41 protein-coding genes and 1 pseudogene are annotated in these 43,595 nt (G+C 41.4%); 16 read left to right on the top strand and 26 right to left on the bottom strand.

Annotated features, from left to right (window positions below):
* Window positions 1-297: 297 nt before the first annotated feature.
* The 5 genes and pseudogenes from I8752_RS27885 to I8752_RS27865 all read right to left on the bottom strand — a co-directional run.
* Window positions 298-537, bottom strand: coding sequence for a DUF2283 domain-containing protein (locus I8752_RS27885; protein WP_214435470.1), 240 nt, complete (start codon window positions 535-537; stop codon window positions 298-300).
* Window positions 537-869, bottom strand: a complete 333-nt coding sequence (locus I8752_RS27880; RefSeq protein WP_214435469.1) for a type II toxin-antitoxin system PemK/MazF family toxin — start codon at window positions 867-869, stop codon at window positions 537-539. The genes I8752_RS27885 and I8752_RS27880 overlap by 1 nt, the downstream gene beginning before the upstream one ends.
* Before the next feature lie 3 nt (window positions 870-872).
* Window positions 873-1,094, bottom strand: a complete 222-nt coding sequence (locus I8752_RS27875) for a hypothetical protein (RefSeq protein ID WP_214435468.1) — start codon at window positions 1,092-1,094, stop codon at window positions 873-875.
* A 39-nt stretch (window positions 1,095-1,133) separates the two neighbouring features.
* Window positions 1,134-1,385, bottom strand: a complete 252-nt coding sequence (locus tag I8752_RS27870) for a DUF2283 domain-containing protein (RefSeq protein ID WP_214435467.1) — start codon at window positions 1,383-1,385, stop codon at window positions 1,134-1,136.
* Between the two features lie 210 nt (window positions 1,386-1,595).
* Window positions 1,596-1,814 (bottom strand): annotated as a pseudogene (locus I8752_RS27865) (protein kinase); the annotation flags it as partial.
* Between the two features lie 126 nt (window positions 1,815-1,940).
* Here I8752_RS27865 and I8752_RS27860 point away from each other — a divergent pair.
* The gene (locus I8752_RS27860) at window positions 1,941-2,222 is read left to right on the top strand and encodes a hypothetical protein (RefSeq protein ID WP_214435466.1); all 282 of its coding nucleotides are present in this window, start codon (window positions 1,941-1,943) and stop codon (window positions 2,220-2,222) included.
* Window positions 2,223-2,257: 35 nt separating this feature from the next.
* On the opposite strand, the gene I8752_RS27855 is transcribed toward I8752_RS27860, so the two are convergent.
* The 3 genes from I8752_RS27855 to radA form a co-directional block, all read right to left on the bottom strand.
* Window positions 2,258-2,614 carry a hypothetical protein gene (locus I8752_RS27855; RefSeq protein WP_404827126.1) on the bottom strand — a complete coding sequence of 119 codons (357 nt, stop codon included), beginning with the start codon at window positions 2,612-2,614 and terminating at the stop codon, window positions 2,258-2,260.
* Between the two features lie 202 nt (window positions 2,615-2,816).
* On the bottom strand, window positions 2,817-3,569 hold the full coding sequence (locus tag I8752_RS27850) for a Uma2 family endonuclease (RefSeq protein WP_214435465.1): 753 nt from the start codon (window positions 3,567-3,569) through the stop codon (window positions 2,817-2,819).
* A 33-nt stretch (window positions 3,570-3,602) separates the two neighbouring features.
* Entirely contained in the window at window positions 3,603-5,165 is a 1,563-nt protein-coding gene (gene radA, locus I8752_RS27845) for a DNA repair protein RadA (protein WP_214435464.1), read from the bottom strand.
* 171 nt (window positions 5,166-5,336) lie between these two features.
* On the opposite strand from radA, the gene rpaB reads away from it, so the two are divergent.
* The 3 genes from rpaB (at window position 5,337) to I8752_RS27830 (ending at window position 7,404) form a co-directional block, all read left to right on the top strand.
* Window positions 5,337-6,065, top strand: coding sequence for a response regulator transcription factor RpaB (gene rpaB / locus I8752_RS27840; protein WP_038087821.1), 729 nt, complete (start codon window positions 5,337-5,339; stop codon window positions 6,063-6,065).
* A gap of 147 nt (window positions 6,066-6,212) precedes the next feature.
* Window positions 6,213-6,854, top strand: coding sequence for a cofactor assembly of complex C subunit B (locus tag I8752_RS27835; protein ID WP_214435463.1), 642 nt, complete (start codon window positions 6,213-6,215; stop codon window positions 6,852-6,854).
* A gap of 31 nt (window positions 6,855-6,885) precedes the next feature.
* Window positions 6,886-7,404 carry a DUF456 domain-containing protein gene (locus I8752_RS27830; RefSeq protein ID WP_214435462.1) on the top strand — a complete coding sequence of 173 codons (519 nt, stop codon included), beginning with the start codon at window positions 6,886-6,888 and terminating at the stop codon, window positions 7,402-7,404.
* A gap of 201 nt (window positions 7,405-7,605) precedes the next feature.
* Here I8752_RS27830 and I8752_RS27825 read toward each other — a convergent pair whose 3' ends face one another.
* From I8752_RS27825 to I8752_RS27790, 8 genes are all read right to left on the bottom strand, one after another.
* Window positions 7,606-8,346 carry an LEVG family PEP-CTERM protein gene (locus I8752_RS27825; protein WP_214435461.1) on the bottom strand — a complete coding sequence of 247 codons (741 nt, stop codon included), beginning with the start codon at window positions 8,344-8,346 and terminating at the stop codon, window positions 7,606-7,608.
* A 697-nt stretch (window positions 8,347-9,043) separates the two neighbouring features.
* Complete coding sequence (gene nblB / locus I8752_RS27820) at window positions 9,044-9,709, bottom strand: phycobilisome degradation protein NblB (RefSeq protein ID WP_214435460.1); 666 nt, start codon at window positions 9,707-9,709, stop codon at window positions 9,044-9,046.
* A 63-nt stretch (window positions 9,710-9,772) separates the two neighbouring features.
* Window positions 9,773-10,231, bottom strand: a complete 459-nt coding sequence (locus tag I8752_RS27815) for a CBS domain-containing protein (RefSeq protein ID WP_214435459.1) — start codon at window positions 10,229-10,231, stop codon at window positions 9,773-9,775.
* A gap of 167 nt (window positions 10,232-10,398) precedes the next feature.
* Window positions 10,399-10,866 (bottom strand): 8-oxo-dGTP diphosphatase MutT, encoded by a 468-nt coding sequence (mutT, locus tag I8752_RS27810; RefSeq protein ID WP_214435458.1) that lies wholly within the window; start codon window positions 10,864-10,866, stop codon window positions 10,399-10,401.
* 384 nt (window positions 10,867-11,250) lie between these two features.
* Window positions 11,251-11,595: a DUF760 domain-containing protein gene (locus I8752_RS27805; RefSeq protein ID WP_214435457.1), complete on the bottom strand. Its 345-nt coding sequence runs from the start codon at window positions 11,593-11,595 to the stop codon at window positions 11,251-11,253.
* 232 nt (window positions 11,596-11,827) lie between these two features.
* Window positions 11,828-12,784, bottom strand: a complete 957-nt coding sequence (locus I8752_RS27800; RefSeq protein WP_214435472.1) for an RNA polymerase sigma factor, RpoD/SigA family — start codon at window positions 12,782-12,784, stop codon at window positions 11,828-11,830.
* A 707-nt stretch (window positions 12,785-13,491) separates the two neighbouring features.
* Window positions 13,492-16,767 carry a carbamoyl-phosphate synthase large subunit gene (gene carB / locus I8752_RS27795; protein ID WP_214435456.1) on the bottom strand — a complete coding sequence of 1,092 codons (3,276 nt, stop codon included), beginning with the start codon at window positions 16,765-16,767 and terminating at the stop codon, window positions 13,492-13,494.
* A 602-nt stretch (window positions 16,768-17,369) separates the two neighbouring features.
* Window positions 17,370-17,924, bottom strand: a complete 555-nt coding sequence (locus tag I8752_RS27790; protein WP_214435455.1) for a DNA starvation/stress protection protein DpsA — start codon at window positions 17,922-17,924, stop codon at window positions 17,370-17,372.
* A gap of 696 nt (window positions 17,925-18,620) precedes the next feature.
* Here I8752_RS27790 and I8752_RS27785 point away from each other — a divergent pair.
* From I8752_RS27785 to I8752_RS27770, 4 genes are all read left to right on the top strand, one after another.
* Entirely contained in the window at window positions 18,621-18,878 is a 258-nt protein-coding gene (locus I8752_RS27785; RefSeq protein WP_214435454.1) for an Asr1405/Asl0597 family protein, read from the top strand.
* A 69-nt stretch (window positions 18,879-18,947) separates the two neighbouring features.
* Window positions 18,948-19,640 carry a (2Fe-2S) ferredoxin domain-containing protein gene (locus tag I8752_RS27780; RefSeq protein WP_214435453.1) on the top strand — a complete coding sequence of 231 codons (693 nt, stop codon included), beginning with the start codon at window positions 18,948-18,950 and terminating at the stop codon, window positions 19,638-19,640.
* Between the two features lie 285 nt (window positions 19,641-19,925).
* A complete protein-coding gene (locus I8752_RS27775; protein WP_214435452.1) occupies window positions 19,926-20,819 on the top strand; it encodes an alpha/beta fold hydrolase in 894 nt (297 codons plus the stop codon).
* Window positions 20,820-21,241: 422 nt separating this feature from the next.
* Window positions 21,242-22,261, top strand: a complete 1,020-nt coding sequence (locus I8752_RS27770; RefSeq protein WP_214435451.1) for a serine/threonine protein kinase — start codon at window positions 21,242-21,244, stop codon at window positions 22,259-22,261.
* Between the two features lie 2 nt (window positions 22,262-22,263).
* Here the strand turns inward: I8752_RS27770 and rimM are convergent, their stop codons facing one another.
* Together rimM and I8752_RS27760 are read right to left on the bottom strand one after the other, a co-directional pair.
* Window positions 22,264-22,827, bottom strand: a complete 564-nt coding sequence (gene rimM / locus I8752_RS27765) for a ribosome maturation factor RimM (protein ID WP_214435450.1) — start codon at window positions 22,825-22,827, stop codon at window positions 22,264-22,266.
* A gap of 189 nt (window positions 22,828-23,016) precedes the next feature.
* Complete coding sequence (locus I8752_RS27760; RefSeq protein WP_214435449.1) at window positions 23,017-24,300, bottom strand: valine--pyruvate transaminase; 1,284 nt, start codon at window positions 24,298-24,300, stop codon at window positions 23,017-23,019.
* Window positions 24,301-24,809: 509 nt separating this feature from the next.
* Here I8752_RS27760 and I8752_RS27755 point away from each other — a divergent pair.
* Together I8752_RS27755 and I8752_RS27750 are read left to right on the top strand one after the other, a co-directional pair.
* The gene (locus I8752_RS27755; RefSeq protein WP_214435448.1) at window positions 24,810-25,919 is read left to right on the top strand and encodes an S-(hydroxymethyl)glutathione dehydrogenase/class III alcohol dehydrogenase; all 1,110 of its coding nucleotides are present in this window, start codon (window positions 24,810-24,812) and stop codon (window positions 25,917-25,919) included.
* Between the two features lie 97 nt (window positions 25,920-26,016).
* Window positions 26,017-26,514, top strand: coding sequence for a DUF29 domain-containing protein (locus tag I8752_RS27750; protein WP_214435447.1), 498 nt, complete (start codon window positions 26,017-26,019; stop codon window positions 26,512-26,514).
* 48 nt (window positions 26,515-26,562) lie between these two features.
* Here I8752_RS27750 and I8752_RS37680 read toward each other — a convergent pair whose 3' ends face one another.
* The 4 genes from I8752_RS37680 to I8752_RS27730 all read right to left on the bottom strand — a co-directional run bounded on the left by I8752_RS37680 (window position 26,563) and on the right by I8752_RS27730 (window position 30,467).
* Entirely contained in the window at window positions 26,563-26,886 is a 324-nt protein-coding gene (locus I8752_RS37680) for a hypothetical protein (RefSeq protein ID WP_225895954.1), read from the bottom strand.
* Between the two features lie 238 nt (window positions 26,887-27,124).
* The gene (locus I8752_RS27740) at window positions 27,125-27,949 is read right to left on the bottom strand and encodes an SGNH/GDSL hydrolase family protein (RefSeq protein ID WP_214435445.1); all 825 of its coding nucleotides are present in this window, start codon (window positions 27,947-27,949) and stop codon (window positions 27,125-27,127) included.
* A 74-nt stretch (window positions 27,950-28,023) separates the two neighbouring features.
* Window positions 28,024-29,469 (bottom strand): ammonium transporter, encoded by a 1,446-nt coding sequence (locus I8752_RS27735; RefSeq protein ID WP_318780901.1) that lies wholly within the window; start codon window positions 29,467-29,469, stop codon window positions 28,024-28,026.
* Window positions 29,470-30,143: 674 nt separating this feature from the next.
* Window positions 30,144-30,467, bottom strand: a complete 324-nt coding sequence (locus tag I8752_RS27730; protein WP_214435444.1) for a YnfA family protein — start codon at window positions 30,465-30,467, stop codon at window positions 30,144-30,146.
* Between the two features lie 49 nt (window positions 30,468-30,516).
* Here I8752_RS27730 and I8752_RS27725 point away from each other — a divergent pair, with 49 nt between their 5' ends.
* Complete coding sequence (locus I8752_RS27725; RefSeq protein WP_214435443.1) at window positions 30,517-30,654, top strand: hypothetical protein; 138 nt, start codon at window positions 30,517-30,519, stop codon at window positions 30,652-30,654.
* Window positions 30,655-31,026: 372 nt separating this feature from the next.
* On the opposite strand, the gene purE is transcribed toward I8752_RS27725, so the two are convergent.
* A complete protein-coding gene (gene purE, locus I8752_RS27720) occupies window positions 31,027-31,542 on the bottom strand; it encodes a 5-(carboxyamino)imidazole ribonucleotide mutase (protein ID WP_214435442.1) in 516 nt (171 codons plus the stop codon).
* A gap of 247 nt (window positions 31,543-31,789) precedes the next feature.
* On the opposite strand from purE, the gene nagA reads away from it, so the two are divergent.
* Window positions 31,790-32,974, top strand: a complete 1,185-nt coding sequence (gene nagA, locus I8752_RS27715) for an N-acetylglucosamine-6-phosphate deacetylase (protein WP_214435441.1) — start codon at window positions 31,790-31,792, stop codon at window positions 32,972-32,974.
* Between the two features lie 657 nt (window positions 32,975-33,631).
* Window positions 33,632-33,901, top strand: a complete 270-nt coding sequence (locus I8752_RS27710; protein WP_214435440.1) for a hypothetical protein — start codon at window positions 33,632-33,634, stop codon at window positions 33,899-33,901.
* Window positions 33,902-34,378: 477 nt separating this feature from the next.
* Here I8752_RS27710 and I8752_RS27705 read toward each other — a convergent pair whose 3' ends face one another.
* The 3 genes from I8752_RS27705 to I8752_RS27695 form a co-directional block, all read right to left on the bottom strand.
* Window positions 34,379-34,648: a hypothetical protein gene (locus I8752_RS27705; protein ID WP_214435439.1), complete on the bottom strand. Its 270-nt coding sequence runs from the start codon at window positions 34,646-34,648 to the stop codon at window positions 34,379-34,381.
* A 721-nt stretch (window positions 34,649-35,369) separates the two neighbouring features.
* The gene (locus I8752_RS27700; RefSeq protein ID WP_214435438.1) at window positions 35,370-36,665 is read right to left on the bottom strand and encodes a HEAT repeat domain-containing protein; all 1,296 of its coding nucleotides are present in this window, start codon (window positions 36,663-36,665) and stop codon (window positions 35,370-35,372) included.
* Window positions 36,666-36,734: 69 nt separating this feature from the next.
* Window positions 36,735-37,160, bottom strand: coding sequence for a QcrA and Rieske domain-containing protein (locus I8752_RS27695; RefSeq protein ID WP_214435437.1), 426 nt, complete (start codon window positions 37,158-37,160; stop codon window positions 36,735-36,737).
* Between the two features lie 469 nt (window positions 37,161-37,629).
* On the opposite strand from I8752_RS27695, the gene I8752_RS27690 reads away from it, so the two are divergent.
* The 3 genes from I8752_RS27690 (at window position 37,630) to I8752_RS27680 (ending at window position 43,423) form a co-directional block, all read left to right on the top strand.
* On the top strand, window positions 37,630-39,252 hold the full coding sequence (locus I8752_RS27690; protein ID WP_214435436.1) for a ferredoxin--nitrite reductase: 1,623 nt from the start codon (window positions 37,630-37,632) through the stop codon (window positions 39,250-39,252).
* Between the two features lie 122 nt (window positions 39,253-39,374).
* The gene (locus I8752_RS27685) at window positions 39,375-40,874 is read left to right on the top strand and encodes a NarK family nitrate/nitrite MFS transporter (protein WP_214435435.1); all 1,500 of its coding nucleotides are present in this window, start codon (window positions 39,375-39,377) and stop codon (window positions 40,872-40,874) included.
* A gap of 320 nt (window positions 40,875-41,194) precedes the next feature.
* Window positions 41,195-43,423 (top strand): molybdopterin oxidoreductase family protein, encoded by a 2,229-nt coding sequence (locus tag I8752_RS27680; RefSeq protein WP_214435434.1) that lies wholly within the window; start codon window positions 41,195-41,197, stop codon window positions 43,421-43,423.
* Window positions 43,424-43,595 lie beyond the last annotated feature (172 nt).

Genomic DNA, 43,595 nt, shown 5'->3' with positions numbered 1-43,595 from the left:
CAGACACAAGCGTTTAAAGTCTTCTGATTTCAGACTCTTTACCTGTTCGTAGGTCATAGATGCTACCCAACTCTATCCTACTTGTCTCACGCATCTAGGACTTTTGCAAGAGGTCTATTCTAAATCGTACGGCGATCGCGATTCTATTATATGGCGCGCACCCAGGCTGATAATTAGCAAGTTTTTATAGTTACAACAAAATTAAGCTGCATATCGTAAAATTTCGACTTCAAAAGCAGTTTGAGTTATTTGACTGGTAATCAGCTTGTCACATCTTTACTAATGTCTAGCTTGACACTATAGTAAAAGCTTAATTTCGGCAGATTCTCCTAATGCTTCATTGACTACGATTAACTTACCCTGTTCATCAGCACCTAATTGCTGGTTAGCATTGAGCAATTCAATTCCATAAATTGTGCCATCAAGAGCAATATCTACATTCATTTCTTGGCTGACTTGAATTGTTTCTACTTGTGCGGTTTTTTCTTGGAGATAGATATAAGCTATGTTGTATCTTGGGTCGTAGGTAATTTTCATTATTCAATGAAAGACCATATTTGCTGGATCTGCTGACGCACTTTTTCCCAATCATTTGGTTGTAAAGTTCCTAATTGACGTTCTAATAGACGCTTTTCTACTGTGTTTATCTTATGCAATCTAACTACCGACGGACGCATTAAACCTACTTGCTGCCATTCGATAATTTCAACATCAAAAGCAGTTTGAGTTATTTGACTGGTAATCCGCGCCACAATAACATCATTATCTCCTGTATCTAAAAGTAATAATACCGGACGAAGTTTGAATGTTACTGCATCAGAAAAAGGCAATTTGAGTAAAATAATTGAGCCAGACTGATAATTTTGCATTGCTTAAATCGTGTCGTATATGGCATCATCTTCGCTGTAACCTTTTAATAATTGATCGGCTGCAAGACGCTGCCAAGCAGCTTCTTCTTGTTCTTCTTCTGTGGGTTCATTGACGAGAATAATTACTTTTACCTGCTGATTATTTGCTAACTGTTGCCAAATTACATCTGGTAATTCTATTTTGCCTTCAGTGGTAACGTTTGCTGGAAATTCGTATGCTTTCATGTTATTTTTAATGTTTGTCAGTCTTGGTTAATTTTTATATCAGGCTGTTGTTTTTTTTACGCTTATCATATCTTCACTAATGACTGACAAACCAATTCCTTCAATAATTACTTGACGGAGAGTTTCTTGTCCACCAAACCGCTTGACAGCATCTAATATCTCAATACCAGCTAATTTTCCTTCTGTATCGTAATCAGCTGCGATTCCTTCAGCTAAATGTTGTGTTGTTACAGTTGTTTCGCGGAAAGTGATACTCAGAGCATCGACTTCGGCATCATAGCTAATTTTCATAAGAATATCTCTTTTTAGAAGTAATAAGTGTAAACAGTTATAACTACAATTTCTGTGGCTTTTTCAATGAAGATTGGGCGTATTCGTTTTGTAGCGTAAACCTTACTATTCCATTCTTGACCAAAGGGAAAGTCTTTGTGGCATTGTAAACGATTTTCTTCAGCTTCTCCCCAGGAACTACTGCGGATGGCTTCTTCTACTTCAGCTATATGCTAGGCGTAATGCTTCGTCTTTAAAGTCTCGCTTGAGTCTACTTTGATGCGGTATCCAGGCAGGATCGTTGAGGATTTGTTCTCTGAGGGTTTTGATGACTCGCAACTCGCCGCGGCGATTTTTCGCGAGATAGGTAATACCAACTCCACCTTCGCCTAATTTTCTCTCAATTATGTAGCGCCCACCAAACAAATACTGCCCTGGATTCCACGCCATTGGTCAAGACCGTAGTTTTACTGATATTTTATTTTGGCACACCATAAATATCTGTTTTTGGCAAAGCAGATTTTAGCCAATCCCGATCAGCCTAAAATAAGCAGTGTATTCAATCGCCACAAACCTATGACATCATTCGTTAAACCATCATCCTGGCTAGAAAAAGGTATTCAACTTAAAAAAGTCAATAATATTAATCTGTTTAAAATTACAGACGAATTGTCAGATCGGATGCAAGAACTTGTTGATAAAAAAACAGCTGATTCTCTGACACCAGAAGAAGAGGCTGAGTTAGAAGCAATTGGTGAATTAGTGATAATTGTTACCTACATCAATGGAATGATTGCTAATGAAGCACGAGAATCCAACGAGCCAGAAAATAGGGACATGGGAATAGACAGAAATTAATAGAGACGTTGTAACGCAACGTCTCTACATCTGGTTTATTGCATTAAAATTTGCCGGATTAAAATACTCATTACCTCATCTGGGTTGCCAGTTGGTACTAACAGACTCCAATCTCCGACGCTGGCGTAGCCAATTACTTGTAAATAGTGAATTGTACTAATAACGGCTTTTTCAGAACCAATCAATATATGCTTAATCGTTTTTCTCTGAGGAAATGGCCTTTCAGTCGATTGTTTGATGGTAGGTGTATCTAAATATTCACCTAAGAACTGTTCTAACTTTGACTGGGCTGAATCTTCTTGTTGTGCCATGATAATAATTGTCTCTGATAAAGGGGCCAGATAAGGGCGATCGCATTCATCTTTCCGGGATTGGGCGATCGCCTTTCTCATATTTTGATAATAAAGTATAATTTTATACTTGTCAATTGGTATTTCAAAAATTATTATTAATAATTATCCTTAATTCCAGTAATGTTAGTAACACTAATTAACAGAATTGCTTGGGATTATTTAAGATTTAATCCGGCTAAAAAAAATGCTAGATGAACTAATTGTTAGCTCATCTAGCAACACTAAATTATTTGCAATCAGTCTAATCTTCCGGTTCAATTCCTGCTGCTCTCAGTTGTGCTGCTAGTCGTTCAGCACGTTGTTTTTCCTGTTCGGCACGTTGTTTTTCTTGTTCGGCACGTTGTTTTTCCTGTTCGACTAATTCTGTGCCCCAGAGTAGTAGGTTTCCTTGTTCGTCCCACCACCGCAACCAATTTCCTGTGCGGTTTTCACGTGTACCTTGCCATACCCCAAGATACAGATTCATTTCTGCTATCCAATAGCATTTATTTTCATCAGGTTCTTGCAATATGTATTGTTCTGTTTTATGTAAGCGATACATCTCGAAACTGCTGCTATTTGGTTCAAAAATGATGTAGTTTGGCACTTTTAAGACACGTTCGTAGAAAAACCATTTTCCTGGCGGATATGTCGGTTTGACGGAATACTCTGTACCATCAGTATCAGAAATAAATTCCATCACTACTATGGGGATGTCTCCCTGTAGCCGGGGTGTATAACTGCGTATTACTTCTTTTCTATCAACGCTGATTTTGGGAATATACGCCCAATCTGGAGCTTTAACGACAATTCTGCCATTCAATGTAGCGCAGATACCGTAGTTAGTCGGCGTGAGGGCGTTGGCTGGAATTTTTCCGGCAAGTTCTAAACTTTCTGTGAGCGCGGCTGCTAGGGCTGGTTGGTTGATGTTGTCCACTGGATCGTCTGGCAGTTTGTAATCATCGGGTAGTTTTTCCCAAGTAATTTGGTAGTCTTGAGTGACAATGGCTGTCATGGCTATTTTTCCTCTGTCGGTGGGAGGGTGAGGTTACTCCTCGTCTGGATCTAAATCGCTGTCTTCTAATGTGTGATGCGGGATGGCGGCGATAATTGCATCTATTACTTTGGCAACTGGTAAAATCTCAATGCCAAAATCGGGGAATTTTTGTCCTTTGGGAACGATCGCTCTCTTAAACCCTAATTTAGCTGCTTCTTTCAACCGCAATTCCATCTGCGAAACCGATCGCACTTGTCCGCCTAACCCAACTTCTCCAATCAATACCGTACCTGGATCGACGATGCGATCGCGGAAACTAGCAACGATAGCAATGGCTATACCTAAATCTACTGCTGGTTCTTCGACGTTCAACCCGCCAGCGGAAGCGACGTAGGAATCTAATTTTGACATGGGAATCCCTACCCGTTTTTCTAACACCGCCAGAATTTGCACTAAGCGGTTATAATCTATACCAGTACCGGCACGGCGGGGGGAAGGGTAGCTAGTGGGACTAACAAGGGCTTGCAACTCAACGACAATCGGGCGAGTACCTTCGCAAGCAACGACAATCGCCGTACCTGGGGCGGGATCGTCACGATTACCGAGAAATAATTCGCTAGGATTGGGGACTTCTCGCAATCCGTTTTGCACCATTTCAAAGATGCCGATTTCGTGAGTCGCGCCAAAGCGATTTTTGACAGTTCGTAATAAGCGATGAGAGGCGAAGCGATCGCCTTCAAAATACAGTACTGTATCAACTAAGTGTTCTAAAACTTTCGGCCCGGCGATCGCTCCTTCTTTGGTGACGTGTCCCACAATTAACATAGTGATGTCTTCATGCTTGGCCACTTTCATCAACGCCGCCGTACATTCCCTAACTTGGGCTACAGAACCAGGTGCGGAGGTGAGTGCTGGAAAGAACACAGTTTGAATACTATCAATAACTGCCAGATTTGGTCTGAGGGAATCTATTTCCTTTAAAATCTCCTCTAAATCTGTTTCCGGCAAGACATACAAATCTGCATCTAGATGTTCTTGTTCTTCTGTTTCAGAAGTTTTTATTGCTGTGCCATTTTCATTACTAGTTTCTACTGCTACGTTCCCATTCTCATCACTAAGTATTTCTAGGGTTTTTGATACTCCCAAACGAGAAGCTCTCAATTTTACCTGTTGTCCTGATTCTTCTCCAGTTACATAGAGAATACGGTATCTCTGCGCCAGTTGATTGGATACTTGCAGCAGTAAGGTCGATTTACCAATTCCTGGATCGCCACCAATTAAAACCATCGAACCAGGAACAACCCCACCACCTAGTACTCTATCCAGTTCTTCATAACCAGATTCCCAACGTGCAATTTGGCGATCGCTAATTTGCTCAAATGTTAAAGACGCACGTGGTTTTGCTGGTTTTGCTGGTTTTGCCGTAGACTTACCATTATTCTGAGTGGCGTGCCAATTACCGACTCCACCTCGGCTGGGTATATCTGCTAAATAAGGGCTGGGAGTCTGCTCTACTAAAGAATCGTAAGTGTCACAATTTGGACACTTGCCAAACCACTGGGAAGATTCTGCCCCACATTCGTTACAAGTGAAAAAGGTTTTAGGTTTTGCCATTCTTAAAACTTGTTAAATATTCTTAATTTTTACTTAATTTTTAGGTCAAAACTAAAATCCATGAATAGTAATAGTTGGAGCTTTTTCCCAATCAAATGATGGAATGATATCTTAATATTATGGTATTAAAAATTAATCATGAAAAATTTTAGTTAAGGAGCGTTGAGAAACTTGGAAAGTCATAAAGAAAAAATCCTGGTGGTAGACGACGAAGCCAGCATTCGCCGGATTTTGGAAACGCGCCTTTCCATGATTGGCTACGATGTAGTAACGGCTGGCGACGGTGAAGAAGCTTTGGATACTTTTCGCAAAGCCGATCCTGACCTAGTAGTTTTGGATGTAATGATGCCAAAGCTAGATGGCTACGGTGTGTGTCAAGAATTACGTAAGGAATCGGATGTCCCTATTATTATGCTAACAGCCTTAGGGGACGTGGCCGATCGCATCACTGGTTTAGAATTGGGTGCTGATGACTATGTAGTTAAACCATTCTCGCCTAAAGAGTTAGAAGCTCGGATTCGCTCGGTGTTGCGGCGAGTAGATAAAACCGGTGCTTCTGGTATTCCTAGTTCTGGTGTAATCCACGTTGGGAATATCAAAATTGATACGAACAAACGGCAAGTCTACAAAGGCGACGAGCGTATTCGACTGACGGGAATGGAATTTAGCCTCCTAGAGTTGCTAGTGAGTCGCTCTGGAGAAGCTTTTTCTCGTTCGGAAATTTTACAGGAGGTATGGGGTTACACGCCAGAACGCCATGTAGATACTCGTGTGGTAGATGTGCATATTTCCCGTTTACGAGCAAAGTTAGAAGACGATCCCAGTAACCCAGAATTGATCCTGACTGCACGAGGTACTGGCTATCTGTTCCAACGAATTATTGAACCCGGAGAAGAGTGAGGGGGATGAGGGAGATGAGGGGGATGAGGGAGATGAGGGAGAATAACTCTTCACTCCTAACTCAGCACTCTTTACAACTGACAACTAACTCTTGTACAGACGCGATTAATCGCGTCTCTACGACAACTAATAACCGACAACTGACTAATGACTAAACCCGATCCCAATCGAGTTTTACGCCGTCTACCACTTGTCGTCGGCGGATTAGGTGCTGTACTTTTGCTAATTAACCGTTTGTTAACACCAGAACTAACAGAGTCACAATCGCGTGGAGATGTACTAGGTGTAATTTTGAGTGCAGTATTGATTTTGACTGGTTTAATTTGGCAGCAAGTACAGCCGCAATCGCCTGATTCTGTGGAACTAATTGGGGAAGAAGGTTTTTTCTTAGCACCAGATTTACCAGAAGCCGTGAAAACAGAATTAGCTTGGGCATCGCATCTATTATTAACTAATACAGTTACGCGATCGCTGGTAGTTTTCTATCAAGGTAAAATTTTGTTGCGTCGCGGCATTCTGGCTCCTAAATCTGAAGTAGTACCAGGGCCAATCTTAAAACGAGTACTAGAAAAACAACAACCAGTTTATTTAGTTGCTTTGAATGTCTACCCTGGAAGAGTTGAATTTGATTATTTACCAGAAAATACTCAAGGTGTAATTTGTCAACCTATTGCCGATCGAGGTATTTTAATTTTAGGAGCAAATGCTCCTCGTAGTTACACCAAACAAGATGAAAACTGGATAGCCGGAATTGCAGATAAATTAGCAGTTACTATGCAACAGTTATAAGTTAGGAGTTATAAATTACGAATTACGAATTATGCAAATTATTTATTGGTTATTAGTTGTCTTAATGGTTGTAGGTATCATTGGTGCTGTAGTTCCTGCCATTCCCGGTACAAGTTTAATTTTAATTGCCATTATTATTTGGGGAATAGTTAGTAGTTCCTTTGCAGCTATTAAAATACCACTTATCGTTACAATTATTGTTTTACTTCTCAGTGTAGGAGTTGATTTTTTAGCTGGCTACCTAGGAGCAAAACAAGCAGGTGCTAGTAAATGGGGACAAATTGGTGCAGTTGTGGGTTTACTATTAGGTTTTTTTGGATTATTGCCAACTTTACCTGTTGGAGGGCCGCTGCTAGGAATTTTATTTGGACCTTTGTTGGGAGCAATTATTGGTGAATATATTTACCGACGTGACTTATGGTTAGCAGTTAAAGCTGGTGTAGGCATTGTGGTAGGAACGTTGATTGGAAATTTGATTCAGGGAGTCTTAGCGATCGCCGCAGTTGTAGTTTTTCTATTGACAACTTGGCCTCAAGTATTTAGTGGTTAAAACTTAGAGAATTTAGCCAAAAAAATAAAATTGAGTAGATATGAGTTTATTGTCATCAAGCGATTCACAGCTAACTTGTAAAACTAGGATTATGTAATATACCTACTCAGCAAAAGTTCAGGAAATTACGCAAAAAGTTCAGGAAATATTGTTTTATAAATTAAGTGTGTTTTCGCTAACTCTATCTACTCAATCCCATCATTAGGCTGCTGGTGAAGATTTTTTGCTTTTCCGCAAGCCAAACATACTCCCCAACACCAAAGCACCTAGACTGAGGGTGCTTGCTGGTTCCGGTGTGCTGGCTTTTAAAAGAACGCCATCACCGTACTTAAAGTTACCACCAATACTGCCAAGTCTAATCACAAACGAATCTACATTTGTTAGCTTCACTTTCTTGATATTGCTATCAGACGCTGCAAGAATTCCTTGATTAACAGCAACACCATTCACATTCAGAATAGCAGTACCACTTTGTTCTATATCAAAGAATGATAATTCTAATTCTGAGATTGTTTGAGCAAAGTTAAACTTGAATTGACCAACTTCCAATTGTCCATTTTCAACAACATTCCCATTAGGTTTAATTGCTACTGGACGGAACCAATTTTCGATTGCAGTTGGGTTTGTTCCTGCATCGGGTGTTGTAAATTTAATTACAATACCAGGATTCGATTGATTAGAGTAGTTGTTTACAGTTGAGCTTTTATCGCTAAATAACAAACTTGGTTTGTAATTTGGACTATAAACTTCACTACTAATAGTGTAGCCAAGGGGTGCTGTAGAAATACAATTTCCTGTAAAACAAGCAACGTTTGTTAGTGCAATTTCCCCTTCTTGTTGAGGAACTAAAGAAGCAGCTTCAGCCTGAGAAATATTATTAACGAAGCTTAAACTTAGGGTAGATGCTACAAATGTAGTTGCTAACATGGTGAACTTTTTCATTAGTCTCTCCAAATTTTTGATTGCTAATGTTTAGCCGAGAAATTTTTTGTATATGCTCGATCGGTACATTCGCCATGTTATTTGGATATCTACTTAAGTGTCATCTGCCAAGATATTTTATTCACACGATCTTTACTAGTGAATATACTTATATAAACCCTTTACAAATAATTACTTATTATGAATATATAAATATTACATTGATAAATATTAGTACTTATGATAAAAATACTTTTGTCTCAGTATTTAGCTAGACTTTACTAAAAAATCAACATTTTTTTATATAAAAATTTGAAGTAATGATGAATTTATAGCAATACGGTTCAGTTAACGTTTTTATCTTTTAAATAACCCCCAACCTTGCTTAAAAAGCAGGGTTTATAACTTTTTTTACCCATTTTTAAGGAGAAATTTAAGGGTATCTAAAAGTGTAAGTAAGGGCGAACGGTCGTACCCTTCGGGAACGCTAAGAGCGAACGCCTCTACAAGTTCTTGCATGTGTATCAAGATTTTGGTGAATTGGTATCAGCTACTTGCAACCGTTAAAACAAAAAACCTCTCCTACTGTGGAGAGGTTTTTGTGAGTATGCAATATTTCAAGATGGGCTAGTTTACAGCATTGTTGAGGTATTTCAACTTTGACCGAGACGATAACTATGGAGTAATTTTAATTACAAAGTCTCGTGAAAACACAAACTCAAACTGACTGCAAAGATTTTTGAGCTTCAGTTGCGACTGGTTCTACTTCATCATTTGTCAAAGTTTCTAATACAGATTTGGCTTCTGCACCACCCAAACGAGTTAAAGCTTGCACAATTCTGTAACGGATTTGCCAATCTGGATTCGTGGCGTATGGAGTTAACAAGGGAATTGCCTCTATATTTCCTAACTCACCCAGCGAACTAATAGCCGCAGTTTGTACCAACTCATTCTCTGAGGAAAGTGCTTGTTTGAGTAGTTCAAAAGCTCGCGGATCGCCAAATTCTCCTAAGGTAGCGATAATACTGAATTGTACTAGCCACTCATTGGTGGTTTGGTAAAGCCGTTCTAAGTCTTCAAAAGCAGTATGTAATTTCAAAGCACCCAAACAATCTGCGGCTGCTGCTTGGACATCAGCTTCGGGGTCATTAAGCAAGCGATCGCGCAATATCTCCAACGATAAATCTAGATTCTGTGTTCCGAGTGTATCCAACTGGCTGACAGCTGAGTATCGAACTCTGGAATTGCTATCACCAATAGCAATTTGAATCAGTTCAAAAGCGATTGTTGGTTCTAGTTCGCGGATTTGATTAACTGCACGCAAGCGTTCGCCTAAATCCTCTGAACTAAGCAATTGCCTCACAGACTCAGCAGTAATACTCATTTAGTTATCCTAATTTTCAAAAGTTTTTTAAAAAATAGCCACATAGTCACTAGTCACTAGCAACTAACTAGCAGCCATTGCCCGAATAATATCGCCACGGGTCAGGATGCCAATAACTTGACCCGCGCTGTCAAGTACGGGTAAACGGTGAACATTGCGATCGTGCATGAGTTGAGCTGCTTCTTTTACAGTTTTGTCAGGAGAAATAGTGATGGGGTTTTTGCTCATTACCTCTCCAACAGTTTGCCCCAGTGCTTTGTGTAGGTCGCGTTCGTAGGTAGCAGGATTTTGTAAATAGATGACGCTATCAAGAAACATAATGTAAGCCGGAGGAGTCACACCAGTTTCTTGCCACATCAAGTCTGTCTCCGAAATAATGCCCACTAACTTACCAGCATCATCTACAACGGGTAGCCCACTGATACGACGTTCAGCAATAATTTGGACGGCTTCGTTTAGTGGAGTTTCAGCCCGAACAACAATTGGGTTGTGGCTCATCACCTCAGCAACGGTTTTAGGCATTTGCTTGCTAAATCAATCAAAGTCTCTGGAATTATTGTAGAAAATTGCAGGTCTTAACCTGATTCAGTTAATACATTGTTACGGGATTAGCCAGTTGTCAGTTATCGTAGAGACGCGATTAATCGCGTCTGTACAAGAGGGATTAATCGCGCGCGTCTGTACAAGAATTAGTTGTCAGTAGTTAGGAGTTTTATCTCCTCTGCTTTCCCTGCTGTTTTGCTTCTCTTGCTTTTCTTTAAAGCAGCAATAATTTGAATATTTGCTTGAGGAAAAGCAAACTCTTCGAGTTCATCTAGGTTTACCCAGCGAATCTCATCACACTCTAGAGGTTGGGGAATGCCTGTAAGTAGGCGACATTGATGTACTGTCAGCGTCACGCGTAAATGGGTATAGGTGTGGTCAATGGTAATTAGATGTTCTCTGACTTCAATCTCTATTCCTAGTTCTTCATAAATTTCTCTTTTAATGCACTCTTGTACTGTTTCACCAGGCTCAATTTTGCCACCAGGAAATTCCCATAAACCACCCATTACACCTTCTGGACGGCGGCGATCGATTAAAATTTGCTCTTGGTCATTCCAAATTACGGCAACACCAATTATTTTATGGGGTGGCACAGCACTGGTTTCACTCATTGTTTATAAGGCTTACAGGATTCTATTTAGTCTTGACTGACAGCAAAAATCGGCAGGTTAGCTGAAGTATCTGCCGAGTTTAAGTTTATCGATCGAAAATACAACTTACTTTTAGTTTATCCACCCACCAACATATGCAATCTAAAACAGCGATGGATGTAATTAATACCTATATTTTACCAAACATTTCATGTGCATTTAGTTAATAAACTGGCAATAATATAAAACTCAAGCGGCGTTAGCGTGTTATGACAGTGTTATAATAGTTATCGCTAACGCATCGCTATGGATTTAGCTGAAGGGAAGGTGAGCGATCGCGGTTCTGCATGAAACTAATTTTCGATTTTCTTCTCGAAACTATCACGAGACAAAAATTTCAAATTACTATTCAGCTTCACTGTCAATTGTTTCGGTTCCTTGCAAAGCCATCTCAAAGTTCATTCTCTGTTCGGCATTTCGCAAGAAATAACCGCTAATCATAGCCGAGGCAAGTAACCGACCAAGGCTTTCTCGACTGGTTGTAACTGTAACACCAAAGTGTTCTGAAGGCAGATTGCCCAACAATCCTACAATGTTGCGCTCCATTACTTGAAAGACTTCGGTAGAAGTAGGTTTAGATAGCTGGGTAACTGTATCTGGACTTAAGGCTTTAACATATTGCCACAGCAAGTTTTCAGTTTCCGACTCGCTATTAAAAAATTCTGATACTCGATTGGAAGAGTTACTCACGTTGTACCTCCAGTACTACAACTACTAAATAAAGTAAAGTATTTGTAAATTAAATAATTAAGACCTGTTATTTATTTGACTTAACTAAATATCAGGTGTTCCTGTCAAATAATGTAACAAGTTAATTCTTACTTGGAAGTCGTTGTAACCGTACCAAAAGCAGCGTATTTTCTTCCCTTATTTGTTCAGTAGTAGAGACGCAATTAATCGCGTCTCTACTACTGACCGATTACTAGCTCGCCAAGTATTCATCTATACTGGCTTTCGACTTACGAAGTTTGGTTAAAGCTTCGCGCTCTATTTGTCGCACTCGTTCGCGGCTGATATTCAGAATTTCGCCAATTCTGGCTAGAGTTAGGGCTTGCCCGTCGGTTAACCCAAAGCGTAATGTAATTACTTCCCGCTGCTGGGCGGTAAGTTCTTCCATCAGGCGCTCTAAATCATTAGACAGGGAAGATTGCATCACAAATTCTTCTGGAGAAGCGCCTGGATCTTCCAGCATTTCTCCTAGTTCGGTGTCGTAGTTATCCCCCAACCGTAAATCTAAGGACAAAGGCAACCGCGCCTTTTCGAGATATTCTCGCACTTGCTTGGGAGTTAATTCTAGTTCTTGAGCTAGCTCGGAAGCTGTGGGAGCGCGTCCCAGCCTTTGAGATAAGTGGCGTTGAGCCTTTTTAATCTTATTTAGCTTCTCAGTGATATGAATAGGTAAGCGAATAGTACGAGCTTTTTCTGCGATCGCCCGTGTAATTGCCTGACGAATCCACCAATAAGCATAAGTAGAAAATCTGTATCCTTTGGTGGGGTCAAACTTTTCTACGCCCCGTTGCATCCCAATGCTGCCTTCTTGGATTAAGTCGAGTAAATCGACGTTGCGCTTAATATATTTTTTGGCAACGGATACCACTAGTCGCAAGTTGGCTTCTACCATCTTGCGTTTGGCAATTTCACCTTCTGCGATCGCTTCGTTTAACTCTAAGATTTCTAGCTTTGTCGCCTTTGCCCACTCTTCTATTGTTGGTTGACGACCCAACTGGGTAGCAAGCTCTTCCCTCACATCATATAAGGTGGTTGAACGTTGCACCTGTTTGCCATAACAAATTTCCTCCTCGTGAGTTAACAGTGGCACGCGGCCAATCTCACGCAGGTAAGTCCGCACGAGGTCTGTGGCTGTTGGAGCGGTCTTCATGGCGCTACTCATTGGTAATGATGGATTTTTAGTTAGGGTCATTAACTTATAGATATTCTTTAAGGGTGCTACCCAGTTGGCTTTATGGTTGGCAATTTACGCGCCCGATAATTGATTCGGTTGCTCGTATCCATCGAATAAGGGCCTTAACTGCTAGAAGTTACAGTTATTTCTCAGATTTCACAAGTATCTAGGGTTAGATAAAAGGTAATAAGATTGACATTTTTTGTATTTAATCATTAATTAAGAATTGTAACATTTATGAGAAAATTTGAAAGATTTGCTAGCCCGGATTTTATTGATTGTTTGAGTTCATACACGTAGATTTTTTGGAGAAGTTCAGATTTACCATGAGGCTCAAATCAAGTTAACAGGAGCAATGAGCGTGAAATACTCAAGTCAAAAACAAGGTTGAAATCGCCATCTCCTTCAAAATTATTTCTCAGCTGACTTATATAAATCTTTGTACGCAGAAAAATAACTTACTCATATTTGTTAAAATATCTCAATAGAAACAATAATTATACTTTTATAATAATTGCTTAATTTTCCTTGTAAATACTGCTTAATGCAGATTAAGAAAGCAGGGGGAAATGGAGGAGCAGGGGGGAGAATAATAACTGACTCTTGTACAGACGCGATTAATCGCGTCTGTACGACTACGACAACTGACCCCTCTGACTCATCCCCGATCGCCAAAAGCGTTACTAACGGTTCAAACAGTAATCTTGGATAACTTTTACGTCCAAAGTGGTATTTTGCAAAGAACGGATGGCGGCGACAGTGGCTTTTGCTCCAGCAATGGTGGTAATAATGGGAATTTTATAAGCTAAAGCTGTACGGCGAATTAATCTAGCATCAGTCTGGGCTTCTTCCCCGGAGGGCGTATTGATGATGAGTTGGATTTTTTGATTTTTGATGGCATCTAGGACATGCGGACGACCTTCATGGAGTTTCAGTACCAACTCAATATCTAAACCCTGCTCTTGAAGAACTTGGCGCGTGCCATGTGTAGCCATGACAGTAAAGCCTAGCTCGATAAATTCCCTAACTACGGAAACTGAAGCTGTTTTGTCGCGATCGCTCATCGACACAAACACTGTTCCTTTCAGAGGTAAACGCTCTCCTGCTCCGAGTTCTGCTTTGGCAAAGGCACGTCCAAAGTCACTGTCGATTCCCATTACTTCACCAGTGGAGCGCATCTCTGGGCCTAATAGTGTATCAGTTCCAGGGAATTTATTAAAGGGGAGCACCGCTTCTTTAACGGCAATGTGCGATGGGATGACTTCCTCGGTGAAGTTTAGCTCTTCTAAAGTTTTACCGGACATGATTAAAGATGCTAGTTTCGCCAAAGGTACGCCCGTGGCTTTAGAAACAAAGGGCACTGTGCGCGAGGCGCGGGGGTTGGCTTCTAAGATGTAAACTTGGGGAGAATAAGTTTGAGCGCCGACAACAGCAAACTGAATATTCATTAACCCCACAACTGAAAGCGACTGTGCTAGTTGCACTGTCCAGGTGCGAATTTGATTGAGGACTGCTGGTGGTAGAGAAATTGAGGGCAAAGTACAAGCTGAATCTCCTGAGTGAATTCCCGCTTGTTCGATGTGTTCCATGATGCCACCAATTACAACTCGTCCGGTGCTGTCGGCGATCGCATCAACATCGACTTCAATGGCGTTTTCTAAAAACTTGTCAATCAAAATCGGATGTTCTGGTTCCACCTGCACCGCAAAAGTCATGTAGCGTTCCAGTTCCGCATCAGAGTAGACGATTTCCATTGCCCGTCCCCCCAATACATAACTAGGACGTACTACTACGGGGTAGCCAATGCGTTGGGCGACAATCAGCGCATCTTCGTAACTCCGAGCTGTACCATTTGGCGGTTGGGCAATATTCAACTGTTTGAGAATCTTTTCAAATCGCTCTCTGTCTTCTGCTGTGTCGATCGAATCGGGCGATGTGCCCCAAATTTTGGGGATTTGGGATTGAGAACTATCCCCAGTCCCCAATCCCTGCAAATACTGCTGGAGAGGAACGGCTAATTTTAATGGTGTTTGTCCGCCGAACTGAATAATAACTCCTACAGGATTTTCAGCTTCGATGATGTTGAGGACATCTTCTTTGGTTAGCGGCTCAAAGTAAAGGCGATCGCTGGTGTCATAATCGGTTGAGACGGTCTCTGGATTTGAGTTGACCATAATTGTTTCAAATCCTGCACCCTTCAAGGCATAGGCGGCGTGACAACAACAATAGTCAAATTCAATTCCTTGCCCAATGCGGTTGGGGCCGCCACCCAAAATCATCACTTTGGGTTTGGTGGTTGGTAAAACTTCTGTTTCTTCTTCGTAGGTGGAGTAATAATAAGGAGTAAACGCTTCAAACTCGGCGGCGCAGGTGTCCACAGTTTTATAAACTGGGATGACTCCTAGCTGTTGGCGGTAGCTGCGAACTTCGTCTTCGCTGGTTTTGGTGGCAAAAGCAATTTGGCGATCGCTAAATCCATTTTGTTTCACTGCATAAAATTGTTCTTTTGTCAATTGCTTTAAAGGCGTGCGTTTGAGGAATTTTTCTACCTCTAGCAGTTGCTGCATTTTATCTAAAAACCACGGGTCAATCCCTGTCAGTTCATAGATTTCCTCATTAGTTATCCCTAGTAGTAAAGCATGACGCACAGCAAAGATGCGATCGGGATTTGGTGTCCGTAGTAAGGCGCGAATTTGTTCGCCGCTGGGTAATTTTTCGGCTTTGTCGCATCCCCAGCCGGCGCGTCCGGTTTCCAAAGAACGCAATGCTTTTTGAAAGGATTCGTTAAATGTCCGCCCAATGGCCATTGCTTCTCCTACCGACTTCATTTGTGTTGTCAGCACTGGTTCCGAACCTGGGAACTTTTCAAAGGCGAAGCGGGGAATTTTGGTTACTACATAGTCAATTGTCGGCTCAAAGGATGCGGGTGTTTTCTTGGTGATGTCATTTTTAATTTCATCTAAGGTGTAGCCGACAGCTAGCTTGGCCGCCATTTTAGCGATGGGGAAACCCGTAGCTTTAGAAGCTAAAGCCGAACTGCGGGAAACACGGGGATTCATCTCAATCACTATGACATCGCCATTCACGGGATTAACGGCAAACTGGATATTAGAACCGCCAGTTTCTACGCCAATCTCGCGGATGATTTTAATCGCCATATCCCGCAACCGCTGATATTCTTTATCGGTGAGGGTTTGAGCGGGAGCAACAGTAATTGAGTCACCAGTATGAATGCCCATCGGGTCGAGGTTTTCGATGGAACAGATAATCACGACGTTATCTGCTAAGTCGCGCATGACTTCTAATTCGTATTCTTTCCAGCCGAGTAGAGACTGGTCGATCAGAATTTGCGAAACGGGACTGGCATCTATACCTACTTGTGCCATTTCTTCAAATTCTTCTTGGTTGTAAGCTATACCCCCGCCAGTACCGCCCATTGTAAAAGCAGGGCGAATAATTAAAGGATAAGTGCCAATTTGGCGAGCGATCGCTTTAGCTTCTTCTAAAGTTGAAGCAGTACCACTGGGACATACATCTACCCCAATCTTGGCCATGGCATCATTAAACAGTTTTCGGTCTTCAGCTTTCTCAATTGCTGGTAACTTCGCGCCGATTAACTCAACGTTGTACCGTTCTAAGACACCATTTTTCGCTAGGGCGACAGCGATATTGAGGGCAGTTTGTCCCCCCATTGTTGGCAGCAGGGCATCGGGGCGTTCTTTGGCGATTACTTTTTCGACTAAATCTGGTGTCAGCGGTTCAATATAAGTGCGATCGGCTGTTTCTGGATCGGTCATTATTGTCGCTGGATTAGAGTTAACTAATACCACCTCATAACCTTCTTCTCGCAGCGCTTTACAAGCTTGCGTACCAGAGTAGTCAAACTCACAGGCTTGGCCGATGACAATGGGGCCAGATCCTAACAATAGTATCTTTCGGAGGTCTTGACGGCGGGGCATAATCGTTGGGATGGGGTAGGAGAATACAAATCCTGATTATTTTAAGGTTCTTTTCCCCTAGTTATGTTGTTTATTATGAAGTTTTCTCAGTTTGATAAGAAAGCAGCAGGCAAGGGACAAAGGAGACAAGGGATATAAGGGTAAGGTAGGAAAATGAAAACTCTTAACTTCTACCTTCTGCTTTGTGCCTATTGGCTCTTGACAAAATAATCAATTTAAGCATCACCTTGTTTAATTATCTCATTGTCTCTTCTTTTTTAGATGTTCAAGTTTAAAAAATTATCAAGAAATAATATTTGATTATTTTGCAATATTTTTCATTTAAACAAATAATTTTTAGAATGATTGTGAATTTCTTTAGTTGAACATCATCAACTATTAACTACGAACAAAATTGCTTAAATAAAAATACTTACTAATAACCTAATTGCCAATTATTTTTAATAAACATTAGTATTTTGTATTACATATTATGTTATCATGTATATTTAAATTAAAATGACAGAGAGTTTGTACTACTCTCTGTCATTCTTTATATTTTTTTAAGACCTAATGCTGTCAAATTTTCAGTCTAGAATAGAGCAATCTAGATTATGACTGTACTAGTTTTGAGCGGGTTGGACAAACGCCAAGGTTAAACTGTCTTTGGCGAGGAAATGAGACAAATGGAAAGCCCGTTCCTCAGTTTTTAACAAAATTTGTTCCAACAGATAGCGTGTAGCTCGGTCGCCCAAACTCTCTGCCTGAGAGGCTTGACGGCGAAGAACGTTGATGATGGCTTGTTCTGCGCCTAGATCGTTTTCGATCATCTGGCGACAAGAAAATACGTCATCAGCTTCTTGCCCAAAGCAAGTTAACTCTGCTAATTTGCTAAAAGTGGCTGCTGGAACACCGCCCAGTCCATCTAAGCGTTCTCCAATTTCATGAGCGTGTTCCTGCACTTCTTCGTAACTTTCATTAAAAAACTGATGTAGTTGATAAAATTCTGAGCCTTCAACTACAAAATGATGCTTTTGGTATTGTAAATAAAGTGCTTGGAAACTAGCTAATAAAACATTCAATCCTTCGGTAACTGGAGCTGTGACGCTACGATCCAGTAATACTGGATTGTCATAAACATGACCAAAATTTCGTAATACAGTTTGTATTTCTGACATTGTTCTCCTCGCTTCTTAGCAGTTATAGTTTTTAACTGCTTAGTCTCTATATATTAACATTTAAAAAATAAAAGCAAGCCTAAATAATATCATAAAATCTTGAATTTTTTGTTGCTAAAAGTGCAAAATTTGCTCTTGAGTAGGATGACCTCGCAGCCAAATCTGAATGTATGGCTAACACTAGTTGTGAAAATTTTTTCTTAAAAAGCGAGTAAATCTATGTAGTTCGCCAAGTTTCCTTCGTAGGGAAAAGAGGAAGGGACAAAGAAAACCGTTTGGGGAGTTAATACTAAATTCACTGCCAACTTGCACTCAATAAATTACCCCTCTTTTTTTGGCGTTCTCGGCTGTTTGTTTAATAAAAATTAAGTGCAATTTAAGAAACAGTATAAATAATTACATTTTGCCGGGAAAGGAGAGAACTTTGTTTAATTACACTGCTTTCCCAATTTCATTGCTGCTTACCCTTTTCGCAGGTGAAGCCTACTCTCTTATCCCTTTGTCCTCTTATCTGTCTTATCTATTTAACAACAGGAAATTATTGCAAAGTTTTCACATTCTTTGGTAAACTAATTGAGAATTGTTTGCACTTAGGTTATCTTGGATAAAAGAAGCTGCACTCCTAATCAGGCCAAACATCAGGGAGTAAAAGCAAGTTAATAACTGCAAGTTAATCGCACTTTGAGGGCTAGTTTCTTGAAATCGTTTAGTTCAGAAGTAGAAAATAAGCACGTTGTCGAGGTGAATTGGGCAGACCGTTGGCAAGTCTATCAGCGCTTACAGGAGTTAGACATTCCCTGTTGGTGTGAGACTAACCAGCCATTAAAAGTTGAAATTGGCAATCCTACAGCAGCAGCTCAACTTTGGTACGTAATGCGACGATTTACTGCCTCGCGTCAAGACCTAATTTGGAGTCTCGAACACAGTTGGCTTCGTCGTGACGAATTGTTTTGATAGGCAGTTGTTTGGCGCATCTTTAGTTCGTGTCTTGGACTTACCTTAGTTAAAAAGGGGTTAAACAATATGAGTGCATACTACAGTACGGAAATCTCAGAGTTTTGCCTTGAAGGCAGATTTATTGATTTTGTTATTAAAGATGGTTATAAGCTTAAAGGGCTTTTATTAGGAACTTCTGAAGGTGAATGCTACGTTAAACTCGCTAAACATTTAAGAGCTAATTTTGATTGGAAGTTGCCACCAGGTACTTGGTTACAAGTTGTTGGTCAAAAAAAGCATGACTTGAAAAAGGGCGAAGTCACATTCAAAGCCGAACGTGTGATGGCAGCGCGTAGCGAAATGGAAAGAGTTGCGACAACTACCCCCGTCCTGGAACCGCCAGCAGTTGATAACGTTAAAGCAAAACCAGCCAAAACTAAAGCGACGATTTTGGTATGTCAAAAGTCTGATTGTATGAAACGCGGTGGTAAAGCAGTTTGTCAGGCTTTGGAGGCTAGTTTAAGCGATCGCGGTTTAGAAGACCAAGTTACTATCAAAGGTATTGGTTGCATGAAAAACTGCAAAGCTGGCCCTAATATAGTTATGCCAGATAAAACCCGCTACAGCCGTATTGGCGCTGCACAAGTGCCCGAAATTATGGACAAGCATTTTGCTGACAAAGGTTTGGAGCAACTTCCAGAAAATCCTATTCAAGTAGAAATATCTATACCGAGGTTAGCTGACGCTGCTAGCCGAATCTCAATTAATGAGAAATTTTAATAATAAATATTTTTATTCTTCCGATAACTCTACTTTATAGACCTATTGCCAATTTCAGCAAAAGGTCTATTTTTTTTTGAAATTGCTAAATACGGCAGAATTCAAGAATCAAATTCACAAGGAAGCTTTTACGCTTTTAAAGCGCACATTGACCAAAGTTGACTGTCAATAACCACTAGAAGTATTTCTGAAAATTAAATGCGCTTTAGTTTAATACCAAAATCTCTCAATTGTTTGAGGTCAGAGGATATTACTATATAAAACAAGACTTTATGAATCTTAATAATGACTGGAACTACACAGCAGCAAGCAACTATAGCTACTTTTGAAAAATTTGTGTGGACTTGGCAGGGTTACAAAATTCAGTATACCGTCATGGGTACAGGACGACCTTTGTTACTAGTTCACGGTTTTGGTGCTTCTATCGGACATTGGCGAAAAAATATTCCGGTTTTAGCAAATGCTGGCTACAAAGTTTTTGCTTTGGATCTTTTGGGCTTTGGTGGTTCTGAGAAAGCGCCAATTAATTACAGTGTCGAAGTATGGGTGGAACTGCTGAAAGATTTTTGGGCAACACACATCCAAGAACCTGCGGTGTTGATTGGCAATTCCATCGGCGCATTGTTAAGCTTAATAGTACTGGCGGAACATCCGGAAATTGCTGCTGGTGGTGTTTTAATTAATTCGGCTGGTGGGTTGAGTCATCGTCCCCACGAGCTAAACCCGCCTCTACGTATTGTCATGGCAGCTTTTAACAGAGTAGTGCGATCGCCAATTACAGGCAAATTAGTGTTTAACCGCATCCGCCAAAAAGCCCAAATTCGCCGGACTCTCTACCAAGTTTATTGCGATCGCGCCGCTGTAACTGACGAATTAGTCGATTTACTTTACACTCCCGCTTGCGATCCGGGAGCGCAGCAAGTCTTTGCATCTATCTTGACAGCACCCCCTGGCCCTACACCAGCGGAACTATTACCCAAAATCGAACGTCCATTGTTAATCATTTGGGGTGCTGCCGATCCCTGGACACCAATAGCGGGGGCTAAGATTTACGAGCAGGCAAATAAGAATGGTAAAGACATCCAAATTGTTCCCATTCCTAACGCTGGTCATTGTCCCCACGATGAAGTTCCAGACGTTGTTAACGCCCAGATTATCGATTGGCTAGGTCAACATTGACTAGGAATAAGCTAATGCACGCTAAAAAAGCATAACCACTCGTGGTGGTCGTTGACTGTCAACGGTCAACAGTCTAATCGAGCGGAGCAAGGAAAGCTCCGCCTCTGGTCAATGTGCAATTTTTATGTGGAACAGCTTATAAGGGTGTCAAGAATAGGGTGTTGGGGGCAGGGTGTTGGGTGTAGTGAAGATGGCATTGGTTGGGGGCTTGTACCCAAGGGTGGTTGGGGCTATCTCTTCCCCTACACCCCACACCCCACACCCCGCCTCAACAGGGCTTGGTCACACGAGCTAAATGAAAAAGCAAATTACTCTTTTACACCCTTGTTGATTCAAAAGAGTAGAAATATACCTAGCAATCTGGGTAATTACCTCTGAATTTTTTTATTGCACCTTGACAAAATCAAACTCAGGTGGTGTGTATGGAGCTTGATCTGCGTAAGAAAGGGGCAATTCCCTTAAATGAGCATCCAGATTTTTCTGAGCAAGGCTATGAAGTTATTCGAGAACTCGGACGCAACCAGGAAGGAGGACGTGTTACTTACCTAGCTAATGTCTGCAACTCCACTCAACAGGTAGCGATTAAAGAGTTCAGTTTTGCAGACGCAAATATTGACTGGTTAGGTTTAAAAGCCCACGAACGCGAAATAGAAATCTTGCAACGACTGAATCATCCGCGCATTCCTCGCTATGTAGGTTCTTTTGAAGCGCCAACAAGTTTTTATCTAGTGCAGGAGTATAAAAACGCTCCTTCCTTAGCATCACAATGCAATTTTAATCCCCAAGAAATCAAGCAAATAGCTCTGTCAATCTTGGAAATTTTGGTTTATCTCCAACAGCAAGTTGAGCCAATTATCCATTGCGATATTAAACCAGAAAATATTTTGGTTGACGAGCAACTCAATGCTTATTTAGTTGATTTTGGTTTGGCTCAGATAAAAGGTGTGAAAATGGCTTTTAGTAGCTTGGTAGCAGGCACACCAGGTTTCATGCCACCAGAAGAACAGTTGGGGCATTCTCTTAGCGAAGCTTCAGACTTATATAGTTTAGGGGCAACAGTGATTTGCTTGCTCGCTGACACTCGTTCTGTTGATATTCGCAAATTAGTGGATGATAACTATCGCTTTAATTTCCAGAAATTAGTTCCGCAAATTAATCCACGTTTTAAGTCATGGTTGATGACAATGGTGCAACCTCACTGGAAATATCGCTATGCCAATGCAGCCATAGCTTTAGAAGCAGTTAAGCCTATCGAGGTTACGGGTAATGCCACAGCGATAGAAATTTTAATGACTGCAATAAAATTTAGAAAGCAAACTACCATGTTCGTACTAGCTATGATTGGGATGTTTGCAGTGGCAGCAACAACTTTGATACTTTCGCAGCAGGGTGGTGTAGCGCAGCAGTTAGAGCAAAGCCAATGTCAAAGTTGTAATCTCTAAATTTAATTGTTGATTTCCAATAACCCAGACGGTGGAGTAATTTCAATCCGACGAGTTTGTAAGTCTACCACAGGTGCGATCGCTTTCACAAAAGGAATCAAAACCGTTTTTTGTTTTCCTGTTTTACTAGCAAATGCTTGGTGTAACTCAACTTCCAGTAAATCGTTCCCAGCGGGAACCACATCTACCACCACACCGACGAGTTCCCCAGAGGCTTGCATAAAGACTTCCAAACCAAGCAAATCTAGGATGTGATATTCATCTTCACCCAATTGGGGGCGATCGCTTTCTGATACCATCAATTTACAACCGCGCAATTCTTCTGCTTGGTTGCGATTTTCTACACCAGCTAATTTGATAACATACAGGTTTTTGCCATCCAGGTAACGTCCTGCCAACAATTCTATAGGTTGCGGTTCTGTCTGGCCCGGACGCAATAACCAACGTTTTCCCGGCACTTCAAATCTTTCAGGAAAGTCTGATTCCGGGTATACCCGTAATTCCCCAGACAAGCCTTGAGGCGCAACAATTTTACCTATTTCAAGCCATTCATCGGGATTTGTCATTGGTTAGTTGTCAGTGGTCAGTAGTAGAGATGCGATTAATTCTTGTCTGTACAGTGGTTAGTAGTAGAGACGCGATTAATCGCGTCTGTACAAGAGTCAGTTGTCAGAAGCCAGGAATTATTGTTTGTCTCCTTGTCCCTGCCTTCCCCATTCCCAACTCAGCACTCAGCACTCAGCACTCAGCACTTCCTACGCACTCACTGCCGCACGCTGATAAACTTGTTCGGCCACTTTTGCCAAACGTTGCATACCAGTGACGATTTCCTCATCGCTGCCGGTGAGGCTAATGCGTACACATTGATGCTTGTGTTGCCACTCTTCCTGCAAACCGGGGAAAAAGGTACTGCCAGGGACAACAATTACACCCACTTGCTTGAGTTCCTGGTACAACTCCCAGTCAGTGATTGGTAGATCCTGTAGCCATAACCAAGCAAAAATTGCGCCTTCACCACGATGGAGGAACCAAGGTAAGTTATTGGGCATTGCCTCATTTAAGGTATTTTCCAGAACGGCGAATTTATTCTGGTAAAAGGGACGAATCACTTGTTCGGCAATTTGCACAAGTGCCCCAGAATTTATAGCACGAGCCGCGATCGCTTGCCCATAGCGTGAGGAATGCAGATTGGCATTTGTCTGGAACGACTCTAAAACTTGAATCAGCTTTTCATTGCCAATAGCAATACCAATTCGTTCGCCTGGTAATCCTGCTTTAGACAAGCTCGTACAATGGAGAATGTTTTCCCCAAATATGAGTGACATGTCAGTGAAATTTAAAGCGGGGAAGGGAGGCGCATAAGCTGAATCAATCAAAACTGGCACATCGTAAGGCGCGGCTAGGTCAGCAATTTTTTTCACCTCATCATCAGTGAGGACATTGCCTGTAGGGTTACAGGGACGAGAGAAGATGACGCAGCCAGTATCATCTGTAATTGATAGTTGACTGAAGTCGGGACGATATTTAAATCTATGGGCAGATGCATCAATATCCAGAGATGGTTTGTAGGCAATTAAAGCTTCTGGAACCAAACATACACCGCCATAACCAGTGTAGTCTGGACTGAGAGGCAACACAATTTGCTTGAGTTGGCCGCTACTGGTATAGCCGCCAAAACAATTGGCAGCGTAAAAATAAAGGGTTTGACTGCCAGGAGTGATCAGGATGTTACGCTCAGTTAATTTTAAGCCATAGCGTTTGTTAAAGTCGTTGGCGATCGCTTCAATAAATGGTGCATAACCCTGACTCGACCCGTAACGACAAACTACCTCACCATATTCTGAACTAGCTAGCAAATCTGCCGTACAATCCCGCCATAACTGCTCTACTTCTGACAAAATCAAAGGGTTACCCGCACTTAAATTAATTAATTCCTGCCCCTTATTAGATTGCAATGTTTCGATAATGTCCTTCATAATTGCTCGCACACCAGTTAGGTTGGACATTTGAGCAGCAATTTTCGTTAGGGCAGGGTTCATAAGCGGTGCCAAAGTAGAGGTAACTGAGATATTGATACAATTATGAGTTGGTTGCAGCAGATTGATATCATTTTCAAGGTCTGCCGCCTGTAACTAATGTACCAATCTCCCAAGAAAATGCAATTCTATAATTAATTTGCAAAAAAGTTACAAAAAATTTTCACAACTACTCTCCGATATAAATTATTTAAGGGCGGAGGAGCAGCGAGGCAAGGGAGGCGCTCTTATGGGTAGGTTTTTCAGATTCGAGCCATTTTTTAGGTTTTAGAACCAAAATCATCGTCTGAAACCTTAAACCTACGTTCAATAATTGAGAATTTTCTCAAGTATTTCGCGAAAAGCTAAATACCTACCCTTGAAAGCAGGGAAGGCGGAGGAGCAGAGGGGCGGAGGGAAAAAATACTGTAAGAGAAATTGGCTTGTTTCTCCTCATCTCCTTTGCTCGCTATCTCCCCATCCTCTTCTTGACAACTGACAAATGAAAACTGACAATACAGGAGAACTGAGGCGTGGAAGTTAAAGCAGCAGTCGCTTACGGCGCGGGTAAGCCGTTGACTATTGAAACCGTTCAACTAGCCGAACCAAAGGCTGGGGAAGTGTTGGTTGAAATTAAAGCTAGTGGAGTTTGTCACACCGATGCCTTTACACTTTCTGGTGAAGATCCTGAAGGTTTGTTTCCAGCAATTTTGGGGCATGAAGGCGCTGGTGTAGTAGTGGAGGTGGGTGATGGTGTCACCAGTGTGAAACCAGGCGATCGCGTGATTCCCCTGTATACTCCAGAATGCCGACAATGTGAATATTGTCTTAGCTTGAAAACGAATCTTTGTCAAGCAATTCGCGCTACCCAAGGACGCGGTGTGATGCCCGATGGCACTAGTCGCTTTAGTATTGATGGGCAAATGATTCATCATTATATGGGCACATCCACCTTCGCTAACTATACGGTGCTGCCAGAAATCGCCGTGGCGAAAATTCGGGAAGATGCTCCATTTGATAAGGTTTGTTACATTGGCTGCGGCGTGACAACAGGTATCGGTGCAGTCATTAATACAGCTAAGGTGGAACCAGGTGCAAATGTCGTAGTATTTGGCTTAGGTGGGATTGGCTTAAACGTCATTCAAGCAGCGCGGATGGTGGGAGCTAATATGATTGTGGGGGTAGATATTAATCCCAACAAACGCGCTTTGGCAGAAAAGTTTGGGATGACGCACTTTGTTAATCCCCAAGAAGTTGAAGGGGATTTAGTCCCTTACTTAGTTGATTTAACAAAAGGTGGTGCTGATTACAGCTTTGAATGTATTGGTAATGTCAATGTGATGCGTCAAGCTTTAGAATGCTGCCACAAAGGTTGGGGTGTAAGTGTAATCATTGGCGTTGCTGGTGCTGGTCAGGAAATTAGTACTCGTCCATTTCAATTAGTAACTGGGCGCGTTTGGAAAGGTTCGGCATTTGGTGGCGCTAGGGGGCGGACAGATGTGCCGAAAATTGTTGATTGGTATATGGAAGGTAAAATCAACATTGATGATTTGATTACCCATGTCATGCCGATTGAAAAAATAAATGATGCCTTTGATTTGATGCACAAAGGCGAATCAATTCGCAGTGTAGTGACATTTTAATGTATTAAGTACAGAAGCGATCGCTATTCTTTACCCATGCAAAGCGATCGCTGGGCAATTCCAATTAAAATTGGAGAAACTTCAGCAGGTTTTGACCATGCAGACACCACAAACCGGACAAACAGCGGCAAACCTGACACAAAATCTCTATGAAACTGATTTTTACGCTTGGACTCAACAACAAGCTAACCTCTTGCGTCATCAACAATGGCATCAACTCGACTTGTCCAATTTAATTGAGGAAATAGAATCTTTGGGCAGAAAAGAACGCCAAGAGTTGAGAAACCGCCTCAGTATATTAATTGGGCATTTGTTGAAATGGGAATATCAACCGACAAAACGCAGTCGTAGTTGGATTGCAACAATTCGCATCCAACGTCGAGAAATTCTCAACCTACTGAATGAAAATCCTAGTTTGCAGCCTTACCTAGAAGCAGCACTTCAAGAAGCTTACGAAAACGCCAAGGATTTAGCATCAGCAGAAACAAACCTGCCACTTTCAACTTTTCCTCAGCAATGCTCTTATACTATGGCGGAAATTTCAAGCGATCGCTTTTATCCAGACGAACCTGCAACTGATAATTTATTGGAATAAAAGCATTCTATTAAGAATAGACCTTGTTTGCTACTGAGAATGCAGTTTTTACCAATTTTTTTGAAGAGTAAAACGACCGTAAGCTATGGATATTTCAAAGATATCTGTGGTGATTACAGCAGCTTTCTTATGAGATTCTGTACCAATAGAAAAGCCGATGATATCAGCTTCTTTTTCATTTACTTTGTCTGAGTTATGCACACTCCATCTTATGTCATGACAGTTTTGAAAAACTAGTATGTAAGGCAAGCGTACCTCGGTAGGATTATACACACATTCAACTGATATTCGGTTTCCCCATAGAGAGACATTTACACTTGTAATTAGCGAAGTCAAACCACCAAGTCTAAGTAAATAATAATCATCTGGCATATTAGCTCAACTGTATCTATTTTTTCGCCCAAAAATTAAATGTTGAAGTTTTTTACCTTAGTCCTTTTACAAGCATTTATGCTTCTATGGCAATCGGGCGATCGCCTTATGCAGTCGTGAAACTATAGAATTTACTTTCAGGGTTTACATCGCTGAAAGTAAATTTAGTGTCAGGTTGCCTACAATCGAAAGCCTCTTCACAGTAAATGGAGTCCGATTTTCAGCAGACCTGACTCGATCAATTTTTCTGACTTTCCAATTCCGTTTGACTATAAATCTGTAATGCGGTACGCCAAACAACGTAACCTGTGGGACTTAAATGTAAACCATCAGTAGAGAATTCCGGGCGAAGATATCCTTGCTGGTTGATAAATAAAGGATACAAATCAAAATATTTAACGCCTTGTTTAGCAGCTATGTTTTGCAGCTGTTGATTTAACTGACGAATCCGAGTGTTAGTAATAGCCAGTAGTTTCTCCCTTCCTTCCCATGTTGCCTCTTTGTCACCGTGCGGCAAAATTGATTGGATAACGATTTGCGTTTTGGGATGCACCCTTCGCAGATAACCGATAATTTGCTGTTGATTATCCAAAATGACCTCATCGCTTACCCCGCGGATCAAGTCATTAATGCCAATCATCACAAAAATAACTTGTGGTTGGGTGCGATCGAATAAATCTAATCTTTTTAACAGTCCATAGCTGGTTTCCCCAGAAATTCCCTGATTAAGCCAATATCTATCTTCAGGTAATAATTCAATGGGAAACCACAAACTTAAAGAATCCCCAGCTAGTATGCTTAAGCGCTGAGGACGCTTTTGGGTTGCTACGTTGGCTTCTTTTTGGAGAATGTCTAGCCATTGCTGGTAATTAAGTTTATGACGGGGGCCTAAATCTGGTGCAACTTGGGGTTGGTTGCTACCAGTCACGGAAGATGTAGTACTAAAAAAAGCGGTAGATCGCTGCTGTTGCCAAATCAGCAGGATTACCGCCAACATGAGTATGCCGTTGGTTAACAGCGAGAAAAATGCCCAGATAGGAAAGGTTTTTACAGATGTGGACACGACTAGCGAATTTTATCGATGATTTGACTCAGATTCTAATTCGCCAGCGCTAAAAATCACACTATCTTCCGAAATTACTCTGAAACCTTTACACCATCGCCGAACTCGGAATTATAACCTTCTTCCCCATGTTCGTTGATATCCAAACCTTGGTATTCAGTTTCTTCCTTAACTCGCAGACCAACTGTCGCGTCCAGAATCTTCAAAATCACCCAAGTACCAACCGCAGCAATGACATAGGCAATGATAATTGCTGCTAGTTCAACCCCCAGTTCGCCAAAATTACCGCGCAACACCCCGTCTTTACCTGCGGAATTGACTTGAGTGGTGGCAAAAACTGCTGTTAAAATTGCGCCCACTGTTCCACCTACACCATGCACGGGATAGGTGTCTAGAGCATCGTCAATTTGCAGTTTGTGCTTGAAACTCACAGCGTAGAAGCAAACAAAGGAGGTAATACCACCAACTAAAATCGCTGCTAGCGGTGTGACAAATCCAGCGGCTGGGGTAATACCCACTAAACCAGCAACGGCTCCTGTAGCAGCACCCACGGCGGTTGGTTTACCGCGTAAAGTTGCTTCTAAAATCAGCCACATCAAAGCGGCCGCAGCAGTAGCAGTATTGGTGGCAACAAAAGCTGTTGTGGCTACGTTTGTTACTAAGTTACCCGAAGTTCCACTAGCTACAGATAAAGCACTCCCAGCGTTAAAACCAAACCAGCCAAACCAGAGTAAGCCAGCACCTAACAAAATAAACGGTACGTTGTGTGGCGGACTGAGGCGGTCGGGATGGGTTTTGCGAGCGCCAAGAACGATCGCTGCAACCAAAGCAGAAACGCCAGAACTAATATGCACGACTGTACCACCTGCAAAGTCCAGCGCACCGATACCGCCGTACAAGCCCAAAAATCCACCTTTACCCCAAACCATGTGAGCTAGGGGAGCATAAACAAACGTTGACCATAGTAAGACAAACAAACTATAGGCACGGAAGCTCATCCGTTCAGCGATCGCCCCAGAAATTAAAGCAGGGGTGATAATAGCAAACATGGCTTGATAAATCATGAATGCTTGGTGGGGAATCGTTGCTGCATAGGAAACAACCTCCGCTGGGTTTGACCCTTTAAGATAATCGGTTGTTTCTAGCCCCACACCATTTAAACCCAACCACTGCAAGCCACCGATGAATGGTAATCCCGGTGCAAAGGCTAGGCTGTAGCCCCAAAGAATCCAAGTAACTCCCACGATCGCCATGAGCACAAAGCTCATCAATATCGTATTCAAAACGTTGCGCGATCGCACAAATCCGCCATAAAAGAACGCCAAGCCCGGTGTCATCAACAGAACCAGTGCTGCTGAAATCAGCATAAATGCTGTATCACCCGTATCTAGAGCAGGCGGAGCCACAGGAGCCGGAGTTTGTGTTTGGGCAAAGGCATTGCCCATCAGCGGCCCTCCCAGCAGCAATAGGGTAAAAGCCCCAATTGTGACAGCTTTCTTCAACACTTGTTTTTGTTCCATTCTCCCTCAAGTCCAATAATTGTGTATACTTAACTACATTTCATTATTTTTTGTTACTCTCTTTTGTCTTGAAAGTTACTTAAACTTTCGTTTTTGTTGAAAGATTAACAAAAATATAATCTCCGTTGCGGATGCCAAGCGTTAAGTAATGATGAAACATTGTAATTTTTGCATATTTTTTAGAAGTAATAGTATTTTATTGTGTTGAAAGTTTTTCGATTTTTCAGTTATTTATTGCTAAAAACAAAGATATTCGAGAGAGTTTCTAAGTCTTACGAATTTTTTCTATCCTTCTTAGTATATTTGCACACAGATTTTTGATAATTTTTTATTTGATATTATAAATACTATCTTCTATTTTCCGGCATTTGGGTTTACTTGTAAAACGCCTAATAAGTGCATCAGGGGTCACACCCCTTACTCACTCTAATCAGCTAATACGCGTCTAAATACACGGTTTTGGGTTAATACTGTCACTTGTTATTTATTATTAATAAGTTGTCTACGCTAGCTTATAATGACTCATGACAAAAGATTACCTTCAACAGTAAATATGTAAGTTCAAGGGATAACAGCTTAATAACAACATCATCAATTCGTAGGCTTCAAACTAAATCTTTAAGACTAATTTTCTCTCTTCTACATCGACATGTGCCCTGTAGGAAGTTGGTATATTATATTCTCGGTGCAAACATAATAATAAAGACACTCAATAGGGCTAAAAAACCTCCAAGTAAGTCATATCGATCTGGAGTTACGCCATCTATCTTCCAACCCCAAAGCATTGCCATAACAATAAATACACCACCATAAGCTGCATAGACTTTACCAAAGTTTCCTGGCTGGAAAGTAGCAATTACTCCATACAGCGCTAAAGCAATTCCACCCAATATTCCCCACCAAATAGATTTACCTTGCCGCAACCACAACCAAATTAGGTAACCGCCACCAATTTCAAATAACCCAGCCCATGTAAAATAAAGCACTGATTTCATCATTTGACTAGATTTACAGGTATATTTTTTTATTCAAAAAAATATAAAATCATTGTTCCTACGGTTGTTAACCTTAAATTCTGGGCTGGTGGTAGTCTTTCCCAAGCAGAACGATCGAGAGGCGAGTCAAGAACAGGGTGTTGGGGGCAGGGTGTTGGGTGTAGTGAAGACGGCATTGGTGAAGGCTTGAACCCCCACCAATGCATCGCCTTAAAAGATGGGGCTTGTACCCAAGGGTGGTTGGGGCTATCTCTTCCCCTACACCCCGCCTCAACGGGGCTTGGTCAAGCAAATAAGCACCAGCTAGCCCTATGAGATTACTTGCTGTTGTATCTCTAGTAAATCTACGTAATCAATGAATAAATTTGATTGATTTTCTACTCAGTCCAACCAAAATTCTGTATTGTTAGATACATTTTTTGAGTTAGTGCAGCATCTATTAGCTGCCAACACACTTAAGAGAACAACTGTATCCTCTACAAAATCAGCATTTCTCGACCACAGAAAAGAACGCTGAAGAATGTTATTAAATTTATCTACAAAAAGTTAAGCAATTGTTAACTTAAAGTTGTTTTAAATATTGCTCGTAGCCTAGTTGCTCCAGTTTTGCTTGCTTTGCTATTACCGATTCAGCTAGAGTTTGGCGATATTGTTGGACTTTTTTGAGTAATTCTGGTTGCTGAGTTGCGAGAATTTGCACTGCCAACAGCCCGGCATTTTTAGCATTGCCTATGGCTACTGTTGCCACTGGGATACCTGCTGGCATCTGTACAATTGAGTATAAAGAGTCCACACCTTGCAAATTCCGAGTAGGTACGGGCACGCCAATTACTGGAAGTGGCGTAAGAGATGCTACCATTCCTGGAAGATGGGCAGCACCACCCGCACCCGCAATAATAACCTTAATACCGCGTTGGTGAGCTTGTTGGGCATACTGCACCATACGTTCTGGAGTCCGATGGGCAGAAACGATCGCTACTTCGTTCTCAATATCAAATTCTTCACATACTGCGATCGCATCTTTCATAGTGGGCAAATCGGAATCGCTGCCCATGATAATACCGACAAGAGGAGTCATAGAAATTAAAAATTAAAAATTAAAAATTATTTTACTAGGACTTACGCAAGAACTCTCTGAAACTCTTATAACTTCGTGTCCTTTGCGCCCTTTGCGGTTAGTTTTTTCATAATTTTGCGTAAGTCCTGTTTACTTAGAATTACGGCAGGGTAATGCTTATCATCTCATCTATTCGGATTGCTGTGTTTGTTTTGTGGCAATGAATTTTATCTAAAATCGGGTGAGACTAATTTATATTCTGGCCAATATGACGCTCGAAGTAACACAAAGTCCCATCGCTACGAATGTAGATATTATCAATGCGCGAGTACCTGGTTACAAAGATTTGCAGATGCTGTTGGTTCATCAGGGCATTATTAAGCAAATCTTGCCGATGGGTACAGTATTTAAGCGGGTTCCAGCACCAAACTTACAAGTATTGGATGTGGCTGGTGACTGGATTTCTTTGGGTGGAGTCGATTTACAGATTAACGGTGCGTTGGGATTAGCATTTCCCGATTTAACAGCCGCAGATTCTCAACTATTGGCAGAAATTTCGCAATTTTTGTGGAATGTTGGGGTTGATGGATTTTTACCAACATTAGTGACAACTTCGGTAGATAATATTCAGCGATCGCTAGCTGTTATTGCTGATGTTCTGCCCAAGCAAAAAGCAGGAGCGAAAATTCTCGGAGTACATTTAGAAGGGCCGTTTTTGAATTTCCAAAAGCGCGGCGCACATCCAGCAGAGTACTTATTGCCCCTAACCATTGATGAAGTGAAGCGGGTTTTGGGCGATTATGCTGCTATTGTCAAAGTCATTACCTTAGCACCAGAGTTAGATCCTACAGGTAAAGTAATTCCATTTTTGCGTTCTTTGGGCATTACCGTTAGTTTAGGACATTCTCAGGCAACGGCTGCCCAAGCGCAACGTGCTTTTGAACTCGGTGCAACGATGGTAACTCATGCTTTCAACGCCATGCCACCGTTACATCACCGCGAACCAGGATTATTAGGGGCAGCAATCACCCATCCTGATGTCATGTGTGGTTTTATTGCCGATGGGCAGCATGTTTCGCCAACAATGTTGCAAATTTTACTTCGCGCCAGTAATTACGAGAAAGGACTGTTCCTAGTTAGCGATGCCCTCGCGCCTTTGGGGCTAGCTGATGGGGTGTATCCCTGGGACAGTCGAGAAATAGAAGTTACAAACGGTACTGCCCGATTGCCTGATGGTACTTTATCGGGGACAACTTTACCTTTATTGGTGGGAGTACAGAATTTAGTCAAATGGGGAGTTTGTGATGTGGAAAGTGCGATCGCACTAGCTACGGATGCACCAAGACAAATAATTAATTTACCAGGAATTGTCTTCAATCAACCCACCAATTTATTACGCTGGCATTGGGATGAAGCCACAAAAGAACTCACTTGGCAGCGACTATTAAGCTAAATTTTCACAAAAAAGCTCTCTGTCTAGGTCAGAGAGCCAAAGCATTAATTACCTAATAAAAACAACTAGTCCTTTATTATATCAAATCTACAAAACTAATTCCTTCAAATCTTACATTACTAAAAAATTTTACTTTTGCAGACAAAATAGCAGGAATTATGCTTTAAGTATAAAGTTTAAAAAACTTTTAAATACATGCATCTTATAAGCAAAACTGAAATTTTAACGAGAAGTCATAGCTGAAGCCAGTACCTCGTTTACCGTTAGATATAGCCCAAAAGCTATACAGATTTTAAGATGTTTTTCTGACACAAATTGATGTATAGCCTTGAGATGCCAGGTTTGCGTATTGAGTCTGAGACTTTTAATCGAATAACAATTATGTCTAATGGCATAGTCCTTTGTTGATATTCCAGAATTGAGAATTGTGCTAATCATTTTTGAGAGTTGAAAAGACAATGTAATTGATAGACATAATATTTATCTCCAGTGATAATGCAGAACAGACATAATTACAAATATTAGGTCTTATTCGAGTAGATTAACTAGTTGAATTTGAAAAATATTTGAAGCAAAATAGCATCAAGTAGTTAAGTTCAAGAGCTTAATTACCTGCAAAAACAACTTGTCGAAAGTCAATTAATCTAGGAGTAAATTATGTCGAACATTACTGTTTTTGAACTAAACAATGCTGGCATTCAATTGTTTGAAGATTCAGAAAGCTTTCTCAATGATTTAAGTGATATAGATTCTGGATCTGTAAATGGTGGTGGTAGTAATGCTGGTGGTGGTAATGGTGGTGCTAATCTTGGCGATGGAGGTGATGTTAGCAATCCGACAGCATTAACGAAGCTGACTCAAGCATTTGTAACTGTATATAGTATTGGTCACGTTGCCAATATAGCTAAATCCTTCAGCGCAGTCTAGTAGTAAAAACAATAGTTCAATACTAATCTTCATAACACTTATAGGAGGTAAAGGAACAACAATCTCTACTATATGAATCCCAGTTGACTAGTGAGAATTTAAACCCACACATCCCTGACTTATTAAATAAGTTGGGGTTTTATTGTTTATAATTGATTTAGGATTTGCTATATCGAGCTTCTGTACCTAAAGCTATTTGATTTAAACTATTTAATTTTGAACCAATCTTAAACCTGCAAATTTATTTTTTCTAGAACTAGAACAACAAGAAAAAACCTAGCCCATTCAAATAGGCTAGGTTGTAAATTGTAAGGAGAAAATGGCAAATTTTTTACTATAGTTTAGCTATTTACATAGCTAGTTTTGATAGAGGTTTATGGAGGCTTAGTCATGTGCGAACCTTCTGCTAATAGCAGAGATTGTTTTTACTTTACCTCCATAAACCTCATAATAGATTAGTAAGAACTATCGTTCTTACTATTGGACTCCGCTGAAGGATTTAGCTATATAGGCAATGTGACCAATACCATATACAGTTACAAACGCTTCAGCCAACTTTGTTAATGCTGTAGGATTGCTAATGTCACCACCAAAACCTGCACCACCACCAGCACCACCACCAGCATTACTACCACCACCATTTACAGATCCAGAATCTATATCACTTAAATCATTGAGAAAGCTTTCTGAATCTTCAAACAATTGAATGCCAGCATTGTTTAGTTCAAAAACAGTAATGTTCGACATAATTTACTCCTAGATTAATTGACTTTCGACAAGTTGTTTTTGCAGGTAATTAAGCTCTTGAACTTAACTACTTGATGCTATTTTGCTTCAAATATTTTTTAGATTCAACTAGTTAATATAGCCGAAAAAGACATAATATTTGTAATTATGTCTGTTATGCATTATCGCTGAAGGTAAATATTATGTCTGTCAATTACATTGTCTTTTCAACTCTCAAAAATGACTAACATAACTCTCAATTTTGGACTAGCAATAAAGGACTATGCCATTAGACATAATTGTTCTTCGATCAAAAGTCTCAGACTCAATACGCAAAGCTAGTATCCAAAGGCTATACATCGATTTGTTTCAGTAAAATATCCTTTGATTGTATATACCTTTTGGACTATATCTAACGGTAAAAGAGATGCTATATTCATCTACGACTTATCGCAATCGTTTCAGCTCCGCTTATAATATGTGTGCATTTGCGGAGTTTTTTTAATTCAAGATTTCAAACATAATTCCTGCAATTTTGTCTGCAAAAGTAACACAAATGAAAGAGTATTTGCGCCTCTAATATTTTGTTTGGTTAAAGATTTATTATTAAAACCTAACAGGAGAGGGGTTTTCGAGCTTTCTGTATAGATTGACTTAATTACAACTAATTAGGCGGACTTGATATAACAAATCTCTAACAGTGCAAATCCTGCATGTTACATCCATGAAATTAGAGCTTGTTTTACCATTCGGCAAGAGCGATCGCTATTCCTTGGTGTAAATCTGGTGTAATACAGGAATTATTTAGTAATTGCTGTAATTTTTGGAATGCTACTTCTGGGGACAGCTTTTTGAGTGCGGCGACAACATGCAGTTTTACCTGTTGTTCGGAATCGGCTAGCAGCAAAATCAATGTTTCGATCGCCTGGATGCAGCCTAACTGTCCTAAAGACAAAGCGATTGCACTTTTGATGCTGGCAACTTTAATAACTGGATGCTGCGATCGCAAGATGTCTAACAAAATTTCTGCGGCGGGTGCAGTTAACTGCGGTTTTTGTACTCTTCCCAGAACTGTGACAATTTCTTGCCACACTGTCTCTGATGTACTTTGATAAAATGCTTGCCGCAAGTAGCCCAAACAGGATAGCGTCTCTACCCAAATCAAAGCGCGGATAATTTCTATTTGCAGAGTTATTGGTGTGTGGGGTGAGATTAGCACTTGAAATAAGTGCTGCATAGCCTCTTCACTACCCATACGTGAAAGGGCGATCGCAGCAGCACTACAAACCTCAAGGTTGAAATCATATAATCGAGGTTGCAGTCTTGTCACCAAATCCAACTCTGTACATAAGTCAGGACGAAAACCCAAACCAATTACTGCTACACGTCTGACTTTGGCAGCAAGATCATCCAATGCGTTTAACAGCAACGGTGGTATGCGTTCGTCACGAAAGCTGCTGAGGGCTTCAATTGCAGCGGCGCGGACTGCTGGTTGTGAATCTTGTACTACCATCAACAGAGGTGCAATTGTCTCTGTGTTATGGATACAAGCAAGCGATCGCACTGCCAAAAGCTTAGTCTCTTCATTGTTTAAGAGTTCGGCAAGTCCAGTAATCGCAAGAGTACCCATTTGCCCCAATGCTGTAGCTGCGATCGCTTTAAGTTCTTCATCTTCATCGGTTTTCAGCAATTCCATCAAAGGTTCTATGACATCTGGATGCTGAAACTCACCTAAAATCCGTGCTGCATACCAACGGGCCTCTTCATCTACGTTTTCATCTTCTAAAATCTCGATTAACGGTGGGATGGCAATATCTCCCAGATAAGTGAAGACTTTGGCAATATCCCAGCGTTGCTGAAAATCTGCCATTTCCAAAACTGAAAGTGCTAATTCCAGTAAATACTCTTGATTTTTAATTATTTCTGGATGTTGGGAATCCTCTAAAATTAACTTTTGCAAAGATTCAATCAGTAATGACCAATCAGCTGCATCATGTGCTGCCTGCGCTTGCTCCAAAAGCTGGTTGATAGTAGTCATTAGTCAATAGTCAGTTGTCAGTTGTCAGTAGTTATTTGTTCCCCTTATCCCCTTGTCTCCCTTCTATTATTAAGTTGGCTTGACTGCAACTGAATTCCCTTCAATTTTGGCGGCGTAAGTTTTGAGGGGTTCTGTGGCTGGGCCTTTTTGTACTTTACCATCAGCCGCAAATTCTGATTTGTGACAAGGACAGACAAATTTTTTGGCTTCAGCTTTCCATCCTACTGTGCAACCTTTATGGGTACAGGTGGGATTCACAGCAATCAGATTTGCGGTTTTAGATGTACCAATTACCAAAACAGGCCCAACGGGTGAGTTATTAGCAAGTAATTGACCGTTCTTATCTAATTCTGCTGAAGTCCCCACTGTTTGCCAATCTTTGGATGCCGAAGATGTTGGCGTTGTTGTCTGGGAAGTACAGGCGGCGATCGCAACAGGTAAGCTACTAGCTATCCAACCTAAACCTACCCAATTGATAAAATCACGACGTTTCATAGTTGTGGATAATCCTGAAAATTTACATTGAGGGCGATCGCGTTTTTCTTAGGCTTTGTGTCACTCATTAACAACAGGTGATGCAAAAAACGCATTTTAGCTATACATTTTCAGCAATTTTACCCAATTTTCGTAGCCATTTATACGATTTTAACGAAAAAGCGACCTTAACCTGATAAGTATCGAAATTGTTACACGAACAGTCACCAAGTCCTCTTGACAAACTTTACAAATGTAAAAGATTACAATCACCTAACTAATTACGAAGTTGCGTTCGGCTTATTCCAAGCCTTTTACCTGCGATTCAGCAATCAAAAGAACACATGTAGACGCACTGAGCCACCAAAAATTAACCGCTAACAATATAGACATTTTCAGCAACTAAACCCCATAAATCCAGGGAATCAAGAGACTAGAGGCTAATTAGTATTAGGCAACTACCATAGCAATTTGCAATGAGAGCCAAGTTATGACAGATACAGCAACTACCACCAAAGCTAGCCTGAATAAGTTCGAGAAATTCAAAGCTGAAAAAGATGGACTTGCCGTCAAAGAGGAAATAGAAAAATTTGCTTCTCTAGGCTGGGAAGCAATGGATGAAACAGACCGCGATCATCGACTGAAGTGGGTGGGTGTATTCTTTCGTCCAGTCACCCCAGGCAAATTTATGATGCGGATGCGGATGCCCAATGGTATTATTACCAGCAGTCAGATGCAAGCTCTAGCGTCGGTAGTACAGCGTTACGGTGATGACGGTTGTGCTGACATTACTACAAGACAGAATATTCAGTTGCGGGGCATCAGAATTGAAGACTTACCAGATATCTTTAATAGATTTCATTCCGTTGGTTTAACCAGTGTCCAGTCGGGTATGGACAACGTTCGCAATATCACAGGCGACCCTGTAGCGGGTTTGGATGCCGATGAGTTGTATGACACCAGAGAGTTGGTGCAGCAAATTCAGGATATGCTCACCAACAAAGGACAAGGCAATCCAGAATTTACCAACCTACCACGGAAATTTAACATTGCGATCGCTGGTGGACGAGATAATTCCGTTCACGCGGAGATTAACGATCTAGCTTTCGTCCCAGCCTTCAAGAGAGCAGGGGAAGCAGGGGAAGAAATATCTCCCTCATCTCCCTCATCCCCCTCATCCCCCTCATCCTCAATATTCGGCTTCAACATCCTCGTAGGTGGCTTTTTCTCTGCCAAACGCTGTGAAGCGGCGATTCCTTTGAATGCTTGGGTGTCTCCAGAAGATGTAGTAGCTGTATGTAGAGCCGTTTTAGAAGTTTTCCGCGATTACGGCCCGCGTGCCAATCGGCAAAAATCTCGTCTGATGTGGCTAATTGATGAATGGGGATTAGAAAAGTTTCGTTTGGAAGTAGAAAAGCGTTTGGGTAAATCGTTGTTACCCGCAGCCGCAAAAGATGAAATTGATTGGCAAAAACGCGACCATATCGGGGTATACAAACAAAAACAATCAGGATTGAACTACGTAGGTTTACACATTCCTGTTGGTAGGTTGTATGCCGAAGATATGTTTGAAATTGCCAATTTAGCTGAAGTTTACGGCAGTGGTGAAATCCGACTCACAGTTGAGCAAAATATTGTTATCCCCAATATTCCTGACTCACGTTTAGCAACATTTTTAACAGAGCCGCTACTAGAAAGATTTTCCATCGATCCCAATTTACTGACGCGATCGCTAGTTTCTTGTACGGGGGCACAGTTTTGCAACTTTGCCTTAATCGAAACTAAAAACCGTGCCTTGGCAATGATTAAATCCTTAGAAGCCGAGTTAGGTTTGACTCGTCCAGTCCGAATTCACTGGACAGGTTGCCCTAACTCCTGCGGACAGCCCCAGGTTGCAGACATCGGTTTAATGGGAACTAAAACTCGTAAAGATGGCAAAACTGTGGAAGGAGTTGACATCTATATGGGGGGTAAAGTCGGCAAAGACGCTCATTTAGGGACTTGTGTCGTCAAAGGCATACCCTGCGAAGACTTACAGCCAGTATTGCGGAAACTGTTGATAGAAAATTTTGGCGCACGCTTGCGAGAACCCGTCACAGTTATTAGTCATTAGTCATTACAAAGAACGACTTACACGAGTCTTTCATAACTCCAATACGAAATTTTCTGAGGGCAATTCCTGATTGCCTATAGGATTCCTTGTGCAATTTTTTGTTTTTTAGTGGGGAAGATTAAATGCTTAAAGGTTTATTTTCGTTTAGTGGGCGCTACAAAATATTACATCAGACTTGGTTTGCCTTCTTTCTCACCTTTGTTTGTTGGTTCAACTTTGCTCCCTTTGCTACAACCATTGGCAAACAACTACATCTAGCGCCCGAACAAATAAAAACTTTGGGCATCTGTAACCTTGCTCTCACAATTCCGGCACGACTGATTATTGGTATGCTGCTGGATCGTTTCGGCCCGCGAATTACCTACTCAATACTGTTGATATTTGCTGCCGTTCCCTGTTTAGCTACAGCGCTGTCCCAAGACTTTAACCAATTAGTCATCAGTCGTTTGCTAATGGGAATTGTCGGATCTGGGTTTGTTGTCGGTATTCGCATGGTGGCGGAATGGTTTCCCCCGAAGGAGATGGGAAGTGCCCAAGGTATTTATGGCGGCTGGGGTAACTTTGGTGCTTTTGGGGCAGAATTTGCCCTGCCAACGATCGCAGTTTCGACCGCGTTTCTGGCTGGCGGTACTTCCAACTGGCGATTTGCGATCGCGTTTACAGGAATCGTTGCTGCCATTTACGGCGTAATTTATTACAACAGTGTCCAAGATACACCCGCTGATAAAGTTTACAAGCGACCCAAGAAAAACGGTGCTTTAGAAGTAACTAGTGTTAAAAGCTTCTGGGCAATGATTGTTTCTAATTTTGGTTTGATATTTGCTTTGGGTTTATTAGCTTGGCGCTTGGAACAAAAGAACATTCACTTTCTGACTCTCAGCCAAATGTATTTGACTTGGGTAGTGTTAGCAGGATTATTTGCGTACCAAACCTACAAAGCTTATCAAGTAAACCGAGAACTTTTAATTGGTAAGAAAACCTACGCTCTATCTCAACGCTATCAGTTTAGTCAAGTAGCTTTACTCGAATTCACTTATGTCACTAACTTTGGTAGTGAATTGGCAGCGGTTTCTATGTTGCCGGCATTTTTTGAAAAAACCTTTGGTTTAGAGCATGTAGTCGCTGGCATGATTGCTGCTACTTATCCTTTTTTGAACTTAGTTTCTCGTCCCAGTGGCGGCTTAATATCTGATAAATTTGGCTCGCGGAAGTGGACAATCACAATTATCAGCGCTGGCATCGGAGTTGGCTATTTAATGGCACATTTTATTAATGGCAACTGGCCGATTCCTCTAGCGATCGCAGTAACTATGTTTGCTGCCTACTTTGCTCAAGCTGGTTGCGGTGCAACCTACGGGATTGTACCTTTAATTAAAAAAGAAGCTACCGGACAAATTGCTGGTAACGTAGGAGCTTACGGTAATGTTGGTGGCGTAGTTTATCTGACAATTTTTAGTTTAACTGACGCATCAACATTATTTACCACCATGGGTTTAGCGGCTATGGTCTGCGCTTTTATGTGTGGCTTCTTCCTGAAAGAACCAAAAGGATCTTTCGCTGGTGCTTTTGAAGGTGAATTACCAGAATCAACTCCACACCCTACTGTTTTAGCAGAAGAATAATTGATTGAAGAATAAAGGATAAAGAATATAATTAACCCTCTGTTTTTAACTTAGTTAATTGTATCTTTATCCTTAAAATTTCATGATTTTATTCACATTCAGTCAGTAATTAAGTATAAGAAAGAAAACTAAACGGTTCTGAATTTATTAATTACGAATTAAGAATTACGAATTGGTATTATTTGTAGTTTTAAATCTTCATTATTTGAGATGAATCTGCAACTCGCGAATTTTCAAATCGCTGCAAGTAAGGTAGCACCATCCAAAATACGCCACTTCGCTTAATAAATCTCTGCAAAATCCAAAATGGTGTGAATGCCATGAGTGAATTTATTAAAACTCTATGTCCTTACTGTGGTGTTGGCTGTGGTCTAGAAGTCTCCCCCCCAGCACAACAAGGCAAAGCAACTCATCGAGATAGCCAAGGAAACCCAATTTGGCGGGTACGAGGCGACAAAGCCCACCCATCTAGTCAAGGTATGGTTTGTGTCAAAGGTGCGACGATCGCTGAATCTTTAGATAAAAATAGGCTACATTACCCGATGGTGCGAGACTCTTTGGATCGGGAGTTTCGCCGCGTTAGTTGGGATGAAGCTTTTGATACAATCGTCAATCGCCTTCAAACAGTGCGCTTTACCCAAGGGCCAGAAGCTATATGTATGTATGGTTCCGGTCAGTTTCAAACTGAAGACTATTACACAGCCCAGAAACTCATGAAAGGATGTTTGGGTAGTAATAATTTTGATGCCAACTCGCGTTTATGTATGTCCAGTGCTGTAGCTGGGTACATTCAAAGCTTTGGTTCAGATGGACCTCCCTGCTGCTATGAAGATTTGGAGTTAACCGATTGTGCCTTTTTAATTGGTACTAATACAGCAGAATGCCACCCGATTGTTTTTAATCGACTGGAGAAATATCACAGAAAGAATCGCAAAGTCAAAATGATTGTGGTCGATCCCCGTCATACACCGACCGCAGAAGCAGCTGATTTGCATTTAGCGATTCGTCCCGGTACAGATATTGATTTGTTAAATGGTATCGCCCATCTATTGATGCGTTGGGGTCACATCGATACTATGTTTATCGAAGATTGCACTAGCAACTTTTCTGCATACGCCGAGGTTATTCGTCACTATCCGCCAGAAGTAGTGGCTCGTCAATGCGGAATCAGTATTGAAAATTTAGAAACAGCAGCTCGCTACTGGGGTGAATCGCAGCGGGTGCTATCGCTATGGTCAATGGGTGTGAATCAATCGAGTGAAGGTACAGCCAAGGTAAGAACTATCATTAACTTGCACCTGATGACTGGACAAATTGGTAAGCCAGGATCGGGGCCTTTTTCACTCACAGGTCAACCAAATGCGATGGGAGGAAGGGAAGCCGGGGGTTTGGCGCATTTGCTACCCGGTTATCGTTTGGTGAAAAATGACCAACATCGAGCAGAAGTTGAAGATGTTTGGAAAATCAAGCGAGGACAAATTTCTGCCAATCCTGGTTTAACTGCTTGGGATATGATTACTGGGTTGGAAAATGGCAGTGTGGGTTTACTGTGGATTGCTGCTACTAATCCCGCTGTGAGTATGCCAGATTTGGAGAGGACTAAGAAAGCCTTGTTGCGATCGCCTTTTACTATTTACCAAGACGCTTATTATCCAACAGAAACCGCTGCTTACGCTCACGTTTTACTGCCAGCCGCTCAGTGGGGTGAGAAAACTGGCGTGATGACAAATTCCGAACGAACGGTAACTCTGTGTCAAGCATTCCGCCAACCACCAAGAGAAGCGAAAGCAGATTGGGAAATTTTTGCAGAAGTTGGTCGCAGGCTCGGCTTTGTCAAAGAATTTTCCTTTGCCAACTCTGCGGAAGTTTATGCTGAATTTACCCAATTGACCAGGGGTCGCCCCTGCGATATGACAGGTATCAGTCACGAGCAATTAAAAACCCAAGGCCCAACTCAATGGCCCCATCCAAAAGATGAGGGGGATAAGGGAGATCAGGGGGCAAAACTTCTCCCTCATCCTCCTCATCTTCCCCATTCCAAACGCTTGTACACCGATTTACGTTTTCATACCCCTGATGGACGCGCTCGATTTGGGGCATATTACTCAAAGGGACTGGCAGAACCACCCGACCCCGATTATCCTTTTGTGTTAACTAATGGAAGACTTTACGGACATTGGCACACCCAGACGCGTACTGGTCGCATTGAAAAAATTCGCTCTATGCATCCCCAACCATTCATAGAAATTCATCCCCGTGATGCGGCTCAATTAGGAATTAGCGAGAATCAATTAGTAGAAGTGCGATCGCGTCGAGGTCAAGCTAATTTTCCAGCAAAAGTGACAAAAGCGATCGCACCTGGGACAGTATTTGTCCCTATGCACTGGGGAGCGCTATGGGCAGACAATGCTGAAGCTAACGCCCTCACTCACCCCGAATCTTGTCCTGATTCACTCCAACCAGAATTAAAAGCGTGCGCCGTGCAACTAATACCAGTTGCTCATAAAATGGTAGTCAAAAATTATCAACTCCAATCCTCACAATGGTAAGCTGCTAGGTATACTCCTAAATCAATAATAGGCAATTCAAAATTGATATTTAGTAGTTTAATCAATAGACCTATGAGCAAAAGTTCTTTTTGCACTCTTGTGGGAAAAGGTTAAAGGGTAAAGGTTAAAGGGAAAATAACAAACCTTTCCCCCTTTCCCCCGCCCCTTATCC

It is taken from the genome of Dendronalium phyllosphericum CENA369 (assembly GCF_016056275.1).
In the GTDB taxonomy this organism is placed as follows: Bacteria; Cyanobacteriota; Cyanobacteriia; order Cyanobacteriales; family Nostocaceae; genus Dendronalium; species Dendronalium phyllosphericum.
Note: the sequence above shows the minus strand (reverse complement) of the source record. Positions and strands in the feature narration are given on the sequence as shown.

Excerpts from the sequence above, each read along its gene's own strand:
- I8752_RS27885 (WP_214435470.1), bottom strand. The coding sequence starts at position 537 with ATGAAAATTACCTACGACCCAAGATACAACATAGCTTATATCTATCTC.
- I8752_RS27880 (WP_214435469.1), bottom strand. The coding sequence starts at position 869 with ATGCAAAATTATCAGTCTGGCTCAATTATTTTACTCAAATTGCCTTTT.
- I8752_RS27875 (WP_214435468.1), bottom strand. The coding sequence starts at position 1,094 with ATGAAAGCATACGAATTTCCAGCAAACGTTACCACTGAAGGCAAAATA.
- I8752_RS27870 (WP_214435467.1), bottom strand. The coding sequence starts at position 1,385 with ATGAAAATTAGCTATGATGCCGAAGTCGATGCTCTGAGTATCACTTTC.
- I8752_RS27860 (WP_214435466.1), top strand. The coding sequence starts at position 1,941 with ATGACATCATTCGTTAAACCATCATCCTGGCTAGAAAAAGGTATTCAA.
- I8752_RS27855 (WP_404827126.1), bottom strand. The coding sequence starts at position 2,614 with ATGAGAAAGGCGATCGCCCAATCCCGGAAAGATGAATGCGATCGCCCT.
- I8752_RS27850 (WP_214435465.1), bottom strand. The coding sequence starts at position 3,569 with ATGACAGCCATTGTCACTCAAGACTACCAAATTACTTGGGAAAAACTA.
- radA (WP_214435464.1), bottom strand. The coding sequence starts at position 5,165 with ATGGCAAAACCTAAAACCTTTTTCACTTGTAACGAATGTGGGGCAGAA.
- I8752_RS27835 (WP_214435463.1), top strand. The coding sequence starts at position 6,213 with ATGACTAAACCCGATCCCAATCGAGTTTTACGCCGTCTACCACTTGTC.
- I8752_RS27830 (WP_214435462.1), top strand. The coding sequence starts at position 6,886 with ATGCAAATTATTTATTGGTTATTAGTTGTCTTAATGGTTGTAGGTATC.
- I8752_RS27825 (WP_214435461.1), bottom strand. The coding sequence starts at position 8,346 with ATGAAAAAGTTCACCATGTTAGCAACTACATTTGTAGCATCTACCCTA.
- nblB (WP_214435460.1), bottom strand. The coding sequence starts at position 9,709 with ATGAGTATTACTGCTGAGTCTGTGAGGCAATTGCTTAGTTCAGAGGAT.
- I8752_RS27815 (WP_214435459.1), bottom strand. The coding sequence starts at position 10,231 with ATGCCTAAAACCGTTGCTGAGGTGATGAGCCACAACCCAATTGTTGTT.
- mutT (WP_214435458.1), bottom strand. The coding sequence starts at position 10,866 with ATGAGTGAAACCAGTGCTGTGCCACCCCATAAAATAATTGGTGTTGCC.
- I8752_RS27800 (WP_214435472.1), bottom strand. The coding sequence starts at position 12,784 with ATGAAGACCGCTCCAACAGCCACAGACCTCGTGCGGACTTACCTGCGT.
- carB (WP_214435456.1), bottom strand. The coding sequence starts at position 16,767 with ATGCCCCGCCGTCAAGACCTCCGAAAGATACTATTGTTAGGATCTGGC.
- I8752_RS27790 (WP_214435455.1), bottom strand. The coding sequence starts at position 17,924 with ATGTCAGAAATACAAACTGTATTACGAAATTTTGGTCATGTTTATGAC.
- I8752_RS27780 (WP_214435453.1), top strand. The coding sequence starts at position 18,948 with ATGAGTGCATACTACAGTACGGAAATCTCAGAGTTTTGCCTTGAAGGC.
- I8752_RS27775 (WP_214435452.1), top strand. The coding sequence starts at position 19,926 with ATGACTGGAACTACACAGCAGCAAGCAACTATAGCTACTTTTGAAAAA.
- I8752_RS27770 (WP_214435451.1), top strand. The coding sequence starts at position 21,242 with ATGGAGCTTGATCTGCGTAAGAAAGGGGCAATTCCCTTAAATGAGCAT.
- rimM (WP_214435450.1), bottom strand. The coding sequence starts at position 22,827 with ATGACAAATCCCGATGAATGGCTTGAAATAGGTAAAATTGTTGCGCCT.
- I8752_RS27760 (WP_214435449.1), bottom strand. The coding sequence starts at position 24,300 with ATGAACCCTGCCCTAACGAAAATTGCTGCTCAAATGTCCAACCTAACT.
- I8752_RS27750 (WP_214435447.1), top strand. The coding sequence starts at position 26,017 with ATGCAGACACCACAAACCGGACAAACAGCGGCAAACCTGACACAAAAT.
- I8752_RS37680 (WP_225895954.1), bottom strand. The coding sequence starts at position 26,886 with ATGCCAGATGATTATTATTTACTTAGACTTGGTGGTTTGACTTCGCTA.
- I8752_RS27735 (WP_318780901.1), bottom strand. The coding sequence starts at position 29,469 with ATGGAACAAAAACAAGTGTTGAAGAAAGCTGTCACAATTGGGGCTTTT.
- I8752_RS27730 (WP_214435444.1), bottom strand. The coding sequence starts at position 30,467 with ATGATGAAATCAGTGCTTTATTTTACATGGGCTGGGTTATTTGAAATT.
- purE (WP_214435442.1), bottom strand. The coding sequence starts at position 31,542 with ATGACTCCTCTTGTCGGTATTATCATGGGCAGCGATTCCGATTTGCCC.
- nagA (WP_214435441.1), top strand. The coding sequence starts at position 31,790 with ATGACGCTCGAAGTAACACAAAGTCCCATCGCTACGAATGTAGATATT.
- I8752_RS27710 (WP_214435440.1), top strand. The coding sequence starts at position 33,632 with ATGTCGAACATTACTGTTTTTGAACTAAACAATGCTGGCATTCAATTG.
- I8752_RS27705 (WP_214435439.1), bottom strand. The coding sequence starts at position 34,648 with ATGTCGAACATTACTGTTTTTGAACTAAACAATGCTGGCATTCAATTG.
- I8752_RS27700 (WP_214435438.1), bottom strand. The coding sequence starts at position 36,665 with ATGACTACTATCAACCAGCTTTTGGAGCAAGCGCAGGCAGCACATGAT.
- I8752_RS27695 (WP_214435437.1), bottom strand. The coding sequence starts at position 37,160 with ATGAAACGTCGTGATTTTATCAATTGGGTAGGTTTAGGTTGGATAGCT.
- I8752_RS27690 (WP_214435436.1), top strand. The coding sequence starts at position 37,630 with ATGACAGATACAGCAACTACCACCAAAGCTAGCCTGAATAAGTTCGAG.
- I8752_RS27685 (WP_214435435.1), top strand. The coding sequence starts at position 39,375 with ATGCTTAAAGGTTTATTTTCGTTTAGTGGGCGCTACAAAATATTACAT.
- I8752_RS27680 (WP_214435434.1), top strand. The coding sequence starts at position 41,195 with ATGAGTGAATTTATTAAAACTCTATGTCCTTACTGTGGTGTTGGCTGT.